The organism is Verrucomicrobiia bacterium (assembly GCA_036405135.1).
GTDB lineage: Bacteria > Verrucomicrobiota > Verrucomicrobiia > Limisphaerales > JAEYXS01 > JAEYXS01.
The window spans coordinates 1-57,671 of sequence record DASWYF010000028.1; the positions used below are offsets into that span (position 1 = coordinate 1).

Consider the following 57,671-nt stretch of genomic DNA (forward strand, 5'->3'; position numbering starts at 1 on the left):
CTGGCGTCTGTCCTTGATTTGAAAAATCGAGGACGACGACGAAGGACGAGAATGACGACGATTAGGCTATTGGAGTGGCTGGCGAGGGTTTCGATCTGGTGGGTGTGGACTGGTGGCTAGAGTGCCGCAGGACAGGATGCCATCGTGGAGTGTCACATTGACCGGATTGAGATGGGAAGGCGGCTTCGGAGGATTTACGATTTTAGAAGGACGATTTACGAATCGGGATTGAAAGGCTGCAGGCTTTCCCAAGGTGCTTGGGCTTTTCAATCAGATTGGATGCATCGTTATTCAAAGGAGCTCAGGAAACGAAGCAAGATGCTGCTGTAACCCGCACTCAGGATGAGTGCGCTACGCTGAAGGGCTTGGTTCGCTTAACGTTAAAGGCGCTTAGTTGAAAGGGTTATTGAGCTGAGCTGGACGTTGTCGTTTCGGGTTCAAAAACTCGTTGACGGTGGGGGGACCGCCGTTACCATGCCCGTTCGGTTTTTTTGACTGATCAGAAACTGTAATTGGAACCTAAATTAAGATTATGGCTGTAAAAGTTGCTATCAATGGCTTCGGACGGATTGGCCGCTTGGTCTTCCGCGCGATGGTGGAACAGGGTCTCGTGGGCAAGGACGTGCAGGTCGTCGCCGTGGGCGATATCGTTCCCGCCGATAACTTGGCCTATCTCTTGAAGTATGATTCCACCCAGGGCCGCTTCAACGGCACGGTGGGTTCCAAGAAGTCTTCTGCTGACAAGGCGGAGGACGATGTGCTGATCGTGAACGGCCAAGACATCCTCGTCGTCAGCGCGAAGAGCCCGGCGGAGCTGCCTTGGAAGGCGCTCGGCGTGGACGTGGTGATCGAATCCACGGGTCTCTTCACGGAAGCGGAAAAGGCCAAGGGCCACATCGCCGCGGGTGCGAAAAAGGTCATCATCTCCGCTCCGGCCAAGGGTGAAGACATCACGGTGGTCATGGGTGTGAACCATGAGAAGTATGATGCCGCGAAGCATCACATCATCTCGAACGCGAGCTGCACGACGAACTGCTTGGCGCCGCTGGTGCACGTTTTGTTGAAGGAAGGTTTCGGCATCGAAGAAGGTCTGATGACCACGGTGCACGCTTACACGGCCACGCAGAAGACGGTGGACGGCCCGAGCAAGAAGGACTGGAAGGGTGGCCGTACGGCAGCTCAGAACGTCATCCCGAGCACGACGGGTGCCGCCCGCGCTGTGGCGCTGGTTTGCCCGGAAGTGAAAGGTAAGCTCACGGGTGTCGCGTTCCGCGTGCCGGTGCCGACGGTGTCCGTCGTGGACATGACGTTCAAGACGGTGAAGGAGACCAGCTATGCTGAGATCTGCGCCGCGATGAAGAAGGCGAGCGAAACCTACCTGAAGGGCGTGCTGGACTACACCTCGGACGAAGTGGTGAGCAGCGACTTCATCCATCACACGGCTTCGTCGATCTTCGACGCGGGTTCTGGTGTGGAATTGAACAGCCGCTTCTTCAAGCTGGTGAGCTGGTACGACAACGAGTGGGGCTACAGCAACCGCGTGGGCGATCTGCTGAAGTACATGATCGCTAAGGGTCTGTAATTCGGGTTCGCAAAGAATTGCGAACGGCGGCTTGGGTAACCAGGCCGCCGTTTTTGCTTTTCAGGCATTGAACAAACCCTGCCTTGGACTCGTCTAACTAACCGTTAGACATGGAATAGAAACGGAGCTAGTTTCTCCGATAACGGAAACTTTAATAATCTAAAAATATGCGCAAGTTGCTCGCTCTGTTGGTGTTCGTCGGTGGTACGGCTCTCGTCCAGGCGGATGAAGTGAAGCTGAAGGTCGAAGGCATGGTCTGCGAAGAAGGCTGCGTGAAGTCTGTGGACAAGGCCCTCGGCAAGCTGCCCGGCGTGACGAAGAAGGAAGTGAAGATCGGCACCGCCGATGTCACGTTCGACGCGTCCAAGACATCCAAGAAGGAGATTATCGCTGCCATCGAAAAGGCTGGTTACACGGTGCAGAAGTAAGCGAAAGTTTTCAGAAAAACGGCCATCTGGAAACAGGTGGCCGTTTTCGTTTTAGACTGCCTGCAGCGTGATTTGGAAGCATGATCGCCGCGCGAATTCTAGCCGAATGTAAGCGGATGCATCCGAGCTAGCGCGAGGTAAAGTATACGGCCTGGACAGAGGGAATATCACCCATGCAGCTTCAGATCGCTTTCAGATGTGGAGCGCAGTCCCGAGATCTAAGAATTCTCTCTGTTGCCAGCGGCGATGGGTTTACTATGCTTGGTGGATGAAGTCGTTTTTACGCTGCTGGCTGCTGGTGGTTGTACTGCTGTCTTTCACGAGCTGCAAAACTACGGGTCCGGAGACCATGCCGCCATCCGTTAAGGATGACGCCTACCTTTTTTTCCAGCATAATAATGTGGAGCTTTTTTGGGTGCCCTCCAGCGGATCATTCGCGGATTCGACGTTCAATGCGGTTTCCACAACCGCTCCTTCGCAGACGGCGATGACGCTTTCCAGAATCATGGCCAAGGGCGGATTGAAGCAGGTGGACCTGGCCATTTCTGGGCCGAACAGTGAGAAGGTGCGGCGGGTGATCAAGGACGCCTTCAAAGAGCAGATCACGCGGCTGCCCAAGCTGTATGTGCTCTATATCGGTGAGCCGACGGAGCTGGAAGAGATCGAGAAACTGGCGAAAGAGCTGAACGTCCGCTTCTATTACATCGCCAAGCCGCAGTCGGAACTTGGAGGCAAGGCGCCCAAGAAAAATAAGGAAAACGAAGGCAAGTGAGCCTCTGGCCTCTTACCAAGACTGCTGTTGGCCGTATTTCAGGAGGAAGTAGAGGAAGAACGCTATGTTCGCTGCCCACGCGCCAAGCAGGAGAGCTTGCACCGGGCGGTTCACTTCCGGCTTGTCTACTTTGGCGACTGCGATGGCTTTGTTCATTTTGTTTTTCACGTCTGAACCGGATCACCGGTTTTGGGGCCGTGAACCTGATGATTCATCGGCATCAACCGTTCGTTACTTAAGTGATCCAGCAACTCTGCTAAACACGCCTGGAGTTCTAACAGAGATGGAGACAATGGCTCTACCGTGGGCCACGTAATTCGGGATAGGGGGAAGGCTTGTCTTATTTTGTCGTTCAAGCGGGGATTTCAGAAGTCAAAATCGAGAACAATGAGGATAACAGGCTCGAGAAGAGGAAGGACTTCAGCGGGTTCGCTTTCCCTCTAGCCTACGGTCTGGCGGAATGTTACAACGTCCGCCCATGCATCGTCTGAAACAGAAACTGTTGTTGTGCGGACTGCTGGCGTTCACGCTGGCGGCGGGCAGCGGCTGTTCCGTTAAGAAGATGGCCATCAACAAGCTGGGCGATGCTCTAGCCGGTGGCGGGACGACTTTCTCCAGTGATGACGATCCGGAACTGGTGAAGAGCGCGGTGCCGTTCAGTCTCAAATTGATCGAGAGTCTGCTGGCGGAATCACCGGAGCATGAGGGGCTGTTGCTCGCCGCTGCGAGCGGCTTCACGCAATACGGTTACGCCTTCGTCCAGCAAGAAGCGGATGAGGTGGAGGAAGATAACCTCATGCGTTCACGCGAGTTGCGGGCGCGGGCGCAGAAGCTGTATCGCCGGGCGCGGGATTACGGTTTGCGCGGCTTGGAGGTGCGGCACGAAGGCATCACGGCAGCACTGAAACAAGACCCGAAGAGCGCGGTGGCGGTGCTGACGAAGAAGGACGTCGCGCTGATGTATTGGACGGCCGCCTCGTGGGGCTCGCTGATCTCGCAATCGAAAGACCAGCCGGACATCGTCTCGCAACAACCGATCGTAGAAGCGTTGTTTGATCGCGCGCTCGCTCTGGATGAGACGTTCGAGTCTGGTGCGTTGCATTCGGCGATGATTTCCTACGAACTTTCCCGGCAAGGCGCCGAGGGCAAGCCAGCCGAGCGCGCACGGAAGCATTTCGCTCGCGCCATTGAACTTTCGAAAGGCCAACAGGCCGGGCCTTACCTCTCGCTCGCCGAAGGCGTGAGCTTGCAGGAGCAGAACGGCAAAGAATTCAAGGCGCTCCTCGAAAAAGCGCTCGCTGTAGATGTGGATGCCAAACCGGAATGGCGTCTGGCCAATCTCGTCATGCAACGCCGGGCGCGCTGGCTGCTGGGCCGCATGGACGACCTGATCATCCCTGAATTGCCTCCAACTGAAACGAAGCCATGAAGTTGAACCGTCGCAAAATGTTGAGCTCGGCGCTGGCCGCCGTCGCTGTCACGTCACTGAATCCTGCCGCCCTGCTCGCGCAGGATAAGAAGGTGAATGTGCGCCTCGGCACACTGGTGCCGAAAGGCACGTCATTTCACACGACGCTGCAGGAGATGGGGGATCAATGGCAGAAGGCTTCCGTCGGCAATGTGCGCCTGACGCTCTATACCGATGGCACGATGGGCGGCGAGGCTGACATGGTGCGCCGGATGCGTGTGGGCCAGCTCAACGCCGCGCTGCTCTCAGCACCTGGCCTGGCGACGATCGAGGATTCCGTCCGCGCCTTGCAACTGATGCCGATGATGTTCGCCTCGCTGGAGGAGTTTGACTACGTGCGGTCCAAGCTGGAGGCGGGATTGGAAAAGAAGTTCTTGGACAAGGGTTTTGTGGTGCTCTACTGGGGCGATGCGGGATGGGTGCATTTCTTCTCGAAATTCCCGGCGACGAAACCGGATGACTTCAAGAAGGGCAAGATGTTCGTGTGGTCCGGGGACAAAGACAGCATCGGCATCATGAAGGCCATCGGCATCAACGCCATCCCGCTGGAGCAGACGGACATCCTGACCGGCCTGCAAACGGGCTTGATCGACTCCGTTCCCTCCGTGCCGTTCTATGCGCTCGCGGGACAGTTTGACAAGCCCGCGCCGCACATGCTCGCCGTGAACTGGGTGCCGCTGGTCGGTGCCACTGTCATCACCAAAAAGACCTGGGATGAGATTCCGGCCAACGTGCAGGCGCAGTTGAAGAAATCCGCGCTGGAGGCTGGCACCAAGATCAAAAAACGCAGCCGTGAGGAGGCGCTGGAATCCATCGCCGCGATGGAGAAGCGCGGCCTCAAAGTCACGAAGCTGACTCCCGAAACGCAAACGGAGTGGAACAAGTTCGCCGAGTCGGTCTATCCGCAGATCCGCGGGAAGATCGTCCCGGCCGAAATGTTCGATGAAGTGCAGAAGCTGGTGAAGGAATATCGTGCAAGCAAAGGTGCGGGCCAATGAGCGAAGCCGCCGCTGCAGCCGCCCCGTCTCCTGTGACTCCGCTGCAACGCGTCGGCGCGTTCCTGCGTGGTACCGAGAACTGGATACTGACCCTGGCTCTCGGGGTCATGATGCTGCTGCCGTTGATCGAGATGGGGTTGCGCAAGGCTGGGCACACCGGTCTGGCAGGCACGAACTCCATCGTCCAGCATCTCACCTTGGTGCTGGGTATGCTCGGAGGTGCGGTCGCAGCTCGTGAGGCGAGATTGCTTGCGATGTCTTCCGCCAACACCTTCTTCAAAGGGCGGATGAAGGATGTCGCCGGCATCTTCAGCGGTGCCATGGCCATGGTCATCACCGTGTTTCTCAGTGTGGCCGGCTGGCAATTCGTCCAGAGTACCCGTGAAGCCGGTGAAAAATTGGCCTATGACATCCCGGCCTGGTCGGTGCAGCTCGTGATGCCGGTCGGTTTTGCCCTGATCGCGTGGCGTTTGTTGCGACACGCTTCGGACCGGTGGAAGGGCAGAGGCATCACGCTGGTCATCACCATCGCACTGGTGTGGCTGGCTTTGAAGCCGCCGGTGGAGCCGGAGAAGCTCGTCACCCCGGGCCTCACCGTTTTGTTGCTGGCCACCATCTTGGGGGCGCCGGTGTTCGTCACCTTGGGTGGCGCAGCAGTAATTCTTTTTTGGGGCATGGATTTTCCCATCGCCTCGGTACCGTTGGACCACTACCGCCTCGTCACGAACCCATCGTTACCAGCCATTCCGTTGTTCACCCTGGCTGGATATTTCCTGGCGGAAGGCGGTGCCTCCAAGCGGCTCATCCGGGTCTTTCAATCCTTGTTCAGCCCGGTGCCGGGTGGTACGGCCATCGTTACTTGCGTGGCCTGCGCGTTCTTCACCACGTTCACTGGCGCTTCCGGCGTCACGATCCTGGCGCTCGGCGGTTTGCTGATGCCGGTGCTTATTGCGGAGAAGTATTCGGACAAGAATGCCCTCGGTCTCATCACCAGTGCCGGTGCGCTGGGCTCGCTCTTTCCGCCCTGCCTGCCGTTGTTTCTCTATGCCATCATCGCGGGCAATGCAGGCGCGGACATGCCGCTGGAGAGCATTTTCTTGGGCGGCCTCATCCCGGGTCTTTTGTTAGTGGCGGGCACTGCGGGATTGGGTGCCTGGCAGGGGCGTGGCGGCAGCAAGGAACGTCCGCCCTTCAATGGCAAGGAAGCCCGGGCTGCCTTGTGGGATGCCAAATGGGAACTGGCCATCCCGGTGATCGCGCTGGGCGGCATCTTTGGCGGCATCGCCACGGCGGTTGAAACCGCCGCCCTCACCGCCTTCTACGCTTTCTGTGTGGAGACGTTCATCTATAAAGATCTCAAGCTCACCAAGGATGTTCCGCGCGTGATGACGGAAGGCGGCCTGGTGGTAGGCGGTGTGTTGTTGATCCTGGGGGTGGCACTGGCCTTCACCAACTATCTGGTCACCAGCGAAGTGGCCACCGCCGCGCTGGATTGGGTGCAGGCCAATATCAAATCCGCCTTGCTCTTCCTCTTTGTGCTGAACCTCTTCCTGCTCGTCGTCGGTTGCCTCATGGATGTCTATTCCGCCATCATCGTGGTGGTGCCGTTGCTGGTGCCGATGGGCGAAGCTTTTGGCATCCATCCTGTCCACCTTGCCATCGTCTTCCTGGCGAACTTGGAACTGGGCTTCCTCACACCGCCCGTGGGCATGAATCTCTTTCTGGCCTCCTACCGCTTTGGCAAGCCGCTGCCGGAAGTGTATCGTGCAGTCGTGCCCATGCTCGTCGTGCGTTTCATCGTGGTGATGCTCATTACATATATGCCCTTCTTCACCACCTGGCTGCCGGATCTGATGAAGGAAAAGCCCAAGGTGGAACAGACAGTTGAAGCAGTGGCGGCACCTTGATTTCGAGTTACAATCTCCCTCCCAATTGTAATCGCGAGATCGGATGGATTTGCTATCCTGTCGCTGATTCATTCGGGAAACCGCGATAATCAGGCCAGGCCATGGCTACCAAGCTCGTCATCAAGCAAGACGCCAAGCTGAATCCGCACGTGCTCGATATGCGCCCGATCACCTGGGAGCAGCGCCGCGAGTGGTTTAAGCAAGGGTTGGTTTTTACCCTCTACTGGTGGTGGGGCTTTTCGATTTTGTTGTTCAACTTCTGGATTAAAGACGAGGTTATAAGCTGGGGGATGATCTTGGCCTGTTTGGTGGTCGTGCCACTCTTTTTTGGCGCGGGCATCGCTGGCATACTCGAATTGAGGCTGCGTTTAGAGCGCAGGGTTTCTCGGACTCTCTCTATTTCTACCGGCCATCCAGTGGTGTATTCGGGAGAGATGCGCTTCTCCTGGGAAAATATCGAAGGCTGGCATTTCTCGTCTTTGAATGATGGTTCGGGGTATCAAAAACTGACGATACTTAGCCACCGCAATTCACATCGCAGCGATCCACGGCTCAGATACCTCAAGCAGTGGAGCCTTATCATAACCGACTACACACAAGTGGAAGCGCTCAAATCTTTGCTGCAACAGGCGGAGAAGGACGGCAAACCGGGCACCCGCCTGCTCTCGATGCTGCCTCCGGCTTCTGAGCCGCGTAAACTATCGTGGGCCGGTATCAGTTCTATGGTGATTGGCATTACGGTGGCGATCCCCGCTTTGCTCGGGCTTATAGTCGGTTGTTTGATGCTCTTTAAGAAAAACGTCCTGTACCGTCGCGTAACGGATGCTTCGCACGGTGGGAATTTCGAAAGTGCTTTCAATTCCTTTCTAAATCATTTCAACAGTACGTGGGAAATCGCCTGGCTACTGGTCATCGTAGGCGTGCTGACCGCATTGGTCGGTGGCCTGCTTGTCCGCTGGGGAGAGCGTGCGATAGTCGCTAAACATCAGGTCTGATTACCTGGCTTCCTGCCTGATTACAATCGCCTCCCTTGACGCATTTGCCCTGCTGTAGCCTATTTAATCTTGAAACCACGGAAGACAGACCATGACTACCAAGCTCATTATTCAGCAAGATGCCACGCTGAACTCACATGTGCTGGACCTGTCTCCCGTCTCGTGGCCAACACGTTGGGCGTGGATGAAGGAAGGACTATGGCTGGCTCCCATCTGGTTCTGCGGTTGCGCCTTTTGGCAAGCAATGCGCTGGATTGATGATTTGCCAGCCTCATGGGGTCAATTTCTAGCAGGTTTTCTCACGCTCACGTTATTGGGCTGCTTGGGAGTGGCAGCTCTACATGAATGGTTGGACTGGCACGAAAAAAAGTCATCCCGCAGACTTTCCCTTGGACCGAAGCAAATCATCATGCATCCACGTCGGACCTTGCCCTGGAAAGCGATTCAAGGCTGGCATTGGGCTCCTTTGGCCGGGAATGCAGACCTTCAGAAACTGACCGTAATTTATCTTCCCTACGCTAAAGCTCGCTTTACCCGTCAATGGAGCATGGTGGTGACTGATCCGGCACAGGTGGAAGCGTTGCGAGAATGGTTATCCGATCGCATCCAAGCAGGACAGCCCGGCGCAAGCTTGCTAACAACGCTGCCTGTTTCTCACCCAATACCACTGGCACACATGTTCATGGGAATGGCATTCATGACCTTAGGTATGTTATCTCTGATGTTTTCCAAGATGATGGCGTTTCTTGGAATGTTATTCCTGCTCTTCAACTTTCAGATCCAACCTGACCTGTTCTCTGCACCGAAAGAAAACCGCAACCTGATCGGTTTGTTCGAAGATTTCGCCGCACTTTTCCGCAGCAACAGTACTTATGAACTAGGTTGGGCATTAGTCATCACCGCAGGCGTCATGCTTCTCACCACCCTTGCGCTATTCAAATTAGGCAACCTGCAGTTGAATAGTAAAACAGTTGCGTGAACTCAGCAGATCACTCGCCTGCCTTCGCCACGAACCACAACTCTCCCCAGCCCACTTCGTTAGCCCCATAACCAGCAGCCTCCACACCGCGGAACAATTCCGCGAACGGCGTGAACTGCAGTTTGCCCGCCATCGCCGCGCGTGCGAATTGCGGCCGCGCGATGAACTCGCCCTTGATCCCTGCAGCCTCGAAACCCACGTCCTGCAACAGCTCCAGCCAGATTTCTGCCGTGTGATACGGCCACAACTTCTCTGCGGCGAGATCCATGAAGCGCTGGCTCTCCGGAGAGTTATCCCGCAGACATGGGATAATGCCCACCAAGCGGCCCGCCGGATTCAGATGCCCCTGCGCCAGCGGGATCAACGTCTCTGCCAGCATGATCTCCGTTAACGGTCCGGCCAAGAGGATCGCGTCCTGACCGTGATCGAGAATGGTGGGCGTGTTCAGCATCGCCGCTTGCAACAACGGCAGCGCGAGCGCGGGACTGGACCAATCACTCCACGCGAGACCGGTCATGGCCGATTCCACAAACCGCCCTTGCGCCGCCAAGTCTTCCTCCGACCAGCGCAATGCCTGGTCGTGCGGGTAATGTTGCAAGAACTCGGCGAGCGCTGGTGAAAACATCTGCATGACGGGGATAGGGTGGGAGTTTGACATGGAACTGGCAAGCCGTACGAGTTAAGAAAAGACAGGTGCGTGATCAATGGTATCTCGAAGGAACAGCAATCCACCATACACTTTATGCTAACGGAATCTGATGTCATCAACGCTGTCTGTGATTACCTCCGTTCTCTTGAATGTAGTGTTTCGTGTCACCGTTGTGAAACTGAGCAAGGGGATGACATTGAAGCTGTGAGTCCTGCGGGGCAGACTATCCTCATAGAAGCAAAAGGCGAAACCAGTTCACAAAAACATACGAAACGTTTCGGAAAAGTGTTCACTTCAAATCAGGTATTGGATCATGTGGCCAAAGCTGTTTACCGCGCCTGTGATTGTGCTAGTCGTGGTAATGTTTTGGCGGGAGTGGCATTTCCCAAGAACAAGCATCATGAATCTCGTGTTGAAAAGATTCAGCCTGCGTTAAAGAAGCTTCAAATCGAAGTATTTTGGGTTTGCGTCGAAACCAAACAGGTTTCCGTAATGGGCAACTGGGACTTGATACTTCATGATCGCTAAATCCATATGAGCGAAAACGATGACGATTTGGTCGAATATCGGGGCTCGGTGAAAGGGCTTACCGGTGCGGACATCGAGCAGATACCGTCCAAGCTGAAATGTTCCGGTTGCGGCTTTGTACTGATCAGTGCGAAGAAAAATCACAAGAAGAAGCACATGCAGTTGGTGATACACACCACTATACTTCCTGAGTTTACTCACCCGAGTGAACGCATGGGTGTACTTACCTGCCATAAGTGCAAAGTGAAAACGAATTTTGACCTATTGATGTTCGGGGTGAAATAACAAGGGCATTACCAATGCAAAAAGAAGCCATTACCGCCATATTCGATCAGCAAGCCGCGACGTATGATCAGAAATGGAGCGAACTGGCTCCCATCAATAATGCGCTGCATCTGCTCACGAGCGCGGTGTTGCTGAAACTTCCTGCCATGGCGAACCTCCTTTGCGTCGGTGCTGGAACTGGCACGGAGATTCTTTATCTCGCGAAGAAATTTCCCGGCTGGACTTTCACTGCGGTGGAGCCGTCCGTGCCTATGCTGGATGTCTTCCGCCGTCGTGCTGAGGAAGTGGGCATCTCTGCCCGCTGCACCTTTCATGCGGGTTATTTGGATTCATTGCCGCCGGGCGGATTGTTCGATGCCGCCACCGCTTTTCTCGTCTCGCAGTTCATACTGGATCGCCAAGAGCGCTCACAATTCTTTCAAGGCATCGCTGATCGATTAAAACCTGAAAGCATCTTAATCAGTGCTGATCTAGCGGGAGACCTAAACGCTCCGGATTGCCGGGATCTGCTGAAAGTCTGGTTCACACTCATGAAAGGCAACGGTGTTGCACCAGAGGAAGTGGAGAAGATGCGCGAGGCATATATCCGTGATGTCGCCGTCCTGCCGTCGCAACAGGTTCGCGAAATCATCACGAGTGGTGGCTTCGAATTTCCCGTGCAGTTCTTTCAGACGGGATTGATTCACGCGTGGTATGCAAAGCGATCTGGTATATAAGTCGGAGCAGATTATCACATTCCACCACCAAGCAATCTAATTTTTACTGGCCGAACTTGTCTCGCTAAGTTTTGCTAAAGATGTCTTAAAAAGACACAAGCAAGTTTACAGGAATTGTGGTTCCTCCACCGGAGTAGTGTCATGATGTCCGTTCTTCTTCACGCTTTCAGCGGTCCAGAGATGCAACTGCTGTCGTTGCGATTTGATTTTTGGCGTAAAAAGGCAGTTGTAGTCTTCCCTGAATTTACGCAGATACTCGGCTTCTTCTCTGACATCTTCAAAGCGAGCAACGATATCCTCTACAGGTCCTATCTCAATCCCGGTCCAGCGCCGGTTTTTGATTTCGGCGACCACGTAAGTTGAACCGGAACCACCAAAAGGGTCAAAAATGTGATCCCCTTCCTTGCTGGCCATTTCAATCACACGGTCTAGAAGTTTAATGGAAAGCTCATTTGCCCCCGCGCGTTTCTTGTAGCGTTTGTGGCGAACAGGAGGGATGTCATACCAAACGTCCGTTAAATTGACCCCGAGCGGGTTCATTTTGTCTTTGTAACCGCCATAATCGGTCAGGTCATTAAAGCAATGCGGGCAGACCTTCATCGGCAGTCGATCTGGCTTAAAGGCCGCTGGCCGCTCACCTTTGGCATAGTAGAGCAGCGAGTAATGCGAAGGATACAAGCGGTTAGCCAATGGTAGTGAAAACTTCATGTCCACGGCGATCCAGTCACGAAAAACCAACCGACCATTCAAATATTCGGCAATCGCCGTGTTCCATTTAGGAAGATTGTATATGAATAGGCTTCCACCCTCGGCCAAGAGACGAATGCATTCATCAACCCATGCAAAACACCAAGAGAGATAGTCTTCACTCTTGAGTGCATCATTGATTTTCGAGGGATACTGTTTGTTTATGTTGAAAGGTGGATCGGCAAAAATCAGGTTGAAAGAGCCGGAGGGCAATCCCCTCATCAGGCTTAAGCAATCCCCTTGATACAATGATCCTAGGTTTGTGGAGAAAACTCTTCTCGCTGGAGGCAGCTCAGATACTTGAACCTGATCTTTGATTTCAGAAAAACTTTCAGCCTCTTTCATCAAAAGATTGCGAACGTGGTCATCGATCAATCCCATGCGCAGCTTAACAACCAAGGGGTTCAGTCCGTATTCTTGGCAAATCTGTTTTAATTCCACATCCGAAGGAGCAAGCAAGGCGGTATCCCAATACTTTACGAGTTGCAGCGAAACTCCAGCCGCAGTGGCAATGCGCTGGAATTCAGGGCCTGAAGGTGTGACCTCCAGCGCATGCAATAATGATCGTAATGGTCGCATATCTATTGCGGACAATAGTCCGTAGATTGAATCTGTCAATTTCTGTACAAACCAAACATTGAAATTAGGTCCAAAATCTTTCTCCAGAATCCTTAAATCTTTGCGTAATGCGAAGAAAATTTCGCAAGAAAAATTAGCTGAATTGAGCGGGTTGGACCGCTCTTACGTATCTTTATTGGAAAGAGGACTGCGACAACCCTCGTTGGAAACTCTTTTCTTGATTGCCAGTGCATTGGAAATCTCGCCTGCAGAAATCGTGCGGAAAATAGAGAAGGATTCCAATGCTGATTAAACAACGCAAAGATATTTTGGCTCCTGGGAATGTTCTTGATCAACAATGGTTTCAATCCATTTGCAGGGAGGTCGAAATAGCGATCGAATCGGTAATCCATCCTGCCGGAACCAGCACTTTTAGAATAAATCCCGTTAGACAGGGAAATGGGGTGATACCAATTAAGCAGAATTTCGTAAAATGCCTTAAGGAAAAGTACGGGTGGGAATTGGAATCTCGGCTGGAAATTTCGTCCTCCGGTAAAAATGCTGGTAAGATTGATGCTGTTAAAGCGATTCCCGGAACTGGCAAATATTTTGCCGTCGAATGGGAAACCGGCAATATATCTTCAAGTCATAGAGCATTGAATAAGATAGCCTTGGGCATCATCAGCGGCAAATTAGTTGGAGGCGCCTTGATTGTGCCGTCTCGGAAGCTGTACGAGTATTTGACAGATCGCATTGGTAACTATGCCGAAATGGAACCCTATTTCCCCGTTTGGGGAAATTTGAAGGTAAAAGGTGAGTGTATCATCTCAGTCTTTGAAATTGAGCACGATTCAGAGGATTCATCGCTTCCTTTAATATCAAAAGGCAAAGATGGAATGGCGAGAGGGCTTTTGGCGTCTAGGAAAAAGAGGTTGAGAAAATCACGACCGTGATGTGATCAATGTATCCTTTGGGTTGCTGAAAACTCGGTTTGTAATCAAAGGACTGGGCACTCGACACCCCGCTCCCCAGAGCCTATTGTCCCGCGCAATGTCTGATGGTTCTTTAGTTATCGCGGGCCGCACGTTCCGTTCCCGCCTGATCCTTGGCACGGGCAAGTTTTCCTCGCCCGAGGCCATGCGCGATGCCTTGGCCGCGAGCGGCACGGATATGGTCACCGTGGCCTTACGCCGAGCTGATCTGAGTGGCAAGGGGGATACCTTTGCCAACATCCTCGATTTCATCGATCCTGCGAAATATCTCCTGCTGCCGAACACCAGTGGCGCGATGAATGCGGAAGAGGCCGTGCGCCTCGCCCGTCTCGCCGTCGCGGCCGGTCTGCCCAAGTGGGTGAAGCTGGAGATTCATCCCGACCCGCGCTATCTGCTGCCGGACCCGATCGAGACGTTGAAGGCCGCCGAGATTTTGGTGAAGGAAGGCTTCACCGTGCTGCCTTACATCAATGCCGATCCCGTGCTGGCCAAGCGCCTGCAGGAAGTCGGCACTGCTACGGTCATGCCGCTGGGTTCGCCCATCGGCTCGAATCGCGGCATCCAGACGCGCGACCAGATCCGCATCATCATCGAGCAGGCGACGGTGCCGGTCGTGGTCGATGCCGGTATCGGCGCACCGAGTCACGCGGCGGAAGCGATGGAGCTCGGCGCAGACGCCGTGCTGGTGAACACCGCCATCGCCGTGGCGACCGATCCGAACCGCATGGGCATCGCCTTCAAGCAAGCCGTTGAGGCAGGTCGCACTGCGTATGAGATCGGCCTGGCAGCGCAGTTGAATACTGCGAGTGCTACGAGTCCTTTGACCGCGTTCCTTGATTAGAAGCAGTATGCACGTGAAAATGAGCGCACACTGGAATCAAGCATCTCCCTCGCCCCTCGGAGGGGAGAGGGCCGGGATGAGGGGTGCCCGCGCTTCATTGCGAGCCAACTTCGGGACGGGCACCCCTCATCCTCAATCCTTCTCCCCTCCGAGGGGCGAAGGAAGAACAGTTGCCGCATCTATTAAAAGTGCCTGACGGATTCTAATGACTTTCATGAAAACGCTCAGCCCCAAACGCCTTCGTGAGATCCTCACCACCGCCGCCAAGACGCGCGTACTGGTCCTCGGTGATGTGATGCTGGACCAGTTCATCTGGGGCCGCGTCACGCGCATCTCGCCCGAGGCACCCGTGCCCGTGGTAGAGTTCGAGCGTGAGAGTTTCATGCCCGGTGGTGCGGCGAACGTCGCGCGCAACCTCACGGCCTTGGGTGCGAATGCAGAACAGTTCGGCGTGGTGGGCAGCGATAGTGCAGCCAAGACGTTGAAAGACCTGCTCAAATCCGAGCGCGTGGAGACGAACGGGCTCATCGCGCTCAACGGCAAGATGACCACGCGCAAGGTGCGCCTCGTCGCGCATCAGCAACAGATCGCCCGTGTGGACCGCGAGAATCGCGGGGACATCGATGCGAAGGTAGAGCGCCGTATCCTTGCCGCTGTGGATGAACGGTTGCCGGAGATCGACGCCATCATCGTGGGTGATTACGGCAAAGGCGTGGTGACACAGGATCTGCTGAACAGCTTGAAGGAGCGTTGCCACACTCGCGGCATCTGGCTCAGCCTTGATCCCAAGCCCACGCATCATCTGGATCTTACGAAACTTTCGCTCATCACGCCGAACCGCAAAGAAGCCTTTGAACTCGCAAGCATGCGGGACACCGGCCATCGCTGCGCGAACCCGCTGGAAGATGCGGATCTGATGACCGTGGCGAACAAGTTGCTTGCCACACTGCAACCGGCTTTGCTGCTCGTCACCTTGGGTGATCAAGGCATGTTGCTCTGCCAGCGCAGTCACGCGCCCTATCATATTCCTACCGTGGCACAGGAAGTTTTTGATGTGTCTGGCGCAGGCGATACGGTCATCGCGTCGTTCACACTCGCTGTGGCAGCAGGCGCGTCTCCGGTGGAGGCGGCGATCTTTTCCAATCACGCGGCCGGTGTCGTCGTGGGCAAGGTCGGCACAGCCACCGTCACCCCGGAGGAACTCGTGGCGAGTTTCAAACTCAAGAAGTAACCGAAGATGAAACGCGCTGTATTTTTGGATCGCGATGGAACGATCAATATCGAGAAGAAGTATCTCTCGAAGCCTGAGCAACTCGCTCTCTTCCCCGGTGCGGAAGCGGCGATGAAACGTCTCCAAGACGCAGGCTATCTGCTCATCATCGTCACAAACCAGTCGGGCATCGGCCGCGGTTATTACACCGAGACGGACATGCACAAGGTGCATGAACGCATGCTGGAAATGTTTCAGCCGTACGGCCTGAAGATCGAGAAGATCTATTTCGCCCCCGAATCTCCGGAAGAGCCAAGCCGTGGTCGCAAACCATCACCGGCCTTCCTGCAAGATGCGCGGGATGAATTCGGCATCGACCTTGCGCAGAGCTACATGATCGGTGACAAGCTCATCGACCTGCAATGCGGTTGGAATGCTGGCGTGAAGAAATCCATCCTTGTGCGCACGGGTTACGGTGCGGAATGGGAACGCGATGAGCCGGAACTGGTGAAGCAGGCGTGGGTGGTGGATACACTGGAAGAGGCGGCGGAGAAGATTCTTAAAGGATGATCAGAGTCATGATGAAGGTGAGACATTTTTTGTGGCTGCTCCTTGGAGTCTCGTTTTTCATTGCTGGTTGCGCCTCCCAGCAAGAACCGCATGGAGTGCCTATTCCGGTTCAAGCCGCGCCCGCAGCGGCTGTCTATGTGCCTAAGGGCAAACCCGCGGCCAAGAAGTTCAAAGTGGGTGAGCATGGTGTTCTTGGTTTCGATCTGCCGCGTGGATGGAATTATCGTCCGTATCGCACGAGCCCGCTGATCCCGGCGTCGTTCCGCTTGGATGCGCCGGATGGTTCGGCGGCGATGATCGTCAGCATCTCCTGGGATGGCATCGGCACGGGCAAGGAAGCACCAGATGAGCAGTTGCTCGAACGCAAGTTGCGCAATGAGGCGGAGAAGCGCATCCGCACGTCCGTGGAAAAAACGGTGGAGGTGAAGACGGTGATCCTGGATGACGGCCATGTGCAATACGCGCAGTTCACGCAGGCGATGTGGGTGAATGCCGAAGTGCCCAAGGGCAACTACCGTTACAGCACGGATGGCGTTTTCCGCTGTGGTAACCTTTGGGGTGCCATCACCGTTTATTCGCAGGATAAAACCGGCGACTCTTTCCGCCCCGCTTTGGAAGTCATAAAATCTTTCCGTAAACTCGACCGCTAAGCAGCATGAACATCGTAGGCATACTTCCGGCGCGTTACGCTTCCACCCGTTTTCCCGGAAAACCGCTGAAGCTCATCGCAGGCAAAGCGCTCATCCTGCACGTGATCGAGCAATGCCGCAAGGCGACCACGCTGAGCGAAGTGATCGTGGCCACGGATGACGAACGCATCCGTGCGGCAGTAGGCCCTTACTGCCGGGTCGAGATGACTGCTGAGCATCATCCGAGCGGTTCAGATCGTATCGCGGAAGTTGCGGGCCGATTGAACTGCGATGCCGTGGTGAACATCCAGGGTGACGAACCGCTCATCGATCCGCATGTCATTGATCTCGTCGCGCAAGCACTCATCACTTCGGAGATGTCCACCGCTGCCACCCCCATCAAACAGGTGGAAGATTACGATAATCCGAACGTCGTGAAAGTGGTGGTCGATTCATCCGATCGCGCGCTCTATTTCTCGCGCCGCACCATTCCTTACCTGCGCGATGCGGCGGGCAAACCCTCTGCCGAGCAATTGAAGGCGTTCCCGTTCCTCAAACATTTAGGCATCTACGGTTACTTGCGTGAGACATTGCTGAACTTGGTGCGTCACCCCGTTTCTTCGTTGGAAAACGCAGAGAAGCTGGAGCAATTACGTGCCTTGGAGAATGGCATCCATATCCATGTCTGTCGCGTGGACTATGAGAGCATAGGTGTGGATACGCCGGAAGACGTGGCTCGCGTGGAAGCGATCTTGGCGGGAAAGAAATGATCGTTACTCAGGTTGTCAGTCTGCGCTACAGAAGAATTTTTACACATGTCCAAGCAATCCAAACCGGTGCTGGCGGTAGAGGCGCTTACCATCATCCGCAACACACAGACCATTCTGGACGATGTCTCATGGGAAGTTAAGCGGGGCGAGCATTGGGTCATCCTTGGCGCAAACGGTTCCGGCAAAACATCATTGCTTAGTTCACTCGCGGGTTATATGCCGCCGACTTCGGGTGAGATGGCAGTGTTTGATCGCGTGTATGGGGAGACGGATTGGCGCGAGCTGCGTCGGCGTATCGGTCTCGTCAGTTCCTCCATCCGGCAGATGATGGCGGATACGGAGACGGGGTTGGAGACTGTCGCGAGCGGCAAGTATGCGATGATCGATTTCTGGGGGCCGGTAAAACGCGCTGACAAGGTGCGCGCTCTGGAAATCCTCAAACAAGTCGAGTGCGAATACCTCGCCAAGCGTCCATGGCTCTATCTATCTCAAGGTGAGCGCCAGCGCGTGCTTATCGGCCGCGCGATGATGGCGCAGCCGCACTTGCTTATCTTGGATGAGCCTTGTGCAGGGCTGGATCCGGTAGCCCGTGAGAACTTCCTCCATTTCCTAGAACGCCTCGCCACCTCTCCTTCTGCGCCCACTCTTGTCCTGGTGACGCATCATGTGGAAGAGATTGCCCCTGCCTTCACCCATGTCCTGATGCTGAAAGGTGGCAAAGTCCTCGCTGCCGGGGAGAAAAAGAAAGTGCTCACGGCGAAGTTGCTGGGTGAAGCGTTCGGTGCGCAGGTGAAGCTGAGATCACGGGCGGGCATTTATTCTCTCACTGTTGGCAAGGCCCGTACGAACGTGATCATCTGATCTGGTCGTGGGGATTTTGGATATTGCCAGGCCGTTTGGACAGGGTATCTCGCCCCTTGCGAAGGTCACTGCGGCAGCATAGCATCCAAGTGTCACAGGAGTATCGCGACACAACACATGGACCACGCAGCATGCAGGTGTTGGAAATAAAGATTCAGTGCGCTTGCGGTTCACGCTTCGCTTTCGACGTGCAACCGGTTCATGGTCGCATGCCTTCCACGGTCGCATGCCCCCGGTGCGGCTGTGATCATACAGGAGATGCCAACCTCCAGATCGCCCGCAGCATGGCTCCGCCGCCGCTCCACGATGGCCGCCGAGGGCTGAAGATCTTAAATCTTCCAGCTTATAATCTTCCGGAAGCCGAGCCGGATGACCAGATGCTTGTCTCCATCCCGCAACCAGGCATTCAGATGTTGCCTGTCGGGGGGAAGACCAATCGCACCACGGAACTGGACATCCCCATCATGGATAACAGTTCCGCCGCGCCGCATTTGCAAGGTGCTGTGGATGCCGCGATCAATTCCTCCCAGGTGCCCATCATTCCGGGAGGCACGGGTGCGCCATCGGCGGAAGTGCATGGCAGTTCTGGACCGGCTGCGCCAGCTCCGGGCGGATTGCGTGTGCGCCAGAGCAGGAAAGGTCAGACCACCACGGTCATTCCGCCACCGTTGCCGCCGCCTGAGGATGCACTTCCCGTCTTGAAGCGCAAACCGGTTCCGGCTGCGCCTGTGTATGATGACGATCCACCGCAAGGCGTCCTCGGCTGGATCAAGGCGAGCGGCAAAGTGATCTTCGCAATTTTCATCGGGTTGCTTTTCGTGCTCAAGATCATCGGAAAGTTCAAACTCGCGAAGATTCTGGCGTTGTTTGGCATCGGGGCGGCCAGTTCGACTTCTGATCTGAACATTCCGCCGGGCAATTTCCCGTTCGTAGATGCCACGCAGATCTACGTGCAGGTGGATGACTCCAGGAAAGTGGTGGATGCGTGTGTGGCTTATTGGAGTGCGCAAGGCAGGACACTGAACGTGAAGGAGAGCTCTGACGGGGAAGTAGACGAACCCAAGCATTGGCTGGTGTTTCCGGCGCATCACGGCTATGTGACCATCTTGGGTGACTTTGATGTGGACCAGACTTTCGTGGATGGTCTGGCGCAAAACCTTTCCATGACCTTCAATTCCACGGTGATGAAGATGGTGGAGGATGACATCGGCTCCCACCGCTTCACCGTGTTTCAATCCGGCCAGAAGCAGTTCTACCATCAACTGGATATCAAGGTGAACGGAAAAGATCTGGAGACCAGCTTCAAGGTGGAGAACGAGAACTGGGTGGTGGAAAAAGGCTACTTCAAACCGGATGGCGAAGGATTCAAGGGTTTTGATTTCGATGATGTGGACAAGGTCTCCCAGCAGCTAGGATTGCAATGGTGGACTTTCCCTGAGGATGCCAAGGGCTTTCACGACTTGAGCGAGTAGGGGAGTTAGAGCTATCTTGTTGGCGTGAAGAAGACCACGCAGCATCGCATCATCCTCGTCACCGCTCCCAATCTTAAAACGGCCCGCAAGCTGGTGAAAGCGGCACTGGAAGCGAAACTCGTGGCGTGTGCGAATCTCATCCCGAAGATCGAGTCTCACTATTGGTGGCAAGGGAAGCTGGAGCGCAGTGCTGAGGTGCTGATCCTCTTCAAATCCACTGAGGCGAAATTGAAGGCTTTGGAGAAAACCATTTTGGCAAACCATCCGTATGACACGCCAGAGTTTGTGGTGTTGCCGATCACAGCGGGGAATGAGCGGTATCTGGACTGGGTGACGGGGGCGGTGAAGTAGTCGTCAAAACTTTGCCGTGTAGAAGGGGACGTCGAACCAGAGTTCGTTGAAGTCGAATTGCAGGGTGGGTGGTTCGAACCCGGCCTGGACGAGATAGAATTGATTGCGCGTATGGAGCAGGCGGAGCATTTCATCGAACATCTCTTCTTCAAACGCCACGAGATGATAGCGCTTCTTGCGCAGCTTTGCGTGTTCCATCTGTCTGAGCAAATTCGCCATGGACTCCGGAGAACGGAGCATCACCCAGATCTCTGCCTCGTGGACTTTCACGGCGAGTTTATCGAGCTTCTGCACAGTGCATTCGCCGCATTCCACCCAGAGGATGGGGTTGAGCTGGTAGTCCAATTGCACCACACCGGGGATGAAAGGGATGTCCTCGTTATGCAGGTTGGGGCTGAGTTCGAGGCGCTCACGGAAGAGCAACACGTAGGCGAGGAGCTTCAGCACGACGTGTTCATCCGTCTCCAGATCGCTGCGACCAATGATGAGCTTCTCCGGCAGCTTGCGCTGCCAGTCATCACTCCGCAGATCAAAATTGAACTTGCTGCTCATGCCGTTCAGGGCAGCCGTTGTGCCATAGAAGCGGAGAGGCCGCAATGGGGTGTTCGTGGAGCGCGGGTTGACCTAATCAGCAGCAACCCTCGCTCCGGCTACTCCGCGATGCGCGCGCCGATAGGAGCCAGATCGGTGAGGCGATCCACCGGTTGTCCCGCTGACCAGCAGATGCCGCGCAGGGCGAGCACACGGAAGATCGGGTCATCGAAGGTCCAGTTGTAATGGCCAGGGATGCTCACGAAGACACGGCCGGGGCCGACATTGCGCGTCCACAATTGCGGACGGAGCTGGCCATCCTCCATGGAGCTAGCGAGGAGGTTCACGTTTTTCTCTTCCCCCCGGAAGAGCCAGTAGGATTCATCAATGAACTTCGCTTTCGTGAAGCTCGTCGCATTGAAACCCTTCGCCAGTGGATGCTCGGCGAACTGCAGATCGAGCGGACCATGGCGATATTTCAAGAGCGGTGAGTTCGAGGCGAGGCCGATGCGGCGAGCGAAAGCTTCGGCATCACCACGGGCTTCTACGGCCCAGTGGAAATAGACCGCGCCTTTGCCGCGCGCGAGGTAGCTGTCCAGCTCCTGGCCTTTGGTCTCATCCCATACGGGATTGTTGTTGAAGAAGCAGATGACATCGGCTTTCGCGAACTGTTCTGCGCTCGGCCATTTGTCGGCGGTGCTGACGGTCACGCCTTCGCTCATCGCGAGGAGCTTGGACCAGCGGCGTTGCCACATGGGATAATCATGCTCGCCTTTGCCATGATCTTTCGGTCCGGCGCAGAGGACGATGTGCATGGGTTTCATTTGGGCGGGCAATGGCTCACGACTGCTTAGCACAGCATTGAGTTCTGCACGAGAACGTGCGGGTGGAGCGCCGCCGATCTCGATGGGCGCGGGTTCCAGCGGTACGGTCAGAAGGAAGGTCATGAGGTCTTTCATCGCTGCTTCGCCGAGGCCTTTATCCAAGCCCTCGGGCATGAGGGAAATGGAGGAAGGCTTCACGCTCTTGATGGTGTTCTTGGCTACGCGAAGGGGTTGGCCGGTGGCGCTGCCGAGGGTCAATGCTTCTGCATTATCGCCCATGATGACGCCGGTGAGGACATCGCCATCTTTCAGTTCGATATTGAAGGCGGTGTGATCGGGATTGATGGCGGCGCTGGGCTCGCTGATGTCGCGCAAGACGCTGGCGTAGTCGCGATGGATCAGATTAGAGAGATCGGGGCCGAGCTTGCCTCCGACGCCACTGACTTGATGGCACTTGGAGCAAGCGGCTTGTTCACTGTGGAAGAGTTTTTGTCCACGCAACCAATTGCCGCCAGCGAGTTCAGGGACGACGCGTTCGGAGGCGAGTTTGACGGGTTCGACGGTGGGTTGTGCGCCGGGGAGGAAGAAGCGGCGGAGGGGGAAGGGGCGTTGCCGCTCATCGAGGCTTGTGCTCCAGTGCAGGGACGGCATCGAGGCTTGGGGAGAAGGTGTGATAGTTACATTAAATAACGCCCAGTCTCCATGCTCTGGGGTAATATGGTGGCTGTCCTGAAAGCGTCCGATGCTGACTCTCAAATGATGGCTGCGAGCGCCGCTCAGCTCAGATTTACTTTCGCCACCGCCTCGGAATTGAGTCGAGATATGAATCTGTTCTGAAGGGTAATCGTGATCCAACTTAGCACCCTGCTGAATCTCTGGTTGAAGCATGCGGTTGAGATCCAGTTGGGTGAGCAAAGTAAGAAATCCTCCTTTTGCTGAAGCAGCCCACAATTCCTCATGCGTTTTGCTTCCTTGCGTAAATGCTTTCGAGGCTTCGGCGTCTATATGCGGCAACCAGCCTTTCCAGTTGCTTTTGCCATCCGTTGATTTCCACTCGGCTTGCACGCCATTCATATCTGCCAGCACTTCGATCTGGTCGTAGGCGGCTTTTGTTTTCGAGCCGAGCTGGAGCTCGGCGCTCCGGGAGACGTTTGGTAGCTCCACGGCGTAGTTCACGGCAGCGGTGCGTGGTGGTGTGGTGAGCACGAGGGTGCGGTTGTCCGGTGTCACGTTCGCCGAAAGCACGGGGACGTTGTAGCGCGGGACGGCTTTTTGGTCTTTGATGACCTGATAGCCGGGCCACATGGCTTCGAAACGGTCGCCGGGCATCACGTATTTGCCTTGCGTGATCTTTGTTTCCTTGGCGAGGTTCTTCAAATTAGCCGGATTCAACGGACGGTCGAAGGCGACGCGGATCTCCGTCGGGCTCGCGCTGTAGGTGACGACGGGTTGTGGGGCTTCCTTGTCCGTGTAGGAGATCTGAAAGAGTTTGCCGATGCCGCTGGGGCCAGTGCCCCAATCCGGTTTACCGCTGTGCGTGGAGACAATGGCGTGGCCTTTCGGCGTGATGCAGATATCCGTGGTGAGCAGGTTCAGGCACGCGATGAGATGGTTCTGCGCCACGTAGCCCGACGAGGTCTTCACGAGCTTGGTGCGGTAGATCTTGCCGCGGGATTCACCGGTCATCAGCACATCACCTTCCCAGAATTTCGGGCCGAAGGCGGGGCCGCCGTTCACGCCGTAATTGAAATTGAAACCGCAGGTGGATTGATGCTGCGGCGCGTAATCGAACACGCTCGGTTCATCTACCACGTTCGGCAGGTGTTTGGGGTGACGCGGCGGGAAGCCGTAGTGGCGGTTCGGCTGGATGTGCAGGAGTTCATCGAAAGGATTGCCATTCGGCAGCCACGTCGCACCTTCCTGTTCGCTGGCGAAGAGATCGCCGTCCTTGTTGAAGTGCATCGCCACGGGGAAGCGGATGCCGGTGCAGATGATCTCGCGCTTGGAGAAATCCGGTGACACTTTCAGTACGGTGCCACGCTCGGATTTGAGATCGTAAGCGGCCACGCCCGTGTCTTTATCGATGAGGTAGCCGTTCGCGTAATTCGCAGTACCGAGCGCGAAGTAGATGTTGCCGTCCTTATCGAGCGCCACGCCGATAGCATCCACGTTCTGCGTGATCTCCTTCCAGCCGGTGGCCACGATGATCTCTTCATCCGCTTTATCATCGCCGTCTTTATCGATGATGAGCGAGAGCTTGCCTTTGCTGGGCACGAAGACGCCCTGTCCTTTTGCGTACCCGGGCGGCGTGAGGGCCATGCCGATGGGGCCGCGCATGGTGTTCTTATCCCAGAAAAGCGTGGCTTTGTCCTCAATGCCATCGCCATCGGTATCGGAAAGGATGTGGATGTGGCCGTTGTAACCGAGTGCGACGAGCTTGCCGTCTGCGCGGTACTGGATGCTGTTGATGTTTGGGATCTGGATGGGCAGTTCCTTCACGGTGAAGCCCGGCACGAGCATTTGCACAGGAGGCGGGTTCGCGACGATTTCCAAAGGACGGATGCCAGCGGGATCATCCGTGCTGGTGAGCGCGGCGTGTTTGGCGGTGAGGTAATTCTCCACCTTTGCACGATCACCACCGGAGAGGACGCGATTGAAGACGAGGACTTCAGCGATATCGCCGGAGTAAAAGCTCTGCACGGAAGGCAGATCGGCGGTGTTAGAGTAGGAGCGAGCGCCGATGACGAGTTCATCCATGGTCATGGCCTCGGCCTTGCGATCGCGACGACCATGATCCTGGCCATTCACAAATAGCCGCACGCCCCCCGTGCCCGTACCGAACTGGACGCTCAAGGTGTAGAAGCGGCCAAAGGGATAACCAGAGTTCAAAAGATTCGCTGCACCACGAAATCCAGCGCCTTCAGTATTTAAGACAGTGAACTGCTCACTGCCTTTGGAGCCGAGGTCCACATTCAAGCCGCTGACGTAATCATTCACGCCGCGCTTATTGAAGGCGAGGAAGCCGGGGAAGTAGCCGTTGTTGTTCTTAGGCGCGGCGACGATGAAGACGGTGGCATTCGTGAATGACCCGTTGAGATTTGCGGCACCGAGGAAGTCATCCTTGCCATCGAAGCGGAAGCTGGCGGAGTTCACGACGGAGAAAAAGCGCGGGCGGCTCTCCGTGATGCGCTGGGAGACATGGCGGCCCAAGCCCGAGCCATCGAACCACGTGTCCGTGGCGGTGGAGTTGTTGAGCGTGGGCAGCTTCAGCGCGGTGCGGGCGGCGTTCTGCTGCGCGGCATCCAGCCAGAGTTCGAGGCCCTCAGTGACGGTGAGTTTACCATCGGCCCATGGTTCCATGGCGGAGGTTGTATGAAGGGCGGCCAAAAGAAATGCCGACAGCAAGGCAGAGGAACTACCAGTTGTCCGGGCTAAGGGGTGCATGACGAAGGATTGAATACAAACTGGATAATCCCGCCAAGGAAGAAGGTGGAGGTGAGGGGGAAACCCAAGAATCTAACGCCCGACTTCTAGCGAAGAAACTGCAGGTAGTAGAGCTTCCTTATCCCGCGTGCGGGACTGCTACGGGCAGAAAAATCGCCGCACATGTGTGCGGCGATCTTGTTTAAATTTTAGCCTGCTTTGCTGTGCCCCAGGACGGACACGCTCCTGTTAGGCGGTGATTTCTTTTAGCGCGGCGCTGAAGGCGTCTACGGCATCTTCACCGAAGCCGACGAGGTAGACTACTTCGATGCCTTTGTTGTCGCTCAGGAAACGGGCGATCTCCTGCACGGCCACGCGGGTGGCCTGGTCCAGAGGATAGCCGAAATTGCCAGTACTGATGGCCGGGAAGGCGACGCTCTTGAGGCCGTAACCTTTCGCGAGCTTCAGGCTGTTCTGATAGCAGGAGGCGAGCATCTGGGGTTCGCCCTGATCGCCGCCTTTCCACACGGGACCGGCGGTGTGGATGACGAAACGGCAGAGGAGCTGGTGGCCGGGGGTGATCTTGGCTTCACCGCGTTCCACGCCGCCGAGGCCATGGCATTCGTCCACGAAATCTTTTCCAGCAGCGGCGAAGATGCGGCCCTCCAGACCACCACCGCCTTCGAGGCTGCGGCTGGCGGGGTTCACGATGGCATCGATGGCGAGGCGCGTAATATCCGCCTTGATGAGGGTGATGCGGGAGCCGGTGGCGGTCTCCAAAGTGGTGAGGGGCTTGATCTCTTCCGCTTTCAGGGCGGGTGTGCTGGGCGGAGGGGGCTGGCCGAAGGGGGCCTTGCGCTCACTGGAGATGCCACCACCGCTGCCCGCCATGCGGCGTTCGAGCTCGGCGATGATGTCCACGACGGCGGCGGCGGTTTCGCGCTCGACGCGGTCGATTTTCTGGCGATGTGCCTCGTAAACCTTGGCCAAACGATCAGCTAGCTCACCCATAAGTCAGAGATTTTGTTGGAGCCTTTAACCGGTGCCCACCGGTTGATGGGTGGGCGTGACGGGAAGTAGTTAACGCGATATCGGGGAAAGTTCAAAGTTCAAAGTTGCCAGCTATTAAACCGTCGGTAAGTCGGCTGCTGCAAAGAAGAGAGGGCGAGAGTGATAAGGGTTGCGACGAACCGCAGTTTTCCTTGTTTCCCGGCTGGGCATTTCTCCATAACATGTGCCGCTCATGAATATCATTGAGGAACTGCAGTGGCGCGGCTTGATCGCCGATCAGACGGATGCGGAAGGCCTGGCGAAACGCCTGGCTGAAAAGCCCATCACGCTCTATGCCGGTTTCGATCCCACGGCGGACAGCCTCCATGTCGGTCACCTGGTGCCGTTGATCGCCTTGCGCCGGTTCCAGAATGACGGACATTTCCCGATCGCTATCGCCGGTGGGGCCACGGGCAGCATCGGTGATCCGAGCGGTAAATCCGCCGAGCGTTCCTTGCTCACGAAGGAGATGATCCAGGCGAATGTGGATGCGGTGCGTCCGCAGTTGGGTCGCTTGCTGGATTTCGAGACGACGAAGAATCCGGCGAAGCTGTTGGACAATGCGGATTGGACGGCGCAGTTGAGCTTCCTCGATTTCCTCCGGGACATCGGCAAGTTTTTTACGGTGAACCAGATGGTGCAGAAGGAGAGTGTTCGTGCCCGCATGGAAGACCGTGAGGTGGGCATCAGTTACACGGAGTTCAGCTACCAGTTGTTGCAGGCGTTTGATTTTTATCACCTGAACCAGAAGTTCGATTGTGAATTGCAGATCGGTGGCAGCGATCAGTGGGGCAATATCACGGCGGGCATCGATCTCTTGCGCAAGAAGGGCAGCAAGTATGGTTACGGCGTAACGCTGCCGCTCATCACGAAGGCGGACGGCACGAAGTTCGGCAAGACGGAGGGCGGCGCGGTGTGGCTCGATCCGAAGAAGACGAGCCCGTACCAGTTCTTCCAATTCTGGATGAAGACGGATGACCGCGATGTGATCCGTTACCTGAAATTCTTCACGTTCTTGCCGCAGGACGTGATCGCGGATCTGGAAGCGAAGCACACGGCGAATCCGGGTGCGCGTGAGGCGCACAAGGCATTGGCGAAGGCGTGTACCGATCTGATCCATGGCGAGAACGCGACGCAGGAAGCAATCCGCGCGAGTGATATTTTGTTCGGCGGCAGTCTGGCGGGTTTGGCGGAATCCACGTTTAACGAGATCGTGGGTGAAGTGCCGACGAAGGAATTGCCTGCTGGGCAGTTCGCTGGTGCGGGTTCGACTTTGCTTGATGTGCTCGTCGCCTCCGGCCTCGCGACATCCAAGGGGCAAGCGCGCAAGGATGTGGAAGGCGGCGGTATCAATGTGAACAACGAGCGTGAGACAAATATCGCGCGCTTGCTCGTGGAGAATGATTTGTTATTCGGGAAGCATATCCTTTTGCGCAAGGGCAAGCGGAACTATGTGGTGATCACGGCGAAGTGAGTTTGTGGCGTTGGAGCGCGACCTTTAGGTCGCTTCAACGCGAATATTATCACGACGGGTGAAATATTTGAGGGCAGACAAAAAGAATCGGTGCTCATTCTGAACTCTGAACCATTTTTCACACGCTTGGCTGGTGGATGTTGAAGCGGCTTAAAAGCCGCGCTCCTAGCGCGTTGGATTGGCGGATGCATGAGTTGCATGCGAACCTTGATTTGCGTTCAATGTCATTGTGGTTTTTAACGTCAGATTACCTGCTATGAAGACGCTGCGTGTTTTTCTGGTTCTGATCGTGGGGGCGGTTTGTGCTCAGGCGGCGGAGTTGCCGGGCGACAAGCTGCTGGCGGAATATTTCCGCAAGGAGACGGCGAGGGTTTCGGAGGACACGTTTAAGGGGATCAAGACGTTGGAGGATTGGAAACGCGAACGTGCAGTGGCCAAGAAACAAGTGGAGGAGATGCTTGGCCTTTCGCCCATGCCAGAAAAAACCGATCTCAAGGCGAACATCACGGGGCGCATAGACCATGAGCAATTCTATGTAGAAAATCTCCATTATCAGTCCATGCCCGGTCTCTTCGTGACGGCCAATCTGTATGTGCCGAAGAATCTCACGAAGAAAGTTCCGGCCATCCTCTATGTCTGCGGTCACGGGCAGATGAAGACGAACGGGGTGAGTTTTGGGAACAAGACCGCGTATCAACATCACGGGGAGTGGTTCGCTCGGAACGGCTATGTGTGCCTGACGATTGATACGATCCAACTCGGAGAACTGGAAGGCATCCATCACGGCACGTATCGCGAGGGGATGTGGTGGTGGAATTCGCGGGGTTATACGCCAGCGGGTGTGGAGGCGTGGAACTCCATCCGCGGATTGGATTACTTGCAATCGCGTCCAGAGGTGGATGGCGAGAAGTTGGGCATCACGGGACGTTCTGGTGGTGGCGGTTACTCATGGTGGACGACGGTGCTGGATGAGCGCATCAAGGTCGCTGTGCCGGTCGCAGGCATCACGGATCTTCAGAACCATGTGGTGGATGGATGTGTGGAGGGGCATTGCGATTGCATGTTCATGGTGAATACGTATCGGTGGGATTACGCAAAGGTGGCGGCATTAGTAGCCCCTCGGCCCTTGCTCATCGCAAATACGGATAAGGACCGCATCTTCCCGCTGGATGGTGTGGTGCGGTTGCACAAAGACGTGGCGGCGATCTACAAACTTTACGGTGAAACGAATAATCTCGGTCTGCTCATCACGGAGGGGCCGCACAAGGACACGCAGGATTTGCAGGTGCCCGCGTTTCGGTGGTTCAACCGGTTTCTGAAGGGTGAAGAGCCCCTGATCAGCATGGCGGCGGAGAAGTTGTTCAAGCCGCAGGAACTGAAAGTTTTTTCCTCACTGCCAACGGATGAGCGGACAACGAAGATCCAGGACACATTCGTGCCGATGGCGAAGCCGCCGGTCCCCGTTGACAAGGTGGGGTGGGAGAAGCAAAAGGGCGAATGGTTGTCCGCATTGAAGGAGAAGTCATTCCGCGGCTGGCCCACGGAGTGGAGTCCGAACAAACCCGGCCTGCGGAATCAAACGGGTGCGGACACGATCAAGCTGATTCTTTGGCGATTCACCAGCCAGGAGGGTGTGGAGCTGCCGCTATATTGTATCGCCAAGGGCAATCACTTGGCGGCGCGCAAGGTGAAGCTCCAGGTGGTGGACGAGAAGGGTTGGGCCAATGTGCTGGCGGCATTCTCCGCGTATCAAGCGGGCAAGTTGGGGGATGAACTGGCGATCACGCCAGGTGTGAAACCGGACATGCTGGCGTGGATTAAGATGGTGGCGGATGTGGAGACAGATCTGACGGCAGTAGTGTTCCTGCCGCCACGCGGCATCGGCCCGACGATGTGGGATCAAGACAAGCGGGAACAAACACAGATCCGCCGTCGCTTCATGATGTTGGGGCAGACGCTCGATGGAATGCGTGTGTGGGATATCAAGCGAGCGTTGGAAGTGTTGCAGACGGAATTCCCGGATCGAACGGTGCAGTTGGTGGGTGAGCGCAATCAGGGGATCAACGCACTGTATGCGTCGTTATTTGTGAATGTGGTCAGTTCATTGGAGCTGATCGAGCCGCCGTCATCACATATGACAGGACCGGATTATCTGAATGTTTTGCGGTATCTGGATATCCCACAGGCGCTGGCGATGGTGGCGGAGAAGACGAAGGTGAAGGTCACGGATGGCAAACCGGAGGATTTCAAGTGGGCGACGGATGCGGCGAGCAAGCTGGGCTGGCCGCAGGGGCAGATAAAGTTCATCGATGCGAGAGCGGAGGCGAGGGAGAGGGCGAGGAAGGCGTTGGAATAGAGAGGCTGGGGGTTAGGGATGTGGCTGGCCAGTTTCACCACTGTTGGCGAGTGGATGTTGAAGCGGCATGAATGCCGCGCTCCAAGGGTCAGTTCGGCCTCCTGACCTCGGCGGCTACGGAGTTGGTTTTCTTTTCCTGTAACAAACGCGGATGGATGCTTAATGTGAGGGGACAAGCATTAACGTGTCCGATACGAGTCCATCTACCAAGGCGCCGTCGCTGTTCGTCACCACCCGCTGGTCGGTGGTGCTGGCGGCGCAAGACAAGGCGTCGCCGGATTCCGCGGCGGCCTGGGAAACCCTGTGCCGCACGTATTGGTATCCGCTCTATGCGTATGTGCGGCATCAGGGGCACAGCCCACATGATGCGCAGGACTTGACGCAGGAGTTCATCGCGCGGTTTCTGGCGAAGGATTATCTCAAAGCGGCGGATCGCGAGAAGGGGCATTTCCGCACGTTTCTACGCGTAGCTCTTAAAAGATTTCTCCTGAACGAATGGGATCGCGTGAAGGCCCTCAAGCGCGGTGGTGGACATGCGATTGTCTCTTTCGATACGGAAGTGGCGGAGGCGAAATATCAGACGGAGGCGCACGGCAAACCATCGGAGCAGGTGTATGAACGTGAGTGGGCCATGGCGCTGCTGCAAAAGACGATGGCGGATTTGCGCGGCGAGTATGAACGGGCGGGTAAGACGAATGAATATGAGCGTTTGAAGAATTGCCTGACGGCGGATCGCGGAACGATCAGTTACGGGCAGATCGCGACGGACTTGGGCATGAGCGAGGGGGCGGCGCGCGTGGCGGTGCATCGGTTGCGCAAGCGTTTTCGTGAAGTGTTCCGCGAGGCGGTGGCGGATACGGTTTCTGAAGCAACTGAAGTGGATGACGAAGTGCGTTATGTGGTGGGTTTGCTGAGCCAGGGATAACGTCATGAGATTTTTTGTAACAACGATGACAGGCCGCTTAATCACTAGGTAATGAGCGATACTGGTCATACAAAATGCCCGCGGTGCGGCAAGGAACTTACGGCGTCGGCGCCGGAAGGATTGTGCCCCGCCTGTCTGGCGGGATTAAATTTCGCTACAGAGACGAATCTGAGCGGCGCGGATATGAAGGACGCTCTGCCGCCGATGACGCCTGCGGAACTGGCTCCGCATTTTCCGCAGTTGGAGATATTGGAGTGTTTGGGGCGCGGCGGTATGGGGGTGGTTTACAAGGCGCGGCAGAAATCGCTGAACCGGATGGTCGCGCTGAAACTGATGGCGCCGGAGCGGGTGCAGGATGGGAAGTTCGCTGCACGCTTCGAGAAGGAGGCGCAGGCGCTGGCGGTGCTGAATCATCCGAACATCGTGACGGTGCATGACTTCGGACAGGCGGGTGGTTTCTATTTCCTGCTGATGGAGTTCGTGGATGGCGTGAACCTGCGGCAGCTCCTGCGCTCGCGTAAGCTGCAACCTGCGGAGGCTCTAGCCATCGTGCCACCGATTTGCGAGGCGCTGCAGTATGCGCATGAGCATGGCATCGTGCATCGGGACATCAAGCCGGAGAATCTGTTGCTGGCGAAAGATGGACGGGTGAAGATCGCGGATTTCGGCATCGCGAAGATATTGGGAAACCCAGCGGACAAAGACGAGAAAGCAGAAGACAAGGCAGCTGCTGATGGTGCCACACAGCACACGACGATGGGGACGCCGCAGTATATGGCGCCGGAACAGCGCGAGCATCCGCAGACGGCAGATCATCGGGCGGATATCTATTCGCTGGGCGTGGTGCTGTATGAGTTGCTGACGGGAGAATTGCCGGCGGACAAGTTGCAGCCCCCTTCACGCAAGGTGCAGATCGATGTGCGGCTGGATGAAGTGGTGTTGCGCGCACTGGAGAAGACGCCGGAGTTGCGCTACCAGACGGCGGGAGAGTTCAAGACACGGGTGGAGACGGTGACCGCAGGGAACAGTCCGTCCTCAAGTAAACACCCGACTTTAATCAAACAGGCCCGTGGCCGTTACACTTCGCCGGAGTATCTGGCCACGCCGGGGGGAGGATTTCTCAAGCACGAGGGCAAAGGAGAGCTTTCGCTTTATTCGGATCATCTGATATTTGCTGCCTCCGGGAAGCGGACCAGGATTCCTTTTGATTCATTGCGGCAACTGGCCGCTGCTCGCGGGCCCAGATGGACGAGTCCCGCGGGGCACCAATACCTCTCGCTGATCTATGACGATGGCAGCCGCAAGAGGCACCTGTTGTTCATGGCCGGGGAAGGAATCTTCAAAACCGCTGCGGATACGGAGGATGACGCGGCGGACTGGATCGCGGCGATCCAGGCAGCGGTCTTGGAGAATGGGGGCAAGGCGTTGATCGTTCCAGAAGGCGGTCCTCTTGTGGTGGCGGCTTCGCCTGGGCTGACAGCCTTCATCCTGCTCCCGTTCTTTGTTTTGGCGGTTTTCGCATGGTTGTTACCGCTTATGCCGGGCCCGCGACCGGGATCGGGGCATGATTCCAATAGGTGGGTTCATTTGGGGCCGCTGCTTGCATTATTGGCTGGAGCTGGTGCCGCGCTGCTATTTTTCTCCCGCCGTACCAGACGGACATCAGGGAAAGGCAAAGTCAATGGCAGTCAAGCCCGGGGGAACGCGTCAGAAGCGGGGACGGCATCTACGCCCCCAGCCGGTTTGGCGAAGGAAAGAGCCTCTAGAAACACCAGTGTGGGGAATCATGCAGGCAAGGTGATCTTCTACGTGAGTGTGATCTTGGGGGTGCTGCTGATCGGAATGTTGCCGTTCCGTTTCAATCGTGATTCGGCCTATCTTCTTCTGGTTGGGGTTTCCCTGATGTTTTCGATTTTCGCCGGGGTGATGATGGAGAGGAGGTGGCGCCGGGCGATCACCTCACAAGATCTGAACAGCATTGAGCTATGGCAGGCGCGTTTCAAGGCGTTGTCGGTGGTGGCGTGGATATTGTCATTGCCGGTGATCGGATTCGGCATCTTCTTTCTCGTGAACGTGCTGTCTGAAAAAGGCGGATGGAATCCGGCAGTGTCCGAGGCAGTGCTGGTGCCGTTGACATGGCTGGGGATGCTATTCCTGCCGTGGGCGGGAGCGAGGTTGAGCCGTGTGGAGTCGAATCCGCCGGAGAAATCGCGGGGCAGCGGTGGCGGAGGTGCCTTCGTGTTGCGGTTGGTGATCTTCCTCGTGTTCATCGCGGTCTTCGTGAATGTGGCCTCAAAGACGCGGGAACACGCGGAGACGGACTGGCGTGAGGCACAGAAGCAGAAGCTGGCGCAGGCGATGTGGTCACCGATGTCTGAGCGCAAGATCAATGAACCTCCCTTTATCGCGCATCTGCCAGACGGCCGCCGGTTGGAACTGCTGGCGGTGCGGTTGCCGAAGACGGATAAGAGTGAGGCTTGGTGGAAACCGGATGGGTCACCTTCCATTTATGGTGGGGACGTGCAGATGGAAGGGACATTGACCTCGTCCAACGGAGTTTTGGGTTTGGTCAGGATCGAGCCGAGGTTTCAAACGCTATCAGACAATATGGCCTCCTTTCCGGATGGCTACAGGATGGTGCTTAAGAATGGTGTGCGGCAACCGACGGGTGAGCTTTCCGTGATGCACTTCGACCGGGTCGTGGGCGATGGGGAGACGGCCAGCCTGTTTGTGAGGGTGGGGGTGCGGGATTGGGACACGTTGCTGGTGATGGAGGCGGGTGTCGGAGGCTATCTGAAGGGAGGAGCCGCACGCAGACAGTGGGAGTTTTCCGAGACATCGAACGGTAACCTCAAAGTATCCACTAAAAACCTGATGAAGCAGGAGGGGATGGAGTATTCATTGGTGGCCATCGGCAAGGATGGGAAAACATATCGCCCCAATTTGATCCAGGAAACGAAGGCGACCGGGAAGGCGTGGAGCGAGTATGAGGCGGGTTTCGATTCCGGGGGCATGACGGATGCCTTAAAGCTCAGCGAGGTGAAAGAGGTGCGCTGGCGGGCACGAACTTTAGATACGGTGGAGTTCCGGAATGTGTCGCTGAAGCAGGGAAGAATCACGCAGGTGGAGGTGAGGGATTTGGGGACGGATCTAAGAACAAGGGAGGAAGCAGTCCGCAGAGATGCTGATAATACCAAGGTGCTTCTGGGCACAGCCAGCCTGATCCAGGCCAAGGCCGATGGCCTAAGCTGGCGCTGGCGGGTGAACAAGCAGCGGTCCGCGCGGCTGCTCTTTGGCCTTACCGATAGCGACCTTAATGGCGTGCTGGGAACAATCGTGCCGGTATCGCTCCGTGAAAATGAAGTGGTGAATGGTGATTGGAGCGTGGAGAAGGACATTTTATTGACGACGATCAAAACGGGTGATTCCAGCCAGGTGAAGCTTGAGGAGAAATCCATCTCACCGCTGGCGAGATTTCAGCAGGCGGCGAGCGTTGGCACTACCTTGGAAAGCTGGCAGCAAATCACCAGCCAGACTCAACCGATCACGCTCAGCAGCACCTATTATCAGACGCTGTGGGAAGCCGAGGTGGTCAGATTTTCTGCGGATGGAAAAACCAGATCACCCCGTAGATTGCGCGTGGTCGTACGTTTGGCTGACCCGGATGAGGCGGAAAACATCGAGGTTTTGCAAGATAGTGATCCAGTGAAGGAGGTCCGGGCGATCGAGAACAAAGGAATAGTTTCCATGGGGCAAGCGATGGATACGGCGAGCAAATCGATAGCACTCCGTTCGGTGACCAATAGCTCTGGAGCCATCAGCTTGATGAGCAGGACGGCGCTGTTGCCGGGGGAGATTCTTCAACCGGTTTTGCGGTTTGAAGATGGCCGATTGGAGCCCGGCAGCGTCACCTATTTTGTCATCAAGCGTGAGAGGTCCGATTATGATACGCTTTCGCTAACGTGGCAGCCTTTTCCGGGCTTGGCACCGGAGTTGGAGTTGGCTGCGGTTGAACAGATCCGGGAACGGTGGACCAGCAACAACATCATACTCCCACCCGGGCAGGCATCGCGGGTATTCACGGTGACCAATGCCGAGGGGGTCTTGATCCACGGCGAGGTGAATTTCAAGCGTAGTCATTCCGTTGTCGGGGAGACAAATGCGGCTGCCAGTCTGGTTTTCGAGAAGACCTCCGGGTTCGGCCAGTCTCTCATGTTGCATTTTTATAATGGGAGCATTCCGGAGGGGTATAAGTTAGTGGCTAACGGGGTGATTCCAGAGAGCCTTAGCGGAGATACGCATACGCATGTTAGCAAGGGAATCCATGGTCAAATGGGGACTTTTTCATGGAGTTTGCGCCCGCGAAGAAGTTTGACCAGAGACGAGTTGTTACAGAGGGGTGGATTCATGGGTGCAGGCGGATTTGCTGAAGAGGCGGCCCGCCAGATCAACAATCGCGGTGCCAAAGGCCCGATTGTGGTGCGACCGGGAAAACCCATTGAGCTGTTCTCCGTCACCAATTCCGCCGGGGAAGTTTTCAAAGGCTCACTCGAACTTGTGGGGAACAAGCCATAGGCAGTCAGGCATGGTTGCTGATATGGGCGTAAAAAGAGCGGCGGCCGAGGTGGCCGCCGCTCTTGCTTGATTGCGGTATGCGTTGAGGAATGGCGCAGTGGCAGGGCATTTGCGCATATTTGCCGATTGCGCGGAAACAGCCGCTTATTAGTATCCAGCTTGTGAACTCCCTGATGACACGTCTGGCGAGTGTTTTGGCCATCGGTTTGCTGCTGGCCGTGAATCAAATTTCCCTGGCTGCTGAAGGGGCCACTACGGCGTCCAAGCCCACGGAAAATTCCTTGGGCATGAAGTTTGTCGCCGTCCCGGGCACCAAGGTGCTGTTCTGCATCTGGCCGACGCGCGCCCAGGACTTTGAAGCCTTTACCAAGGCCAAAAACATAGACCGCAAGTGGGCTGAGCCCGCCCTTGGTCCCACGCACCCGGTCGTCAACGTGTCGTGGAAGGATGCCAAAGACTTTTGCGCGTGGCTGACGGAGCACGAGCGCAAAGCGGGCAAGATACCGGAAGGCTCCTACTACCGCCTGCCGACGGATGAGGAATGGAGTGTGGCTGTCGGCATCGCGGACAAGGAGCAAGGCGCGACGCTGACGGACAAGATGTGGTCCGTGAAGCTCTACCCATGGGGAGAGGATAAACGGCCGCCAAAAAACTTCGGCAACTACCTTGCGGAATGGATGGTCGATGATTTTGAGAAGACCTCGCCGGTGGGGAGTTTCAAGCCGAACGCTTTCGGTCTCTATGACATGTCCGGTAATGTCGCGCAGTGGTGTGAGGGTCTGCTGGATCCAAAAGCAACGGACCGCCGCCTGATCCGAGGCTGTTCGTGGAATCGCTCTGGTCATCCTTACAGTTGGTCCAGTTACCGTGCCCACGGGGATCTGGATCACTGGAGCGATGACCGTGGCTTCCGTGTGGTGCTGGCCAAGGAACCATTGCCTGACAAACCTTAATTTCCTGACATGCTATGAAGACATCCATCGCTTTCGCCGTCGCCCTGATGTTAGTGGCTTTGATTCCTGCGCAAGGGGCTGATCCAGAGCCCAAGGTGTTCCATGATCTTTCGGTCAAGATCGGCAAGAAGACGGCGGACAAGGTGTTCGAGATACCGGTCCCCAAGTCGAGGGTGCAAAACTGTTCTGATACCGGGACGGCTTATGAGTATCGTGTCACGGGCACATTGACGGTGGATACCTCGGTGATCGGCGGGGATTTGCCGCCCAAGGTGACGGTGAGCGGATTGGACCGGCGTATCACGGGGAAGCTGGAGGCGGAGCGTCAGGCAACACTCCGGGTGAAACTGGCCATCAAAGCCAAGCCGCAGAAGGACAAGACGAAGCCACCCGTTTACGAGTGGGTTTTCGAGGGCTTCACGCTGAAGGACGAGAAGGCGAATTGCAAATAGCGGTGCGGTGGGGTGATGGACGCAAACCCCGACTAAAACGCCGGGGCAAGGAGGCGCAGGATTATTAGCCACGGATCAACACGGAAGCACACAGATTGGGGGAAAGAAAACAGGCGACTAGAAGGTCGCCTGTCTGGTTTTGTGATTGGGGGAGACTGGACAGGCGGTGGCGCCTGTCCCACTACATTGCGTGACGGGCGAGGGCGCCCGTCCGACTATGGCAGGTGAGGCGTCTGCTCCACTTCGGCTTACTTAGGATTCGCTGCACCCCAGCCGCGGACGAAACCGATGCATTGGGCGATGTCGGGCACGGAGTTGTCCCAGTTGTATTCGTATTCGATGGAGATGTTGCCGTCGAATTTCTGGCGGCGGAGTTCGGCGAGCATGTCGCCGATGCCGGTGATGCCGGTGCCGAAGATCATGTCGTGGTTGCTGGGCCCAAGGGCGCCACGGTCTTTCATGTGGAGGCTGATGATGCGGCCTTCGAGGAGCTTGATGGCGTCGATGGCCTTGAGGCCGGAGGTCTGCCAGTGGCCGACATCGGCGGCGGCACCAATGCGCTTGTCGCGGTTCTTTACGAGGTTCAGGACGTATTCGGGGTTCCAGATCTTGTAATCGGTGTTTTCCACCTGCTGGCCATCCGGGCCTTTCTTGAAGCGCTTGGCGTGCTGGTGGAAGCCGACCTTGATATCGTATTCCTTCACCATCTTCTCAATCATGTCGATGGAGCCATCGGATTCCGTGGTGATGGCGTAGAGGCCCATCTTTTTGGCGAACTCGAAGACCTTGCGAGCACCGGCTTCGTCATTCGGGATGGGGACGACGCCGTAGTTCACGACTTTGATGCCGTGTTTCTTGAGTTTCTCTTTTACGAGGTCGAGGATTTCGTCCGGAGCGTTGTGATTGCAGAAGGCGTCGGGGCGTTCCTTGCTGAGTTTGTGATTGGGGTAGAGCTCGATGACTTTGCCGCCGGTCATTTCGGTCTTTTCAATGGCTTCGAACAGGGTGAAGCGGTTGAAGCTGTAGGCTTGCACGCCCACGGCGAATCCGCCGGTGTGGTATTCAGCGGGGATGGGGTTGGCGGCTAAGGTGAGGCTGGCGGGAAGAACGGCCAGCGCGGCGATCAGGGACAACAAGGCGCGTTTGGTGAACGGGGATTTCATGGGGGATGTGATAGCGGGTAAGGGCTTGGGGAGCAATGATGAATGAAGAAGGAGCTGGGGAAACATCGAACATGAGAGGGAGGAGGTTAGGTCTGCCTCCTGATCCCGCATGCGGGACAGCTACGAGAGAGGAATCGAGGACGACGACGAGGTCGAGGGACGATTTCGATTATTAGGGGGTGCTTGCGGTCTGGTGGGGGACGGGCGATGATGGGGCGTAGCGGAAAGTATTTGAAATGGCGAATCATGCAGGATTGACGGCGGCGGACCCGGCGTATGCGAAGAAGCGCTCCACTTGGGAGGTGCTGAAACGGGTGGCGGTGTATCTAAAACCTTATCGGGCTTTGTCGCTGGCGACGATCGCCTGTGCGTTGCTGACGGTGCTTTGCTCGTTCGCGTATCCGAAGCTGACGGAGTATATCATCGACCATGTGATCGGTGGGAAGCGAGGGGATCTGCTGGTGCCGTCCATCTTGGCGTTGTTGGGGGCGTTTGTGTTGCGGGATGTGTTCGATAGTATCCGTATCCGCATCAACAATATCTTGGAGCAGAATGTGGTGTATGACATGCGGCGGGAGGTTTATGGGAAGTTGCAACGGCTGCCAGTGGGGTATTTCGATCAGCGGGCTTCGGGGGATCTGATGACGCGGGTGATCGAGGATGTGAATTCCGTGGAGCGAGTATTGATCGATGGCACGGAGCAGGGGGCGGTAGCGATCCTGAGCATCTTTGGCGTTTTGGGCATCTTGTTTTATACGAATCCGACGCTGACTTGGCTGGCGTTGATACCCATTCCGCTGCTTTCGGCGGGGGCGCTGTGGTATACGCTCACGGCGCACAAGCGGTATCGGGTGCAGCGGGAGGCTTCGAGTGCAATGAATGCCTTGCTGATGGATAACTTGCAGGGTATCCGGCAGATCAAGGCGTTCGGGCGGCAGGAGCACGAGGATGTGCGGTTTTCAGAGCGGGCGGAGAAGCTGCGGGAGGGGACATTGCTCATCATGCGGGCATGGGCGAATTATTCGCCAGCGATGAAGTTTGTGGCGTCGGCAGGGTCGGTGCTGGTGTTGTGGTATGGCGGGAATCAGGTCTTGAACGGGCAGATGACGGTGGGTGAGTTGGTGAGCTTTCTCCTGTTCCTCGGGTTGTTCTATGATCCGGTGAATCGTTTGCATGGGCTCAACCAGATGATGCAGGCCGCGCGCGCGGCGGGTGAACGAGTATTTGATATTCTCGATACGCCGCTGGAGCGGTCGGCGGCGGAGAAGTTGGGTAAATTGAAGGAACCGGTACGGGGTGAGGTGGTTTATGAAAGGGTGACGTTCAGTTATGGACCGGAGAAGGTGGTGCTGAAGGGCGTGAGCTTGCATGCGAAGCCGGGGCAGATGATCGCCTTAGTGGGGCCGACGGGTGCGGGGAAGTCCACGATTGTGAATCTGTTACCGGGTTTCTATGAGGCGACGGGCGGGAAGATCACGATCGATGGGCAGGATGTGAGCGGCATCTCGCTGGAGTCATTGCGTGAGCATATCAGTGTAGTGAGCCAGGAGGCGTTTCTCTTCAATGGGACGATTCGCGAGAACATTCTTTATGGACGCTTGGAAGCGACGGAGGCGGAGCTGATCTCGGCGGCGAAGGCGGCGAATTGTTATGAGTTCATCAGCCGGTTGCCGGAGGGATTCGACTCCAAGGTGGGTGAGCGCGGGGTGAAATTGAGCGTGGGCGAGAAGCAGCGGGTGAGCATTGCGCGGGCTTTGTTGAAGAATTCACCGATCATCATTCTGGACGAGGCGACGGCGTCCGTGGATACGGCGACGGAGAAGCTGATCCAGGAGGCGTTCGAGCATCTGATGGCGGGGCGGACGAGTTTTGTCATCGCGCATCGCTTGAGCACGATCCGGAATGCGGACCAGATTTTGGTCTTGCGGCACGGGGAAATCATCGAGCGCGGGAACCATGAGGAGTTGCTGGATGCGGGCGGGCTCTATGCGAAGCTGGCGCGGATCCAGGATACGCGGTCGATCGAGGAAGGCTTCGAGAAGCTGGAGTCGGTTGCACCGACGGGCCAGTAGGCAATGAGTTTCAAGTTTTCAGTGGGAAATGGCGCAGTCAGGACATGGGTAACACTAGGAAGATGGGAGGCTTCTCCAAATGTGAGAAAGCCGCAGCACCAGTCTTTTTCAATTTTGAGAACAGGGGATAAGGGGTGCTAAATTCTTGTGACATGCACGGTTTGCCGTTGCCAAGTGTCCTGTTGCTGGCTAGACAGTGCGCCACATGAACATTTTTTGGGGTAAAAATTTCAAGGTAACCACACTTTCACTGGCTCTTTCAGCAGGTCTTTTCGCGACGCAGTCTTTCGGTGCGGCGCCTGAAGTGGAGAAGATCATGGCGGATGCGGCTAAAGGTGATGCGAGGGCGCAGACGCAACTGGGTATCCTCTATTATCAAGGGCAGGGAGTACTCCAGCATTTCGGTGATGCGGCCACGTGGTTCAAGAAAGCGGCTGAGCAGGGCGAAGTGGTGGCGCAGCGCGTATTGGGTATCATGTATTTCCGTGGTCAGGGTGTGGCGGTGGATAATGCGCAGGGTTTGAAGTGGCTGACGCTGGCGGCGGAAGGTGGCGATGCGACGGCGCAAACGGAGGCGGCATACTACTACGTGAATGGTGGCGCAGGTGTGGAGAAGGATTACGCGAAGGCGGCGAAGTTTTACCGGAAGGCGGCGGAGCAGGGTGTGGTGCTTGCGCAGCGTAACCTCGGTGTGATGTATCTCAAGGGTTGGGGCGTTAAGCTGGATTACACGGAAGCGGCGAAGTGGCTCGGCAAGGCGGCGGAGAAAGGTGACGTCCAATCACAGAACGAACTTGGCTGGTTGATGTCCTCCGGTCTCGCGGGCAAGCAAGATCCTGCTGAAGCGGTGAAGCTCTTCCGACAGGCGGCGGAAAAAGGCGAGGCCACAGCACAAAAGAATTTGGGCATCCTCTACTTCTTCGGCAACGGTGTGGAGAAGAATGACACGGAGGCGAAGAAGTGGTTCACGAAAGCAGCGGAAGGGAAAAATCCGCAAGCGTATTACTACCTCGGTCTCATGAACGCGCGCGGTCGTGGTGGCGAGACGAACATGGTGGCGGCGGTGGAGAATTACAAGAAGGCGGCGGAGCTGGGTGACATCACTTCACAGAACGAACTGGGCTGGATGTATGACACGGGTTCCGGTGTGAAGGAAGACGACAAGCAGGCGTTCACCTGGTACTCGAAGGCGGCTGAAGGCGGGTTGGCGATCGCGCAACACAACCTCGGTGTCATGTATGCGAACGGGAAGGGCGTGGCGAAGAATGAAGCTGAGGCATACAAGTGGTACTTGAAGGCGGCGGAGCAAGGTCTCGTCCGTTCCCAGAACGAAGTGGGCTGGATGCTGGACCAAGGCAAGGGTGTGACGGCGGATCAGAATGCGGCGCTGGTGTGGTTCCAAAAAGCGGCGAACGCAGGACTGGATCTGGCGCAATATAACTTGGGTGTGTTCCTGGCAAACGGCAAGGGAACGCAGAAGGACTTGGTGGAGGCGTACAAGTGGTTCAATCTGGCGGCATCCCAAGGCAACACGAACGCGGTGAACAATCGCCAATTTGTTTTGCAACAGTTGAAACCTGAGGAAGTGACCGAGGCTCAAAAACGGGCATCGGCTTTCCAAAGTGACTTGGAAAAGCGCAGCAAAAAATAGCTGGTTCTAGGGGTTTTCACTCATTTTTATCTGCGGGAAAGGCCCAGTTTTTGCTGTTTGCATTACTGATTTGTATCGTAGTTGGAACGGTATAAAAAAGCGTGTCCCATTCCTAACTTGACATTTTGCAACGTGTTAGGCAGAAAAGATGCGCAAAGTGAGAGAGTAGCACCAATAGTCCCATGAAAAACAAGCTGTTTACAGGGCTGGTTTTGTCGTCTCTGGCGACAAGCCTCGCGGTAAATCAGGGTCACGCGAATCCTTTGGGGGGGACCGTCGCGGCGGGTAATGCGACGATTACCGGCGAGGGAAGTGCGCTGACCACGATCAACCAGACGAGTCAAACTGCCGTCATCAACTGGCAGGATTTTTCCATTGGTCTGGGCGAGATCACGCGCTTCATTCAACCAGGTGCCGACTCTGCAGTGCTGAACCGTGTACTCTCCGGTTCACCCTCCCAACTGTTGGGTACGCTCCAGGCGAATGGGCAGGTGTATCTCATCAACCCGAACGGTATCTTCATCGGGTCGTCGGGTCAGATCAACGTGAATACGTTCGTGGCCTCCACGCTCGATATCGCAGACAGCGCCTTCCTTTCTGGTGGCAATATGCAGTTCCTCGGCAGCACGACGGCTGGCATCGAGAACTTGGGTACGATCAACGCCCTCGGTGGCGACATTTTCCTTTTCGGTCACACGGTCAAAAACTCCGGTACGATCAACGCGAGCGGTACGGCTGGTCTCGCGGCGGGCATGAGCATCGAACTCCGGCAGCAGGGTAATGAACGTATTGGTGTGTTGCTCGGTAACACGGCAGCTCCGACGGAGACGGGTGTTGATAACCAGGGCTTGGTCCAGGCGACTTCTGTGGAAGTGAACGCGGCGGGTGGTAACATCTACGCCGTGGCGATCAACAACGGCGGTACGGTTCGTGCGCAGCCGACGTTGGTGATGGAGGGCGGGAAGCTGGTCTTGAAGTCGGTCGGCGGTACGGTGATCAACTCGGGCACGTTGGATGCCTCGAACGCGGATGGCAAGGGTGGCGATATCGTGGTGGCGGGTGACAAGGTGGGTATCATGGACGGCTCGGTGGTGAATGCGAGCGGTTCAACGGGTGGTGGCACGGTGAAGATCGGCGGTGGCTTCCAGGGCAATGACGCCTCGGTGGTGAATGCGAGCAAGACTTTTGTGGGAACGGGCGCCCAGATTTTGGCGGACGCGACCACGGTGGGTGATGGTGGTACGGTGATCGTCTGGTCTGATGAGGTGACGCGTTTCGGTGGTAGCATCTCGGCCAAGGGTGGTGCGCAGGGTGGCAATGGTGGTTTTGCAGAGGTATCCGGCAAGGAATACTTGCAGTTCACGGGCGGTGTGGATCTTCGGGCTTCTGCCGGTATCACGGGGACGTTGCTCTTGGATCCGCGTAACATCCAGATCTTGGATGGTAACATTGATCCGGTATCGGCCAATGATGCATTTGCAGAGAATGCGACTTTGAATGTCATCTTCGACTCCTCTGACATTGAAACGTTGTTGAACAGTGCCAATGTGACCTTGCAGGCGAACAACGACATCACGGTGGACAGTGACATCGTGGCGACGGCGGGTGCGTTCAGCCTGCAACTTCAAGCGGGCCGTAACATCTTCATCAACCAGAACATCACGGTCCTTGGCAGTTTCACTGCCATTGCAAATGATACCACGGCCATCTCCGCAAACCGTGTGGCTGGTGCTGGTGCCATAACCATGGCGGGCACGGCCACGCTGTCTGCGGCTGGAAATGTGACCCTTACACTGGATACCCTCTCCACTTCGGGAGATATCACGGTTTCCAAGATCGATGCGGGCGGCTCGGTTTTCATCAGCAATAACGGTACGACGGCGGGCAGTGATGTCCTTATGGCGGATGCCGGCTCATTGATTACGGTGGGTGCCGGTCAGGCGCTGGGGGTTCGCGCGGTCACTGGGGACATCGGCACGGGAGCCTTTCCGTTGGTGGCGCAATCTTCGGGAGCTTTGATGGCATTTGAAGCTGCTGCCTCCGGCAACATCTTTGCGTTTGTCCGGGATGCCGTCAATGTGGGTGGTGCCTCGGGGTTCATCAGTGGTATCTCGGCTGGCGGCACGCTCAGTCTGACGGCCCAAGGTAACATCACCCAGAACGAGCTGATCACCGCCTCCGGTGCGGCGACTTTCACGGTGGATACGGCCAACCCGGCGGATGTGCTGCTGGGATCGCAGGCCAATAACTTTGGCGGGACGCTCACGATCCAGGAAGCCAACGGCGGACTTTTGCAAGATGTGGCGGTTCGTAACGTCAATGCGGCTCCAGCTTACCCGGTCATTACAACGACGGGTACGTTGCGTGATCTGACACTGATTTTCGATAATGCCAACCTGACCCTCCCGGCGACGACGATCACGGGTAACTTGGTAGCGACTTCCGGCACGGGCTCAATCGCTCAGAGCGGTATCTTGACGGTTCCAGGGACGACGACTTTGAGCGCTGGAACGACTATCACCTTGGGCTCGGCGAACGAGTTCACCGGTGCGGTGGCTTCGACCTCGGCGGGTAACACGACTTTGGTGGATGCGACGGCGATCGTGTTGGGCACCTCTTCGGTGGGTGGCAACCTTTCGGTGACGGCTGGTACGGGTATCACTCAGACGGGCGTGTTGACGGTGACGGGTGCGAGCACATTCACGGATACGGGTGCGGATCAGGACATCGTCCTGACCCAGGCCAACCAGTTTGGTAGCACGGTGAATGCGAGCGGCCTGAACGTGAGCATCACGGAAGCGAACGGCTTGGTGATGGGTAACGTCACGGTGGGTGGTAACCTGACGGTATCCGTCACGGCGGGCGACATTACGAGCACGGCGGGTGGTACGGGTATCGATGTGGCGGGCACGAGCAGCTTCACGGCGAGCGGTGCGGGAGTGAGCATCACGTTGGATAACACGAGCAACGACTTCACCGGTGCGGTTTCCATCAGCGGACCGGGCGGTCTGGCGAATGTGTCCATCTTCGACTTGTCGGCCTTGGTGCTGAATGCGGTGTCTGTCACGGGCAACCTGACGGTCACGGCCACGGGCATCACCCAGAGCGGAGTGATCACGGTGGGCGGCGCGACCACCTTGGACGGCAATGGTTCAGCCATCGACCTCGGTACGCAGAACAACAACTTTAACTCCGTCACGGCTTCTGATGCGACCAACCTCTTCCTGGATGATGTCAATGACATCGTGCTGGGTGCGATCACGATCTCGGGCAACCTGACGGTGGACAGCGGTCTGACGGGAGCGGGTGTGACGGGTAGCATCACACAGACGGGTGCCTTGACCATTGGTGGCACTTCCACCTTCACGGTGAATGGTGCGAATCTCTCGGACGTTCTTCTCGCCAGCGCGGCGAATAATTTTAGTGGAGCGATCACCGTGGCTGAGGCTGGTGCTGGTAACATCCAAGACATCGCCATCCGCAACATCAATGCCGCAGCGGCTTATCCCACGATGCCGACGGGTCTGCGCAACCTGACGCTAATCTTTGACAACGCTGCCATTGACCTGCCGGCCACGACTCTGACGGGAACCCTGACGGTGACGGCTGGTGGTGCGATCACAGACAGTGGGGACTTGCTGGTGACTGGTGTGACGACGCTGACGGCCGGTAACGCGAACAATATCACGCTAAATAACAATAATAACTTCAGCACGGTAAGTGTGGTGAGCGGTAATAATGTGGTGCTGAACGACACGGGCGCGATTGATTTGGGCGCTTCTACCATCTCGGGCACATTGAATGTGACGGCCGCTGGCTTGATCTCAGACAGTGGCAACCTCCTCGTGACCGGAACGGCGACTCTGGCGGCCGGAGGGACCATTACTTTGGACAGCGCAGGTAACGACTTCAATACAGTGAGCAGCACGGCTGGCGGCAATGTAACGTTGGTGGATGTGGACAACATCGATCTGGGGGCCTCAACAATAGGCGGCGGTTTGACGGTGACTGCCGCAGGGGCGATCACCGACAGTGGTGCCCTGACGGTAACGGGCCCGACGACGTTGACGGCAGGAGCAGCGAACAACATCACGCTGGATAACGCGAACGACTTCGGCACGGTGAGCGTGGTGAGCGGCAACAATGTGTTGTTGGTGGATGTGAATGGCATCAACTTGGGTGCTTCGACGGTTTCGGGAACTTTGGGGGTCACGGCGAACGGCCCGATCACGGACAGCGGTGCGCTGGTGGTGACGGGGGCGGCAACCTTGGCAGCAGGAGCGGCGAACAACATCACGTTGGACGATGCGAACAACTTCAGCTCGGTGGGCATCACCTCGGGCAACAATGTGGTGTTGAATGACATCAACGCGATCGCTCTGAATGCCTCGACGGTGTCGGGGACGTTGTCGGTGACGGCGGTCGGTGCGATCACGGATAACGGAGCGCTGGTGGTGACCGGTGCGGCGACCTTCACGGCCGGTGCGGCGAACGATATCACCTTGGATAATGCGAACGACTTCAGCTCGGTGGGCATCACCTCGGGCAACAATGTGGTGTTGAATGACATCAACGCGATCGCGTTGAATGCCTCGACGGTCTCGGGGACGTTGTCAGTGACGGCGGCAGGAGCGATCACGGATAACGGAGCGCTGGTGGTGGCCGGTGCGGCGACCTTCGCGGCGGGTGCGGCGAACAACATCACCCTGGATAATGCGAACAACTTCAACTCGGTGGGCATCACCTCGGGCAACAACGTGACGTTGAATGACATCAACACGATCGCCCTGAATGCCTCGACGGTCTCGGGTACATTGACGGTGACGGCGGCGGGCGTGATCTCAGACAACGGAGCGCTGCTGGTGACGGGAGCGACGACGCTGACAGCGGGTGCGGCCAACAACATCACGCTGGATAACGCGAACAACTTTAGCACGGTAAGCGTCGTGAGCGGCAACAATGTGTCATTGAACGATATTAACGCGCTCGACCTGGGTGCTTCGACCATCACCGGCACGCTGACGGTCACTACTGCGGGTGCGATCACGGACAGCGGTGATGTGACGGTTGGCGGAGCGACCAGTCTGACGGCAGGTGCGGCCAATGACATCACGCTGAACTCCGCAGGTAACGACTTCAACGCGGTGACAGTAGTGAGCGCTGCGAATGTCACAATCGTGGATGTGGACGACATCACGTTCTCAGCCAGTTCCACCCTGGCTACTGTGGCGATCACCGGTACGGCGATCACTCTGCCTTCCAGCATCACTACTACGGCTGGGCAAACTTACACAGGAGCGGTGCTCATCGGTTCGGACATGACGTTGAGCAGCACGGGTGGTGGCAACCTGACCTTCACCTCTACGATCGACAGCACATCGGGTGGTGCGAAAGATTTGACCCTCTCGACCTCTGGTACAGTGAACATCACGGGTGCAGTGGGTGGCACGGCTCCGCTGGATGTACTCGATATCCGGGCGAATGCGATCAACTTCGGAGCGATCACGGCCAGCACCTCTGTCACGTTGCGTCCGTTCACTGCTGGCACGGCGATCGGTGTGGGTGATACGGGCATCACTTTCAATATTTCGGATATGGAACTGGATGGGATCACTTCCCCGTTGGTGACCATCGGTGACAGCACGTCTGGTGCGATCACGGCGGCGACCACGGAAAGCATCACCATCGGTTACGGTATCACGCTGGTGAACAACAGCTCAGTGACCTTCGGTGCGAACACGTTTAGCACGACGGGTGCGCTGACGGTGAATGCGAATGGGGCGATCACGGATGCCTCGGGTGCGACGATTAGTGTGACGGGTTTGGCCAGCTTCAACGCGGGTGCGGCGAACAGCATCACCTTGGGTGATAACGGTGGGGACACGATCAACTTCGGGACGCTGACGGTGAATGGTAACAATGTGACCATCACGGAGGACAGTGCGATGCAGTTTGCTGGCAGCAGTACTATTGCTGGGAATTTGACGGTGACAACACAAGCTGGAGACATCACGCAAGCTGCAGGCAGCAGTGTTACGGTTACGGGTAATGCTAATCTCACATCGGCAGGAAATATATCCCTTGGAGCTCAAGGAGGCCCAAATGTGAATTTTGGAACCCTTACGTTTACCAGTGTGACGGTTGCTATATATGAAACGAGCGGTATATCTCTAATTGGAACCAGTTCAGCTACTGCAGTTGCGCTTACAGCTCTGAACGGAGATTTGACTGATGATGTGAATGCATCTCTGACAGTAACAACTTCAGCAATCGTTTCCGCTCCAAACGGTAATATCCTGTTGGGTGAGAGTAATACGGACTTTATCAGTTTCGGTGAACTGAGTGTATTTATCATAAACAGCCCAGGAACGGCAACCATCACTGAAAATGACAGCACGGTGTTTTCGTCCAACAATGGGTCCTCAGTGAACGGGAATTTAACCATCAATTCTGGTGGTTCTATCACCGATGAGAGCAATACCAGCTTGGTGGTCACTGGAAATGCGACCTTCAATGCAAACTTGGGTGCCAGTGATATCACCTTGGGTGACAACGGCGGCGACACGGTTAATTTCGGCAGCCTGACGGTGGTGGGCAACAATGTGACCATCACGGAAGACAGCAGCACGCTGATCACGGGTATAAACACCGTGAACGGTTTCCTGAACCTGACCTCCGCCGGTACCATCGCGGATGCAACGGGTGTAACGATCAATGTCACGGGCAATGCGAGCTTCAATGCGACGGCAGCGGCCATCACCTTGGGGGATCAGGGCGGAGACACGGTGAACTTTGGCAGCCTGACCTTCAACACGACGGGTGGAGCGGTGGCGATCACGGAAGACAGTGACACCGGCCTGGTGGGCAGCAGCACGGCGGACAGCTTGGTCTTGGTGTCGTCGGGCGCAGTTCAGGATACCTCGGGGGCGAGTGTGGTGGTGGACAACGGGAACGCGAGCTTCACGGGCACGAGCATCCTGCTGGGTGATGACAATGAGGTCTACAGTGTGAGCGGGACGGCGAGCTTCAACGGTGGCGCGGGTGCAGTGTCAGTGGGCCAGGGGGCCACGGCGACGACGACCTTCGGCAGCCTCACGTTCAACACGACGGGTGGGGCGGTGACGATCACGGAAGACAACGACACGGTGCTGGCGGGGACGAGCACGGGCGACAGCTTGGTGCTGACATCGACGGCAACGATCACGGACGCGACTGGCGCGAGTGTGACAATCGACAACGGTGACGCCACATTCAACGGCACAAGCATCAGTCTGGCGGACAATGCGGCGGATGTTTTGAGCGTGAGCGGTACGGCCATCTTCAACGGTGGTGCGGGTGCGATCACGGTGGCGGCAAGCGGCACGGTTAACTTTGACAAGTTGACGTTCAATACGACGAGCGCCGGCGTGAGCATCACCGAAGATAGCGCAACAATTCTGACGGGCACGAGCACGGCTGACAGCCTGGTGCTGAGTTCGACCGGTTCGATTACGGACGATGCAGGCACGAGCGTGACTATCGATAACGGCACGGCTTCCTTCACGGGCGCGGGAATCACCTTGGCGGACAACGCAGACACTCTGAGTGTCAGCGGTAACGCCACCTTCAGCAGCGGGGCAAATGATACTTCCATCGGTCAGGGTGCTACGGCGACTGTCAATTTTGGTACACTTACGGTGACGGGCGCGAATGTGACAGTGACGGAAGACAGCGCGATGAACTTCGCGGGTACCAGCTTGGTTTCTGGCAACCTGACGGTCACGAGCCAGACGGACAATGTGGATCAGAACGCGACCAGCGCCATCTCGGTGACTGCTACGGCGAGCTTCACTGCGGCAGTCAATATCAACATCGGCAATAATGCCTCGACGACCGCGAACTTCGGCTCGCTCACGGTCAACGGCGCGAATGCCAACGTGCAGGAGGACAGCGCCACGGTATTCACCGGCAGCAGCACGATCACCTCGGCCTTGACAGTGACTTCGACGGGCAGCATCACGGATGATACCAATGCAGATATCAGCGTGGGTACGGTTGCAAGCTTCACGGCCACAGGCAGCGACATCACGCTGGGTGATCAGTTGGCCAACGACATCAACTTCGGTCAGTTGACGTTGAACGGTGCGAACGCGACGATCACGGAAGACAGCAGTACGGACTTCACGGGCAGCAGCACGTTGAGCGGTGCATTGATGCTGACCAGTAACGGTGTCATCACGGATGATGCGAACGCGGATCTGGCGATCACGGGCAATGCGAACTTCAATGCGGGTGCCAATGCCATCACCTTGGGTGACAACGCTGGTAACGATATCAACTTCGGCAGCGTGACGCTGAACGGCACGACAGTCGCGGTGACGGAAGACTCCGCGATGACGGTGGCGGGTGCCACAGCCACTACCTCGTTGACGTTGTCAGCTGCGGGAACGGTCAATCAGACCGCGCTGATCACATCGCCCACCTTGAGCGTGACGGTGACGACGGCCGGTATGGACAGCTCTGACATCCTCCTGAACACGCATGACAACAGTGTCTCTGGTGCAGTGACCTTTGCTGAGTCGACAGCGGATGCGCTCCGCGACGTGCTCTGGCGCAATGTGAGCGCGACGGCCATCTGGCCGACACTCCCGGCGACAGCCACGATCAATGACTTGACCATCCAGCACACCATGACGGGCATCAGTATCACGGCTGCCCTGACGCTGAAGGATCTGGCCGGTGACAGCGGTGACCTGAACCTGCTCGCAGGCAATGGCAGCATCACCCAGACGGCAGGTTCCACCCTGACGATTCCCGGAACCACCACCTTGAGCGCCTCGGGTGATATCACGCTCACATTGGCAAACGACTTTGACTCGGTTGGTCTGGTGGCTGGTGATGGGGTGGTGACGATTGTTGACGGTGATGCGGTCAGCATCACGGATGTGAACAGCATCATCATTGACGCGAGCGATCCGACCACAGCAAATGTGCTGGTCAGCCTGACAGTCAATGCAGGTGGCACGATCTTCATTGAAGACAACAACCTCTCGACCGCTACGCCGGTCACGATTACTACGACTACGTTCCAGACCTATAACGGTGCCGTGGTGCTGGAGCAGGACACGACGTTGACCAGCACGGGCAATGGCAACATCACGTTCGCCAGCACGGTGGACAGCGACACGCATTTGGGTGGTGCTCCACGCGATCTGACAGTGAACACCGGTGGTGTGACGGCGTTCAACGGTGCCAGCTTGGGAGCCACCTCGCCGCTGGACACGCTGACTACGGATGATGCGACACCAGATGGTGGTTCAGAGCGGACCGAATTGACGGGCACCTTTACGACAGTTCAATACCAATTGTTCCAAGATCCAGTGGTTTTGACAGGAAACGTGGTGAACACGGTGACGGGTGTGGGTGATGTGACCTACAGCCAGACGATCAATGGTGGTTTCGCCCTGACGGTGAACACGGACGAGACAACTATCTTTGGCGGTCAGATCGGTAATACGACAGACCTGTTCAGCCTGACCACTAACACGGGCGGCACTACCCAGCTCAATGGTGGCGGTGTGGTGGATACAACCGACTTCCAGACCTACAATGATGCGATAGTGATGGGTGGTAACGCGACGCTGACCAGCGCGGGTAATGCGAACATCACGTTCAATAGCACTGTGGATGATAACAGCACGGCTGGTAATGCCGCACTGTCTGTGACCACGGATGGTTTGACGATCTTCAACGGCCAAGTCGGTAACAGTTTCAAGCTGACCAGCTTGACGACCGATGCGGGTGGTACGACGCAGGTCAATGGCGGCAAGGTCGCTACGACTGGTGCACAAATCTACGGCGATGATGTGACAATCGGTGCCGGTCTCGCCGGTGCAACGACATTCAGCAGCGACTTGGGGGCTGGTGTCCTGAGCATCCACTTCACGCAACGCGTGGATGATGATGGTACCGCGGCGGCTTCCAATGTTTCCATCAATACCCAAGGTATTGGTCGTTTCGATGGTTTGGTGGGTGATACTGCCAAACTGACGAGCTTGACGACGGATGCGGGTGGCGAAACGCATATCAATCCGGCCGGCGCCACCTCGGGTTCGAATGCGGATGCCAACGTGTATACTTCTGGCAACCAGACCTACAATGACGACGTCAAGCTGGCGGTTGATCTCGCGGCCAACAACGGTTTGGATGTCTATCTGAAGGCTGATGCCGGTGCGACGATTGCATTCGGCCCTCGTGTGGATGGTCGCGACAACTTTGAACAGGGTCTCACTGTTTTCGCAGATTCGGTCAGTATCACGACGACGCAAGTCGGTATTTTGGTGCCGCTGCAATTCTTGGACATCTCGGCCGGTCCTTCCGGTGTGACGACGTCCACGTTGACGCAGGATACTGAGATTCAGTTCCTCGTGGGAACGGCGATTCTCGGTATCGTTGAGGCAAATGGCTTCAATCTGACGATCACGGCGAATGATATCAACTTCGTAGGAGGCGCAGGCTCGGTCCGTCCGGGTGCAGGCAATACGTCTGAACTGACATTGCGCCCGATCAGCACATCGGTCGCGATGCACATCGGACCTTCGGCAGATGTCGCTGGAACGTTCAGCTTGAGCGATGCGGACCTGCTGGCCTTGGCCGACGGCTTCCGTGGTATCACGATCGGTCGCTTCAACGGTGCGAACCCGATCACGGTGCACACCTCCACGTTCACGGACCCGGTTCGTATCCAGGCTCCGGCTGCTGGTGGCACGATGCTCATCGATGGTCTGGTGACGAGCACGGCCACGCCGGCTGAAGCTCTGAACGCGCGGGATATCTTCCTGACGGATGTGGACGCCAGCAATAACAAGGTGTTCATCAACTCCTATGTGCTGGGTCAAGGTGGCGTCATCACGGGTTCGGCGGGAACTCCGCTGCCGAATGGCGCGGGTGTGTTGCTCTTCGGTCCTGGTTCCACGGTGACCATGAACGCCAACATCCAGACGGCGGGCACGGCGATCGTGATCAACGACGGTGTGGTGTTGAACACGGATGTGTCTCTGAACACGACGTTTAACAGTGTGCTGGCCGGTAACGACATCACCATCACAGGTGCGATCAATTCTGCGGCAGCCAACAACTTCGGTCTCGTGCTGCGCGGAGGCACGGGCGGCAATATCGACATCCAGAACACGGTGGGCAACACCCAACCGCTGGGTGATGTGCATATCTTCAGCGCCAACAATGTCGACTTCGACAACACGGTCGTGACGACGGGGACGATCGATATCGACACAGCCAATACGGTCATCTTCCGTAACACGGTGAACGCGGGCAGCATCGTTCAAGACGCTGGCACGGGTTCGACGACTTTTACGGCGGATGTGACGACCACGGGTGGGGCAGGCGTAAACATCACCTCTGCCAGCATCGTGTTGGATGGTCTGACCATCAACAGCACGACGGGCAATGGCACGATCCGCTTCAACGGTCCAGTGACCTTGAGCACGGCTGATGTGACGGTGAGCTCTGCGGCTGGCAACATCACCTTTGAGAACACGGTCAATGGTGGATTCAATCTCGCCTTGAACAGTACGGGCACAACGACCTTCAACGGTCTGGTGGGTGCTGGAACGGCTCTGACGAGCGTGACGACCGATGCGGGTGGCACGACGGCCATCAATGGCGCAGGTGTGACCACCACGGCGAACCAGACCTACAACGACAACGTCACGTTGGGTGTGGCGGCGGTCACGCTGAATGCGACGGGTGCAGGCGCAGACATCACGTTCAATGGAACGGTGAATGGGCCGGCGGCGCTGACGGTGAACGCGGTGGATATCACGACATTCGGTGACGCTGCGGCTGATACGGTGGGTGGCACGACGGCTCTGCTGAACCTGACCACGGATGCAGCGGGCACCACAGTCATCAATGGTTCCTCAGTCACCACGACCGGCACACAGATCTACAATGATCCGGTGACGTTCAATAACGATATCAACTTCACGGGCTCCACCATTACCTTCAACGGTACTCTGGCTGGTAGCGCGAACAATCTGACGGTGACGGGCAATGCGGTGTTCGGTGATGCCGCTGCAGACAGCGTGACGACGGGCACGATCATCGTGACAGGCACGGCTACTGTGAACACAACTACTGTGAATTCGGGTGCGGAAACCCAGACTTACAACGGTGATGTGACGCTGAACACAGATGTGAACTTCACCGGTACCACGGTGACGTTCAATGAAGATGTGACGGGCGGTGCCAACAACCTGACGGTGACGGGCAACGCTGTCTTCGGCAATGCGGCCAATGACGCGGTGAGCACGGGCACCATTTTGGTGACTGGAACTACGACGGTGAACGGTGGCTCGGTGACGACTACGGGCGAGACGCAGACCTACAACGGCGATGTGATTGTCAACACGCCGGTGAACTTCACTGGCACCACGGTGCAATTCGATGAAGATATCATCGCCGGTGCGAATGCGGTAACGGTCACTGGTAATGCAATCATCGGCAACGCTGCGGATGACGTGGTAAACGCCGGCTCTCTGGCTGTCACGGGCACGACTGCTATCAATGCTGGTGCTATCACAACGACACTTGGCCAAACCTACACTGGGGCTGCGACCTTGGGCTCAAGCACGACTCTGACGGCGGGTGGCAATCTACTGTTCTCCAGCACGCTGGTGGGTAACTTCGATCTGACCTTGGCGATCACTGGCAGCAGCACCTTCACAGGTGCGGTGGGTGGTGCAGCCGCCGGTACAGCAATCGGTGACGGCACGGGCGCGGCAATCACGATCAACTCGACGGGTGCGACGGAATTCCAGAGCACAGTCAATACTGCCTCGGGCATCAGCCAGACGGCCGCCGCGGGCATGGTGACGTTCCGTGACAATGTGACAATCGGGCTCGGCAACACGGGCAGCACGTTCAATAACAGCGTGGTGCTGGATGGTCTGACCTTCACAAGCGGTGGTGCAGTGATCCTCGGTAGCGATGCGACGGATGTGGTGACGCTGTCCGGTGGACCGGTGACGCTGGCAGTGACGGGCACGACGACGGTGAACGCGATCGTGAACGGCAACCAAGACCTGGTGATCAACTCGGCTGGGAGCACGACTTTCAATGCAGCGGTGGGCGGCACTGTGGCTGCGACCGAAATCGGTGACGGCACGGGCGCTTCGATCGCGATCGGTGCGGCGGCTGGCACAGTAACCTTTGAAAGCACAGTCCGCACGAAGTCCGGCATCACGCAGGACGGCACGGCTGGTCTGGTGACCTTCCGCGATAACGTGACGGTGGCCGCTGGTGACACGGCGAGCACCTTCAACGGCAATGTGACCTTGGACGGCCTCACCTTCACCACGGCTAAGGCTGTGACCTTCGGTGATGCGACCTCCGATACGTTGACGCTCTCTACATCGGATGTGACCGTCACGGCCACGTCCTCGGGTGCTGATGGTGCAGTCACGTTCAACTCGGCGGTCAATGGCGCGGTGGCCTTGATGGTGAATACTGCCGGTGCGACCACTTTCAACGGCGTGGTTGGTCCGAACATCACTACGCTGACCACGGATGCAGCTGGCACGACGACGATCAATACTGCGGTAATCGGTGGTGCAGTGCTGGACTTCAATGATCCGATCATCCTCGAGACTAGCACGGTCTTGACGGGCACGACCTCGGTTGACTTCGCGGGCACGGTGAACAGCGCCGCTGCTGAAGCGAACAGCCTGACAGTCAACTCTCCGATCACTGGTTTCCATGGAGTCGTGGGTGGCGCAGATGGCGGTATGCTCGGAACACTGACCACGGACGCAGCTGGCACGACCACGCTGGACACGACCGGCATCAATGCGGCTGTTGTGGACTTCAACGATGCGATCTTGCTCACGGCGGATGTCATCGTCACGGGCACGACCTCGATTGACTTCGCCCTGACTGTGAACAGCGGTGGCACGGCACGTGACTTGACGCTGAACTCTCCGGTGACGGGCTTCCACGGCGTCGTGGGTGGCACGCTGGCGCTGGACGTTCTGACCACGGATACGGCTGGCACGACGACGATCGACACGACGGGGATCAGCGCTGCAGTGGTTGACTTCAACGATGCTATCTTGCTGACGCAGGATGTGGTGATCAATGGCACGACCTCGATCGACTTCGCCCTCACTGTGAACAGCAGTGGTGCGGCACGTGACCTGACGCTGAACTCTCCGACGACGGGCTTCCACGGCATCGTGGGTGGCACGCTGGCGCTGGACGTTCTGACCACGGATGCGGCTGGCACGACGACGATCGACACGACGGCTGTGACGGGTGCGGTCCTCGACTTCAATGATGCGGTGGTCATCGACCAGAACACGACGTTGACGGGCACGACCTCGGTTGACTTCGCCAGCACGCTGAACAGCGCCGTGTTGGAAAATAACAACCTGACGATCAACTCTCCGGTAACTGGCTTCCACGGCATCGTGGGTGCTGCTTCTCCGTTCGGCACATTGGCCACGGATGCAGTTGGCACGACGACGATCGATACGACGGCGGTGAACGCTGCGGTGGTGGACTTCAATGACGCCATCTCGCTCCTGCAGGACGTCACGATCAACGGTTCTACCTCGATTGACTTCGCCAGCACGGTGAACAGCAGCGGTGCAGCGCGTAACCTGACGTTGAACTCGCCGGTGACGGGCTTCCACGGCATCGTGGGTGGCACGTTGGCGCTGGGCACGCTCTTCACGGATGCGGCTGGCACGACGACGATCGACACGACGGCGGTCAGCGCCGCGGTAGTTGACTTCAACGATGCCATCCTCCTGACGCAAGATGTGGTAATCAATGGCACGACCTCTATCGACTTCGCCGGAACGGTGAACAGCGGCGGTCTCGCACGTGACCTGACATTGAACTCTCCGGTGACTGGCTTCCATGGTGTCGTGGGCGGCACGCTCGCGCTGGATGTCCTAACCACGGATGCGGCCGGCACGACGACGATTGATACGACTGCGATCAATGCGGCGACAATCGACTTCAACGATGCGATCATCATCGACGTCGGCACGGTGCTGACGGCCACGACGCTGATCGACTTTGCCTCCACCGTGAATGGTGCAGTGGGTGAGGTGAACAACCTGACAATCAATTCTCCGAGCACCACCTTCAACGGTGTGGTTGGTGGCACGACGGCACTGGGCACGCTGACAACGGATGCGGCCGGCACGACGACGATCAACACCACGGGCGTAAGCGCTGCGGTGGTTGACTTCAACGATGCCATCGTGATCGCAGTCAGCACGACGGTGAACGGCACGGTCTCCGTAGACTTCGCCTCGACTGTGGACAGCCAGGCTGCTGAAGCCAACAGCTTGACGGTCAACTCTCCAGTGACGGCTTTCCACGGTATCGTGGGTGGTGCGGGTGGTGGTGCGCTCGGCACGCTGACAACGGATGTAGCCGGTGTGACGACGATCGACACAACCGCCATCACGGGTGCGACCTTGGACTTCAATGACCAGGTCACTCTGTCGCAGAACGTGGTGCTGAACGGCACGACCACGGTGGACTTCGCCCAGACGGTGGACAGCGATGCGATCGGCACGCCGCGCACGCTGCTGGTGAACTCGCCGTTGACCGTCTTCGGCGGTGCGGTGGGTGGTTCCCTCCCGCTCGCCAGCCTGACCACGGATGCGGCCGGTCTGACACGGATCAATGGTGGTATCGTGACGACTACGGGTGACCAAGCCTACAATGATACGGTCCGCCTGGGTGCGAACACCATTCTGACGGGAAATGACATCACCTTTGCGACGCTGCTTGACTCCTCGGAAGGCGCGCTCCGCACGCTGCTGATCAACAGCACGGGTGGTGGCATCACGACCTTCAATGGAGCGATCGGCACGCTCGACCGCTTGGCCCGTCTCGAA

General features: G+C 56.9%; 37 protein-coding genes (1 of these 37 running past the window's edge). 30 read left to right on the plus strand and 7 right to left on the minus strand.

The features are described from left to right. Nucleotides 1-532: 532 nt before the first annotated feature. The 3 genes from gap (at nt 533) to VGH19_14050 (ending at nt 2,782) form a co-directional block, all read left to right on the plus strand. Nucleotides 533-1,582 (plus strand): type I glyceraldehyde-3-phosphate dehydrogenase, encoded by a 1,050-nt coding sequence (gene gap / locus VGH19_14040; GenBank protein HEY1172485.1) that lies wholly within the window; start codon nt 533-535, stop codon nt 1,580-1,582. 167 nt (nt 1,583-1,749) lie between these two features. Beyond that, nucleotides 1,750-2,010 (plus strand): heavy-metal-associated domain-containing protein, encoded by a 261-nt coding sequence (locus VGH19_14045; protein HEY1172486.1) that lies wholly within the window; start codon nt 1,750-1,752, stop codon nt 2,008-2,010. A 349-nt stretch (nt 2,011-2,359) separates the two neighbouring features. Next, the gene (locus tag VGH19_14050; protein ID HEY1172487.1) at nt 2,360-2,782 is read left to right on the plus strand and encodes a hypothetical protein; all 423 of its coding nucleotides are present in this window, start codon (nt 2,360-2,362) and stop codon (nt 2,780-2,782) included. A gap of 12 nt (nt 2,783-2,794) precedes the next feature. Here the strand turns inward: VGH19_14050 and VGH19_14055 are convergent, their stop codons facing one another. Further along, nucleotides 2,795-2,938, minus strand: coding sequence for a hypothetical protein (locus VGH19_14055; protein ID HEY1172488.1), 144 nt, complete (start codon nt 2,936-2,938; stop codon nt 2,795-2,797). A 322-nt stretch (nt 2,939-3,260) separates the two neighbouring features. On the opposite strand from VGH19_14055, the gene VGH19_14060 reads away from it, so the two are divergent. The 5 genes from VGH19_14060 to VGH19_14080 all read left to right on the plus strand — a co-directional run bounded on the left by VGH19_14060 (nt 3,261) and on the right by VGH19_14080 (nt 9,129). Next, a complete protein-coding gene (locus VGH19_14060; protein ID HEY1172489.1) occupies nt 3,261-4,211 on the plus strand; it encodes a TRAP transporter TatT component family protein in 951 nt (316 codons plus the stop codon). Continuing rightward, the gene (gene dctP, locus VGH19_14065; GenBank protein HEY1172490.1) at nt 4,208-5,248 is read left to right on the plus strand and encodes a TRAP transporter substrate-binding protein DctP; all 1,041 of its coding nucleotides are present in this window, start codon (nt 4,208-4,210) and stop codon (nt 5,246-5,248) included. The genes VGH19_14060 and dctP overlap by 4 nt, the downstream gene beginning before the upstream one ends. After that, nucleotides 5,245-7,155, plus strand: a complete 1,911-nt coding sequence (locus VGH19_14070) for a TRAP transporter large permease subunit (protein HEY1172491.1) — start codon at nt 5,245-5,247, stop codon at nt 7,153-7,155. Before dctP ends, VGH19_14070 begins: the two co-directional genes overlap by 4 nt. Nucleotides 7,156-7,256: 101 nt before the next feature. After that, the gene (locus VGH19_14075; protein ID HEY1172492.1) at nt 7,257-8,150 is read left to right on the plus strand and encodes a hypothetical protein; all 894 of its coding nucleotides are present in this window, start codon (nt 7,257-7,259) and stop codon (nt 8,148-8,150) included. Between the two features lie 91 nt (nt 8,151-8,241). Beyond that, on the plus strand, nt 8,242-9,129 hold the full coding sequence (locus tag VGH19_14080; GenBank protein ID HEY1172493.1) for a hypothetical protein: 888 nt from the start codon (nt 8,242-8,244) through the stop codon (nt 9,127-9,129). Nucleotides 9,130-9,139: 10 nt separating this feature from the next. On the opposite strand, the gene VGH19_14085 is transcribed toward VGH19_14080, so the two are convergent. After that, nucleotides 9,140-9,754, minus strand: coding sequence for a hypothetical protein (locus VGH19_14085; GenBank protein ID HEY1172494.1), 615 nt, complete (start codon nt 9,752-9,754; stop codon nt 9,140-9,142). A 117-nt stretch (nt 9,755-9,871) separates the two neighbouring features. On the opposite strand from VGH19_14085, the gene VGH19_14090 reads away from it, so the two are divergent. The 3 genes from VGH19_14090 to VGH19_14100 are packed head-to-tail and all read left to right on the plus strand — an operon-like array spanning nt 9,872 to nt 11,307. Further along, nucleotides 9,872-10,306 carry a hypothetical protein gene (locus VGH19_14090; GenBank protein HEY1172495.1) on the plus strand — a complete coding sequence of 145 codons (435 nt, stop codon included), beginning with the start codon at nt 9,872-9,874 and terminating at the stop codon, nt 10,304-10,306. Between the two features lie 6 nt (nt 10,307-10,312). After that, nucleotides 10,313-10,591, plus strand: coding sequence for a hypothetical protein (locus VGH19_14095; GenBank protein HEY1172496.1), 279 nt, complete (start codon nt 10,313-10,315; stop codon nt 10,589-10,591). 14 nt (nt 10,592-10,605) lie between these two features. Beyond that, nucleotides 10,606-11,307: a class I SAM-dependent methyltransferase gene (locus VGH19_14100; protein HEY1172497.1), complete on the plus strand. Its 702-nt coding sequence runs from the start codon at nt 10,606-10,608 to the stop codon at nt 11,305-11,307. A 105-nt stretch (nt 11,308-11,412) separates the two neighbouring features. On the opposite strand, the gene VGH19_14105 is transcribed toward VGH19_14100, so the two are convergent. After that, entirely contained in the window at nt 11,413-12,633 is a 1,221-nt protein-coding gene (locus tag VGH19_14105) for a site-specific DNA-methyltransferase (protein HEY1172498.1), read from the minus strand. A gap of 58 nt (nt 12,634-12,691) precedes the next feature. Between VGH19_14105 and VGH19_14110 the strand changes: the two genes are divergently transcribed. The 10 genes from VGH19_14110 (at nt 12,692) to cutA (ending at nt 20,308) form a co-directional block, all read left to right on the plus strand. Then, complete coding sequence (locus VGH19_14110; GenBank protein ID HEY1172499.1) at nt 12,692-12,925, plus strand: helix-turn-helix transcriptional regulator; 234 nt, start codon at nt 12,692-12,694, stop codon at nt 12,923-12,925. Beyond that, a complete protein-coding gene (locus VGH19_14115) occupies nt 12,915-13,565 on the plus strand; it encodes a restriction endonuclease (protein ID HEY1172500.1) in 651 nt (216 codons plus the stop codon). The genes VGH19_14110 and VGH19_14115 overlap by 11 nt, the downstream gene beginning before the upstream one ends. A gap of 97 nt (nt 13,566-13,662) precedes the next feature. Beyond that, a complete protein-coding gene (locus VGH19_14120) occupies nt 13,663-14,445 on the plus strand; it encodes a thiazole synthase (GenBank protein HEY1172501.1) in 783 nt (260 codons plus the stop codon). A gap of 214 nt (nt 14,446-14,659) precedes the next feature. Next, nucleotides 14,660-15,676 carry a D-glycero-beta-D-manno-heptose-7-phosphate kinase gene (gene rfaE1 / locus VGH19_14125; protein ID HEY1172502.1) on the plus strand — a complete coding sequence of 339 codons (1,017 nt, stop codon included), beginning with the start codon at nt 14,660-14,662 and terminating at the stop codon, nt 15,674-15,676. Between the two features lie 6 nt (nt 15,677-15,682). Beyond that, the gene (locus VGH19_14130; protein ID HEY1172503.1) at nt 15,683-16,225 is read left to right on the plus strand and encodes an HAD family hydrolase; all 543 of its coding nucleotides are present in this window, start codon (nt 15,683-15,685) and stop codon (nt 16,223-16,225) included. A 95-nt stretch (nt 16,226-16,320) separates the two neighbouring features. Then, on the plus strand, nt 16,321-16,875 hold the full coding sequence (locus VGH19_14135) for a hypothetical protein (GenBank protein HEY1172504.1): 555 nt from the start codon (nt 16,321-16,323) through the stop codon (nt 16,873-16,875). A 5-nt stretch (nt 16,876-16,880) separates the two neighbouring features. Next, complete coding sequence (gene kdsB, locus VGH19_14140; protein HEY1172505.1) at nt 16,881-17,624, plus strand: 3-deoxy-manno-octulosonate cytidylyltransferase; 744 nt, start codon at nt 16,881-16,883, stop codon at nt 17,622-17,624. A 45-nt stretch (nt 17,625-17,669) separates the two neighbouring features. After that, nucleotides 17,670-18,485, plus strand: coding sequence for an ABC transporter ATP-binding protein (locus VGH19_14145; protein HEY1172506.1), 816 nt, complete (start codon nt 17,670-17,672; stop codon nt 18,483-18,485). Between the two features lie 284 nt (nt 18,486-18,769). Beyond that, entirely contained in the window at nt 18,770-19,957 is a 1,188-nt protein-coding gene (locus tag VGH19_14150; GenBank protein ID HEY1172507.1) for a hypothetical protein, read from the plus strand. A 24-nt stretch (nt 19,958-19,981) separates the two neighbouring features. Next, nucleotides 19,982-20,308, plus strand: a complete 327-nt coding sequence (gene cutA / locus VGH19_14155) for a divalent-cation tolerance protein CutA (GenBank protein HEY1172508.1) — start codon at nt 19,982-19,984, stop codon at nt 20,306-20,308. Nucleotides 20,309-20,311: 3 nt separating this feature from the next. On the opposite strand, the gene VGH19_14160 is transcribed toward cutA, so the two are convergent. From VGH19_14160 to VGH19_14170, 3 genes are all read right to left on the minus strand, one after another. Then, the gene (locus VGH19_14160; GenBank protein ID HEY1172509.1) at nt 20,312-20,860 is read right to left on the minus strand and encodes a YaeQ family protein; all 549 of its coding nucleotides are present in this window, start codon (nt 20,858-20,860) and stop codon (nt 20,312-20,314) included. Between the two features lie 98 nt (nt 20,861-20,958). Continuing rightward, nucleotides 20,959-25,023: a ThuA domain-containing protein gene (locus VGH19_14165; GenBank protein ID HEY1172510.1), complete on the minus strand. Its 4,065-nt coding sequence runs from the start codon at nt 25,021-25,023 to the stop codon at nt 20,959-20,961. A gap of 312 nt (nt 25,024-25,335) precedes the next feature. Further along, nucleotides 25,336-26,097 (minus strand): macro domain-containing protein, encoded by a 762-nt coding sequence (locus VGH19_14170; protein HEY1172511.1) that lies wholly within the window; start codon nt 26,095-26,097, stop codon nt 25,336-25,338. A gap of 232 nt (nt 26,098-26,329) precedes the next feature. On the opposite strand from VGH19_14170, the gene tyrS reads away from it, so the two are divergent. The 6 genes from tyrS (at nt 26,330) to VGH19_14200 (ending at nt 36,871) form a co-directional block, all read left to right on the plus strand. Continuing rightward, complete coding sequence (gene tyrS / locus VGH19_14175) at nt 26,330-27,610, plus strand: tyrosine--tRNA ligase (protein HEY1172512.1); 1,281 nt, start codon at nt 26,330-26,332, stop codon at nt 27,608-27,610. Nucleotides 27,611-27,866: 256 nt separating this feature from the next. After that, a complete protein-coding gene (locus VGH19_14180; protein ID HEY1172513.1) occupies nt 27,867-29,966 on the plus strand; it encodes a CocE/NonD family hydrolase in 2,100 nt (699 codons plus the stop codon). A gap of 184 nt (nt 29,967-30,150) precedes the next feature. Further along, entirely contained in the window at nt 30,151-30,891 is a 741-nt protein-coding gene (locus VGH19_14185; GenBank protein HEY1172514.1) for a sigma-70 family RNA polymerase sigma factor, read from the plus strand. Between the two features lie 51 nt (nt 30,892-30,942). After that, on the plus strand, nt 30,943-35,466 hold the full coding sequence (locus VGH19_14190; GenBank protein HEY1172515.1) for a bifunctional serine/threonine protein kinase/MFS transporter: 4,524 nt from the start codon (nt 30,943-30,945) through the stop codon (nt 35,464-35,466). A gap of 161 nt (nt 35,467-35,627) precedes the next feature. Further along, entirely contained in the window at nt 35,628-36,419 is a 792-nt protein-coding gene (locus VGH19_14195; protein ID HEY1172516.1) for an SUMF1/EgtB/PvdO family nonheme iron enzyme, read from the plus strand. A gap of 14 nt (nt 36,420-36,433) precedes the next feature. After that, nucleotides 36,434-36,871 (plus strand): hypothetical protein, encoded by a 438-nt coding sequence (locus VGH19_14200; protein HEY1172517.1) that lies wholly within the window; start codon nt 36,434-36,436, stop codon nt 36,869-36,871. Between the two features lie 248 nt (nt 36,872-37,119). On the opposite strand, the gene VGH19_14205 is transcribed toward VGH19_14200, so the two are convergent. Beyond that, nucleotides 37,120-38,034 (minus strand): sugar phosphate isomerase/epimerase, encoded by a 915-nt coding sequence (locus VGH19_14205; GenBank protein ID HEY1172518.1) that lies wholly within the window; start codon nt 38,032-38,034, stop codon nt 37,120-37,122. 236 nt (nt 38,035-38,270) lie between these two features. On the opposite strand from VGH19_14205, the gene VGH19_14210 reads away from it, so the two are divergent. The 3 genes from VGH19_14210 to VGH19_14220 all read left to right on the plus strand — a co-directional run. Continuing rightward, the gene (locus tag VGH19_14210; protein ID HEY1172519.1) at nt 38,271-40,106 is read left to right on the plus strand and encodes an ABC transporter ATP-binding protein; all 1,836 of its coding nucleotides are present in this window, start codon (nt 38,271-38,273) and stop codon (nt 40,104-40,106) included. Nucleotides 40,107-40,311: 205 nt separating this feature from the next. Continuing rightward, nucleotides 40,312-41,757 (plus strand): SEL1-like repeat protein, encoded by a 1,446-nt coding sequence (locus tag VGH19_14215; GenBank protein HEY1172520.1) that lies wholly within the window; start codon nt 40,312-40,314, stop codon nt 41,755-41,757. 182 nt (nt 41,758-41,939) lie between these two features. Continuing rightward, nucleotides 41,940-57,671 carry the 5' portion of a hypothetical protein gene (locus VGH19_14220; GenBank protein HEY1172521.1) on the plus strand. Its footprint extends 2,100 nt past the window's final position, so 15,732 of the gene's 17,832 nt are visible here — the first part of the coding sequence; it begins with the start codon at nt 41,940-41,942; its stop codon lies off the right edge, out of view.

Bases quoted from the DNA above. Each gene is read 5' to 3' on its own strand.
- VGH19_14105 (HEY1172498.1), bottom strand. From the start codon at position 12,633: ATGCGACCATTACGATCATTATTGCATGCGCTGGAGGTCACACCTTCA.
- VGH19_14100 (HEY1172497.1), top strand. From the start codon at position 10,606: ATGCAAAAAGAAGCCATTACCGCCATATTCGATCAGCAAGCCGCGACG.
- VGH19_14170 (HEY1172511.1), bottom strand. From the start codon at position 26,097: ATGGGTGAGCTAGCTGATCGTTTGGCCAAGGTTTACGAGGCACATCGC.
- VGH19_14080 (HEY1172493.1), top strand. From the start codon at position 8,242: ATGACTACCAAGCTCATTATTCAGCAAGATGCCACGCTGAACTCACAT.
- VGH19_14215 (HEY1172520.1), top strand. From the start codon at position 40,312: ATGAACATTTTTTGGGGTAAAAATTTCAAGGTAACCACACTTTCACTG.
- VGH19_14145 (HEY1172506.1), top strand. From the start codon at position 17,670: ATGTCCAAGCAATCCAAACCGGTGCTGGCGGTAGAGGCGCTTACCATC.
- VGH19_14075 (HEY1172492.1), top strand. From the start codon at position 7,257: ATGGCTACCAAGCTCGTCATCAAGCAAGACGCCAAGCTGAATCCGCAC.
- VGH19_14090 (HEY1172495.1), top strand. From the start codon at position 9,872: ATGCTAACGGAATCTGATGTCATCAACGCTGTCTGTGATTACCTCCGT.
- VGH19_14210 (HEY1172519.1), top strand. From the start codon at position 38,271: ATGGCGAATCATGCAGGATTGACGGCGGCGGACCCGGCGTATGCGAAG.
- VGH19_14130 (HEY1172503.1), top strand. From the start codon at position 15,683: ATGAAACGCGCTGTATTTTTGGATCGCGATGGAACGATCAATATCGAG.
- VGH19_14095 (HEY1172496.1), top strand. From the start codon at position 10,313: ATGAGCGAAAACGATGACGATTTGGTCGAATATCGGGGCTCGGTGAAA.
- VGH19_14180 (HEY1172513.1), top strand. From the start codon at position 27,867: ATGAAGACGCTGCGTGTTTTTCTGGTTCTGATCGTGGGGGCGGTTTGT.
- VGH19_14055 (HEY1172488.1), bottom strand. From the start codon at position 2,938: ATGAACAAAGCCATCGCAGTCGCCAAAGTAGACAAGCCGGAAGTGAAC.
- VGH19_14115 (HEY1172500.1), top strand. From the start codon at position 12,915: ATGCTGATTAAACAACGCAAAGATATTTTGGCTCCTGGGAATGTTCTT.
- VGH19_14160 (HEY1172509.1), bottom strand. From the start codon at position 20,860: ATGAGCAGCAAGTTCAATTTTGATCTGCGGAGTGATGACTGGCAGCGC.
- VGH19_14150 (HEY1172507.1), top strand. From the start codon at position 18,770: ATGGCTCCGCCGCCGCTCCACGATGGCCGCCGAGGGCTGAAGATCTTA.
- gap (HEY1172485.1), top strand. From the start codon at position 533: ATGGCTGTAAAAGTTGCTATCAATGGCTTCGGACGGATTGGCCGCTTG.
- rfaE1 (HEY1172502.1), top strand. From the start codon at position 14,660: ATGAAAACGCTCAGCCCCAAACGCCTTCGTGAGATCCTCACCACCGCC.
- VGH19_14190 (HEY1172515.1), top strand. From the start codon at position 30,943: ATGAGCGATACTGGTCATACAAAATGCCCGCGGTGCGGCAAGGAACTT.
- VGH19_14165 (HEY1172510.1), bottom strand. From the start codon at position 25,023: ATGGAACCATGGGCCGATGGTAAACTCACCGTCACTGAGGGCCTCGAA.
- VGH19_14085 (HEY1172494.1), bottom strand. From the start codon at position 9,754: ATGTTTTCACCAGCGCTCGCCGAGTTCTTGCAACATTACCCGCACGAC.
- VGH19_14200 (HEY1172517.1), top strand. From the start codon at position 36,434: ATGAAGACATCCATCGCTTTCGCCGTCGCCCTGATGTTAGTGGCTTTG.
- VGH19_14205 (HEY1172518.1), bottom strand. From the start codon at position 38,034: ATGAAATCCCCGTTCACCAAACGCGCCTTGTTGTCCCTGATCGCCGCG.
- VGH19_14120 (HEY1172501.1), top strand. From the start codon at position 13,663: ATGTCTGATGGTTCTTTAGTTATCGCGGGCCGCACGTTCCGTTCCCGC.
- VGH19_14045 (HEY1172486.1), top strand. From the start codon at position 1,750: ATGCGCAAGTTGCTCGCTCTGTTGGTGTTCGTCGGTGGTACGGCTCTC.
- kdsB (HEY1172505.1), top strand. From the start codon at position 16,881: ATGAACATCGTAGGCATACTTCCGGCGCGTTACGCTTCCACCCGTTTT.
- VGH19_14060 (HEY1172489.1), top strand. From the start codon at position 3,261: ATGCATCGTCTGAAACAGAAACTGTTGTTGTGCGGACTGCTGGCGTTC.
- VGH19_14070 (HEY1172491.1), top strand. From the start codon at position 5,245: ATGAGCGAAGCCGCCGCTGCAGCCGCCCCGTCTCCTGTGACTCCGCTG.
- tyrS (HEY1172512.1), top strand. From the start codon at position 26,330: ATGAATATCATTGAGGAACTGCAGTGGCGCGGCTTGATCGCCGATCAG.
- VGH19_14050 (HEY1172487.1), top strand. From the start codon at position 2,360: ATGCCGCCATCCGTTAAGGATGACGCCTACCTTTTTTTCCAGCATAAT.
- dctP (HEY1172490.1), top strand. From the start codon at position 4,208: ATGAAGTTGAACCGTCGCAAAATGTTGAGCTCGGCGCTGGCCGCCGTC.